A 56,351-nucleotide genomic window follows, 5' to 3' on the forward strand; every position below is an offset into this window, starting at 1 on the left:
GCATTCTGCCGCGCGGGGGGCGCTGGGCGGGGGAAGGTCCGTACCAAATCGGGTGCGCGCGGGCGGCCCCGCACGCCCGCCGCCGAGGGCGGGTCGCGAGGGCCGGGGCGCCGGAGCGGTCTTGTGGGCGGGCATCCTGCCAAAGCCCGTATCGATCTTTCAACCACCTGTCCACCGGGGCGCTCCGGCACGGGGTGCCCGAGTTGGTCGGCAACTCATCCTTGATGTTCACTCGTTCGGGTGGCCGGTTGGGTGATGTGCGGCTCTCTCCCCAGCACGCTGCAAAGGTCTGAGGCGGTACGAGGGGGCAGGGGGCGTTTACTTGTTGACCGGCCGTTACCTCGGCCACACGAGTAGACGAGCAAGAGCACACGTACAGGATTGCGAGCACCGGTGCAGAAGAAGCGGTCTCGGAAGAACGGCACCGCCGCCGACGGCCCGGCCCCCGCAGGACGCCGCGTCCGCGTGCGCCGCAGGCTGGTCATCGGCGTGGCCGTCGCCGGCCTCACCGTCCTCGCGGCAGGCGCGCCCGCCGTCGTCTCCGCGTCGAGGGAACTGAACGACTCCCAGCACCTGGTCACCCTCGCGGACCGGACCCGGCAGACCCTCACCCTCACGCACCTCCTCGGTGACGAGCGTGACGCGGTCGTCGAGTACGCCGCCAAGGGCCGGCCCGGCACGGCCAAGGGTCCCGTCCAGGAACGCATCGCCGGGACCGACCGGCAGCTCGCCGAGGTCCAGGCCGAGGCCGACGAGGCGACCGCCCAGGCCCTCGCCCGCGTACGGACCGTCCGCGCCGAGGCCGTCGACGGCAAGGGCAGCGCCCTCGCCGTCCACCAGGCCTACGGCGGGGTCATCGCCGAACTCCTCGCCCCGAACGACCGGCTCGCCGAGCTGACCCCGCCGCGCGCCGAGGCGGCCCTCACCACCACCCGCCCGCTGGCCCCGCTGGGCCAGGCCGTGGAACAGGCCTCGGCCACCCGCGGACTGCTGCTCGCCGCGCTGGCCGTCCCCCGCGGCGAGCAGCCCCCGAACTCGGCCGTGGTCGACGAACTCACCACCGCCGCCCAGCGGGCGCGCGTACGGGAACAGGCCGCCCTCGACGACTTCGCGCGGGCCGCGCGGCCCGACGTGCGCCAGACCCTGGCCGCCACCGTCACCGGACCCGAGGTCAAGGCGGCCGACGACTTCCTCAAGCGGCTCACCGACCGGCCCACCCTGACGCCCGCCGACCGCAAGACCGACGGCGCCACCGTCGGCACCGCGCTGACCGCCCGCATCGACCGCATGCGCACGGTGGAGGCCACCCTCGCGAGCGAACGGGCCACCGCCCTGGCCACGCTGCGCGACGACGACGTGACCCGGCTCGAACTCGTGATCGCGTTCATGGGCGTGCTGTTCCTGCTCGTCGTCGGCGTCTCGACCGCCGTGGCGCGGTCGCTGACCCGGCCGCTGTCGGTCCTGCGCCGCGGCGCGGAGCGGCTGGCCACGCCGGAGGGCTCGGTGGAACCGGTGCGGTTCACGGGCCGCAACGACGAGTTCGCCGAGGTCGTGCGCCACCTGAACGCGGTGCGCGACCAGACCGTCTCCCTGCACACCCGGATCGCCGGGCTCGACGCCGACCGGCGCCGGATCATCGGCCGCAGCGAGGCGCTGGCCGCCGGCCGGGACGTGCTGGAGGAGGAACTGACGAACCTGCGGGCGGGGCTGGAGGAGCACCGGCGCGTCATGTCGACGACCTCCGTGTCGCTGTCGCTGCGGACCCTGGGCCTGGTGGAGCGCCAGCTCGCGGTCATCGAGGAGCTGGAGTCCAAGGAACAGGACCCCGACCGCCTGGCGACCCTCTTCAAGCTGGACCACCTGGCGACCGTGATGCGCCGCCACAACGAGAACCTGCTGGTCCTCGCCGGACAGGAACACGGACACGGGCAGGGCCTGCCGGTGCCGCTGGTCGACGTGATGCGGGCCGCCGTCAGCGAGATCGAGCGCTACGAGCGCGTCGACCTCGCCGCGCTGCCCTCCTACACCCAGATCGCGGGACACGCCGCCGACGACATCTCGCACGTACTGGCCGAGCTGCTGGAGAACGCGACCACGTTCTCCCCGCCGGACGTCAAGGTGAAGGTGTCCGGCTGGCTGCAGGGCGCCGGCGACGTGGTGCTGTCCGTCGTGGACGAGGGCATCGGCGTCACCGAGGACCGCCTGGAAGCACTGAACGCCCGGCTGTCCACCCCCGATGCCTACGACGAGGAACCCGAGGCGGAACACGGCCTCGGCCTGGGCCTGTACGTGGCCGGACGGCTCGCGGCCCGCCACGGGGTCACCGCCGAGCTGCGCACCCCCAAGCACGGCGGGACCGAGGCCCTGGTGGTCATCCCGGTGGCGCTGCTGCCCACCACCCCGGCGGTCTCCCCGGTGCACACCCTGGCCATGCCGGGCGCGCCCGCGCTGCGCCTGCCGGGAGTGGTGGCGGAGGCGAACGAGAACACACTGCCGAAGCGGCCGCGCGGGGTGCATGCCGCTCCGGACGCGGACGCGGACATCGCCGCGGATGCGGATGCGGATGCGGTCACGGAAGCGGCTGCTGAAGCCGAGGTCGAGGCCGAAACCGAGGCCGTGGCCGCTGCCGAGCCCGTCGCCGAGGAGCCGGTCGCCCCGGTCGCCCCGGTCGCCGTCGAGCCGGAGCCGGCCCCCGAGCCCGCCGTCGCGGCGGTTCCGATCACCCTGGCCGAGGCGCTCGCCGGCCCCGCCGCCGTCGCCGAGACCCCGGCGCGGCCGGAGCCGGTCCCCGCCGACCAGGTGTTCGTGGCCGAGGCACCGGCAGGGGACGAGACCCGGGCAGGGGACGGGCCCGCCCCCGAGGAACAGCTGCTCGCGCGGGTCGTCCCCGACGCCGAGCCGGCCGCCTCCGGCGCGGCGGACCCCGCCGAGGAGATCCCGGCCGCGGCGCACACCGCCGCGCCCGTGGCCGACGTACCGGGAACCGAACCGCAGCCGGAGACGGAGCCGCAGCCGGAGCCCGAGCCGCACACCCACGCCCCGGCCGAGGGCAACTGGCTCCCCCGCCAGGGCAGCCACCCGGCCGACCGGGCCGAAGGCGAAGCCGCCGTCACCGACAAGGGCCTGCCCAAGCGGACCCCGCGTACCGTCCCCGCCAAGCGCACGGCCCGGCCCGACGGACCGGCCGAGCCGCCACGCCGCGTCGACGCCGAGGAGTTGCGGCGCCGGCTCGGAGGCTTCTACCAGGGAGCCCAGGACGGACGGCGCGTCGTCGCCGCCGAACTGGCCCAGGACCAGGGGCCCGACCACGCCCCCGACCAGACGCTCGACCAGCCCCTCGACCAGGGACCGGCGCAGCGCCAGGGCCAGAGCAAGACCGACCGGGGGGACACCGCACAGGAGGCACGCACATGACCGCGCCCAGTACGTACGGACTGAGCACCCAGGCCCGCAACCTGCAGTGGCTGCTGACCGACCTGGTCGAGGAGGTGCCCGGCGTCAACTCCGTCGCCGTCGTCTCCTCGGACGGGCTGCTGCTCCTGTCCTCCGACCCGGGAGCGGGCGCGGCCGAAGCGGCCGATCTGCCCAGGCCCAAGGGCCCGCGCGGTGCGTCCGCCGACCTCGCCACCATCGTCTCCGGCCTCGGCAGCCTCACCACCGGCGCCGCGGCCCTCATGGAGACCGGCTCGGTCAAGCAGACCATGGTGGCGATGGAGCACGGCTCCGTCTTCGTCATGGCCATCAGCGACGGCTCACTGCTGGGCGTGCACGCCACCCCGGACTGCGACATGAGCGTCGTCGCCTACCACATGGCCCTGTTCGTCGGCCGTGCCGGCCACGTCCTGACCCCCGAAGTCCGCAGTGAGCTGCGCCAGTCGATGGAGAACACCCCGTGAGGAGTACGGCCTCCGACCGGCTGCCGATACGCGGCGCCGACCGCCGCCCCGCCCGCGTCCGCCCGTACTCCCTCACGGGCGGCCGCACCCGCTTCACGCAGGTCCTGCACGTCGAGACGTTCGTCGCCACCCTCGACACCAAGGTCTCAGATCCGCAGAAGCCCGACCGCATGCCCGAGATGCCCGCCATCGTCGAGGTCTGCCGCCGCATGCGGACGATCGCCGAGATAGCCGCGCTGCTCAAGCTCCCGCTCGGCGTGGTCCGGGTCCTCGTCAGCGACCTCGCCGACCAGGGACGGATCCGCGTCTACGGAACGGGCCACGGCAGCGGCCGTCCCGACCGCGCGCTGCTGGAAAGGGTGCTCAGTGGTCTTCGCCGTCTCTGACGATCCGGTGTCCCTGCCGCAGTCGGACGACGAGCCGGCCCAGCCCTGGCAGTACGACCGCTCCCGCGCGCCCGTCGCCGTCAAGGTGCTGGTCGCGGGCGGTTTCGGCGTCGGCAAGACCACCTTCGTCTCCTCCGTCTCCGAGATCACCCCGCTGCGTACCGAGGCGGTGATGACCCAGGCGAGCGCCCCGACCGACGACCTGTCCGGCACTCCCGACAAGAACACCACCACAGTCGCCATGGACTTCGGCCGCGTCACGCTCGACGACGACCTCGTCCTCTACGTGTACGGGACCCCCGGACAGGAGCGGTTCTGGTTCATGTGGGACGACCTGGTGCGCGGCGCCATCGGCGGTCTCGTCCTCGCCGACACCCGCCGGCTGCGCGACTGCTTCCCGGCCCTCGACTACTTCGAGACCTGCGGCCTCCCGTACGCCGTCGCCGTCAACCACTTCGACGGCTCGCAGTCGTACGAGCCCGACGACGTGCGCGAGGCGCTCAGCGTCCCGCCCCACGTACCCGTCGTGATCATGGACGCGCGGCGCCGCGACACCGTGGTCGAATCACTGCTCGCCCTGGTGGGCCACGCCCTCGACACCACCCCCGAATAGAGCACCCCCGAACGGAGAGCGTGAGAGATGCGCAGGATACTTGTCGTCGGAGCCGGCCAGTCCGGTCTCCAGCTCGCCCTCGGACTCCAGTCGAAGGGGTACGAGGTCACCCTCATGTCCAACCGGACGGCGGACGAGATCCGCACCGGGCGGGTGATGTCCACGCAGTGCATGTTCGACACGGCCCTGCAGCACGAGCGCGATCTCCGGATCAACTTCTGGGAGCAGCAGGCCCCGAAGATCGAGGGCCTCGGCGTCTCCGTCGCCACCCCCGACGCCGGCCGCGCCATCGACTGGCTCGGCAGGCTCAAGGGCTACGCGCAGTCCGTCGACCAGCGGGTGAAGATGGCCGGCTGGCTCGACACCTTCGTCCAGCGCGGCGGGCAGCTCGTCATCCACGGCGCCTCGGTGGCCGACCTCGACTTCTTCTCCCGTACGTACGACCTGGTGCTGGTGGCCGCCGGCAAGGGCGAACTCGTCTCGATGTTCGGGCGGGACGCGGCGCGTTCCCCGTACGACGCCCCGCAGCGCTCGCTCGCCGTCGCCTACGTGCACGGCCTGGGCCCGCGCCCGGAGCACCCGGAGACGGAAGCGGTCCGCTGCAACCTGGTCCCGGGCGTCGGCGAGCTGTTCGTCATGCCCACCCTGACCACCTCGGGCCGGGCGGACATCCTGTTCTGGGAGGGCCTCCCCGGCGGTCCGCTGGACGTCTTCAACGGCGTCAAGGACCCGGCGGAGCACCTGGCGCTCACACTGGAGCTGATGCAGAAGTTCGTGCCGTGGGAGTACTCCCGGGCGACGAAGACGGAGCTGACGGACGCGGGCGCCACGCTCGCCGGGCGTTACGCGCCGGTCGTCCGCAACCCGATCGGACGCCTCCCCGGCGGCGGCCTGGTGCTGGGCGTCGCGGACGTGGTCGTCGCGAACGACCCGATCACCGGGCAGGGCTCGAACTCCGCCGCGAAGTGCGCGGCCTCGTACCTGTCGTCGATCCTGATGCACGGGGACAAGCCGTTCGACGAGGCCTGGATGAAGGCCACCTTCGACAAGTACTGGTTCACCACGGGCAAGCCGGTGACCCAGTGGACGAACGCGATGCTGGGCGTCCCGCCGGAGCACGTACTGAACCTGATCGGCGCGGCCGGGCAGCTCCAGCCGGTGGCGAATCGATTCGCCAACGGCTTCGACAACCCGGCCGACTTCGACTCGTACTTCTACGACCCCGAGGACACCGCCGACTACCTGGCGGAAGTCGCTTCCGCGTCGGCGTCCGCGTCGGCCTCCGGGGCCTCCTCCGCGGAGTAGCCGGCGTCGTCCCCCACCCCGCCCGTCGCCGCCTCCGGCAGCTCGGGCGGGGTGAACTCCGCGAGCGGGGCACCGTCCGGGTCCGGCCGGACCGCCCCCAGCAGAGGATTCGCCGCGATCGGCGAGACCTTCACCCGCGCCCCCGGCCGCGGCGCCTGGATCACCTTGCCGTCGCCGACGTACAGGCCCACATGCGTCGCCTTGGGGAAGTAGACCACCAGGTCCCCGGGGCGCAGCCGGTCCAGCGGCACCTTCGGCAGCTGCGCCCACTGCTCCTGACTCGTCCGCGGGATGACACGCCCGGCGTGCGCCCAGGCCTGCGAGGTCAGCCCGGAACAGTCGAAGGACCCCGGCCCCTCGGCGCCCCAGACGTACGGCTTGCCGATCTGCGCCGCCGCGTACCTGAGGGCGGCCCCACCGGCCGCCGTGGGGGTGCCCGTACGGGTGGGCAGGCGGCCCGAACCGACCAGGTCCCGCTGCGCGGCAGCGGTGTTCTCGGCCTCCTGCGCGCCGAGCCGGGTCAGCTGATCCGGAGTCAGGGAGGCCAGCAGCCGCTCGACCTCCTTGAGCTGCGCCGCGACCTCGTCCTTGTGCAGCTTCTGCTGCGCGGCCAGGGACTGCCGGTTGTCCAGGGCCTCGCGGGCCCGTACGGCGAGCGCGTCGGCCTTCTTCTCGCCCCGGGCGAGCCGGGCCAGCAGGCCCGCCCGCCGGGCACCCTCGCGGGCGGCGAGCCGATGCTGGTCCAGGGCCGCCTGCGGGTTCCCGGCGAGCAGCATCCGCGCGTACGGGGACAGCCCCAGGCCGCCCTGGTACTGCTCCCGGGCGAGCCGCCCGGCGAGGGCCCGCTCGGAGTCGAGCGCGGTACGGGCCCTGCCGAGCTCGGAGGCGCGCAGCCGCTCCTCTGCCTGGCCGGCGCGGAGGGCCACGTCGGTAGCGTTGTAGGCCTCGGCGGCCTCCTCGGCCTTCTGGTACAGGCCCTGCAGGCGGGTGAGCAGCACCCCGACGGACTCCCCTTCGGGAAGCCCGGGCTCGGCCCCGGCCCCCGGGACCGGCCCGGCGAGGACGAGCGCTGCGGCGATGCAGACGGCACGAAGCGGCCGGTACGACAGCCGACGTGACAGCCGATGTGACATGGGATCACCTCCGAGGCGGCCGATGCTGCCACGCCCGGTATGACAAATCCCCCAGCGAATCCGGCCGGTCGCCGGCCCTCACCCGGTTGGGGGCGGTGGCGGGGGCGGTGGCGGGGGCTTCGGGGAGCGGGAGCGGCCGGGGCGGTATCGGGCAGGTGCGACGGGGGCTTCGAGGGCGGGATCCTCTCGGGCGGCATCAGGGATGTGCTGGGGGTTTCCCGGCAGTCTTTCGTTTCTCCGGGGCGGGACGGTCGGTCAAGGGTGGCCGTAGGCCATCGCGAAGCGACGCGACGGAGGAGCGCCCTTGAGGGACCGGCCCGACACGGAGGGACGATGGGACTGACGGGAAACCCCCATACCCTTCCCTGATTCGGATCGAGTGGCTCCCGCTCTCCGGAGCCCCCGCCCCACCGTCCGACCCCGGTCGATCGGCTCCCGCCCCCCCCGCCCCCCGCCCGCCCCGCGCCCGTCACCTCGCCGCGCGGCGGGCCTCGCGGATTGCGCGGGTGATCGCCCAGGCGTCCGCCACCGGGCCCAGGTGGGAGAGCTTGTCGGGGTTGACCAGCGAGCGGATGGTGCTGATCCTGCCGTCGAGCATCTCGAAGGCCAGGACGTGGAGCACCCGGCCCTCCGGGTCGCGGACGATCGCGCCCGGCTCGCCGTTCACGTCGTGGGGCTCGGCGGTCACGCCGATGCGGGACAGCCAGGGGAAGAACGCGGCGAGCAGGCGGGCCACGTTCTCCGCGCCGTTGATGGTCTTCGCCAGCTGCGGGGCCTTGCCGCCGCTGTCCCCGACCAGTTGGGCGTCCGCGGCCAGCAGTCGCTGCAGTCCGGTGATGTCGCCGTCCTTCATCGCGTCCAGGAACCGCGTCGCCAGTTCCTGCCGCTCCTGACGCTCAGCCCGGAACCTCGGCCGGCTGGCCTCCATGTGCCGCCGCGCCCGGACCAGCAGTTGGCGGCAGGCCGCCTCCGAGCGGCCCACCGCCGCGGCGACCTCGTCGAAGCCGAAGGCGAAGACCTCTCGTAGGACGAACACCGAGCGTTCCAGCGGGCTGAGCCGCTCCAGGAGCAGCAGCGCGGCCATGGACACCGAGTCCGCCAGCTCCACCGACCGCGCCGGGTCCTGGTAGGGATCGCTCAGCAGGGGCTCCGGGAACCACGGTCCGACGTACTCCTCGCGACGCACCCGCGCGGAGCGCAGTACGTCGATCGAGAGCCGGGTGACCGTCGTCGACAGGAAGGCCTTGGTGGATGCGGGCCGGGTCGCCGAGGCGTCGAAGCGCAGCCAGGTCTCCTGCACCGCGTCCTCGGCCTCGCTCACGCTGCCCAGAATCCGGTACGCGATCGAGAACAGCAGTGGTCGCAGGTCCTCGAACTCCTCGACCTTGCTCATGTCGGCCTCCCTCCCCCAGCGGTCCTGAATGATCATCAGGGTGGCGGTGGGGGAGGGCAAGTCTTCGCCGGTGGCGTTCAGTGGAACTGCCCGGCCACGTAGTCGCCGCCCGGCTGCTGGGTGATGAGGTTGATCCGGTTCGCCATGTTCATGAAGGCGATCAGCAGCACGAGGGCGTTGAGCTCCTCCTCGTCGTAGTGCTTGGCGGCCCGTGCCCACACCTCGTCGGCCACCCCGCCCGCCCCGTCCGCGGTCCGGGTGCCTTCCTCCGCCAGTTCCAGCGCGGCACGCTCGGCCTCGGTGAAGACCGTGGCCTCACGCCACGCCGCCACCAGGTGCAGCCGTACCGGGGTCTCGCCGGCGGCCGCGGCTTCCTTGGTGTGCATGTCGATGCAGACGGCGCAGCCGTTGATCTGGCTCACGCGCAGCGACACCAGCTCCTGCGTCGCGGCCGGCAGCGGCGACTCCTTGATCACCTTGCCGGCCGACATGAGGTGCTTCAGGGCCTTGCCGGTGGTCGGGCCGGCGAAGAGGTTCAGTCGCGCGTCCATGGTGTGCTCCTCGGTGGTCGTCGTTGGCTACACCCCCGAGACGAGATGGCCCGGCCTCCTGTGACATGGGCGCGTGTGACCTGCGTCTCGCGGGGCCTACGTCTCCCGGTTCTCGGACTGCGTGAGTACGCGTCGGAGCCAGCGCGTACGGGCGTCGCGGGCGTCCCGGCTGAGGGCCGCCTCGGGGGCGAGGCTGTCGAAGCCGTGGAAGGCGCCGGGCCATACGTGGAGTTCGGCCTGGCCGCCGGCTCGCCAGAGGGCGTCGGCGTAGGCCACGTCCTCGTCCCGGAAGGTCTCGACCGACCCGACGTCGATGTAGGCCGGGGGGAGCCCGGACAGGTCCGTGGCGCGGGCGGGGGCCGCGTAGGGCGGGAGGTCCGGGGCGCCGAAGCGGTCGCCGAGGAGTGCCTGCCACCCGGTGGCGTTGGAGGTGCGGTCCCAGATGTCGACACCGGCCATCTGGTGGCTGGAGAAGGTGGTGCCGCGGTCGTCGAGCATCGGGCACAGGAGCAGCTGGCCGATCGGCGCCGGGCCACCCCGGTCGCGGGTGAGCAGGGCGAGCGCCGCGGCGAGGCCGCCGCCCGCGCTCTTGCCGCCGATGACGATGCGGTCCGCGTCGATGCCGAGCTCGTGGGCGTGCTCGGCCGCCCAGACAAGGCCGGCGTAGCAGTCCTCCACCGGTTCGGGGTACCGGACCCGGGGCGCCAGGCCGTATTCGACGGAGATGACGGCCATGCGGAGGGGGAGGGCCCATTCGTGCAGCAGCTGCGGGACGACGGACGGGGCGTTGCCCACGACCATGCCGCCGCCGTGCATGTAGTACAGCAGGGGGAGCGGGCCGGTGGTCCCTGCGGGTCGGGCGCTCACGAGCGTGACGCCGCGTCCCGGTACGCGCAGCTCCTCCACCTCGAAGAGGCCGTCGGCCCGGAGTTCCCGGACCGTCGGCCGGGCCCGGGTCGCGAGGTCCTGTTCCTGCTGGGCCGCGAGGTTCTCGGGGGTGAGCGGCTCGCGTACCGCCTCGCCCAGAGCGGCCAGTGCGCGGCCCAGTTCGGGGTCGACGGGGGGCGCCGCGCCGTCCGTACGGGGGGTTTCCATGCGCCGTAGTCAAGCAGCCGCCGCGAGGCCGCGAGGGGCGACGGCCGAACCCGACGGCCCGTGGTGCGCGGTTACTCGAAGACCACGCGGTCGGGCCGCCCCGTCGCGCGGACGTCGACGACGGCGAACCCGTCCTCGTGGCGCAGGAGGTGCTGGACCCCGTCCGAGGCCGAATGCCGCAGGAAGCCGACCCACCCCCGGGTGGTCGCGAGCTCGAGCACCCATTCGACGACCTCCATCACGATCCCGAACTCGTCCTCGTGGACGCAGGTCCGGACGGTCAGGGCCCAGGGCGTGCCGCCGTCCGCGTACGTCCTGTCCGTCCGCAGCAGGGACGAGCTGTCCACACCGTCGAAGGCGTGGCTCGGGGTGCCGCCGTCGAAGACCTGCCACGGGTACCCCCAGGCCTCCCAGTCGGCCGATACGAGCTGGGTCGGCGCCTCCGCCTCGCCCAGGAGCCACCTCAGCTCCCGCATTGCCGGCTCGGGCAGGTCCTCCGGCAGTTCCACCGTCAGGAACAGGTCGTAGTAGTCACTCATGCGGTCGATTGTGGATCCGGCCACCGACAATGCGCCGGGACGGTGTTGTCGCCCGGGCCGGGGTCTGCGTCGCGGCTGTCGCGGCCGTCGCGGTCAGCCCCGCAGCAGGCGGGCCTTGGCCGTCGTGAACTCCTGGGGGGTCAGCAGGCCTTCGCGGGCCAGGCCGGCGAGCTGGGTGAGCTCCGCGACCAGGCCGGCCGGGGCGGGTCCGGGCGGGATCACCGGCCCCGGCCCCGGCTCCGGCCCCGGCTCCGGCTCGTCCGGCTGCGGGGGCTCGGGCGGAGCTTCGACCGGCGCCCCGGTCGCGGGCCGCTCGACCTGTGCCCCGGCCCGGTCCGGCGTGCCCGCCGGGCTCGTGGCACTCTCCGGGCCCTGTGTTCCCACCGAGCCCGCCGTCGGCTCCGCCGCTCCCGACGCCCGTGCCAGCAGGCCCCGCAGCAGCGGGTGCCCCGGCGGGCGGTTCGCGGCGCGGACCGTTACTCCCATCGGGCGGATGAACATCAGGCCACCCCCGCCCGTGGATCCGCCGGTACCCGGTCCGGCGGGATGCGGACCGAGCCGACGATCCGGCCGCCCGCGGCCCGTACGGCGATCGCCGCGTCCTCGGCCCACAGGTGCTCGACGACGAGCAGCAGCGCGCAGCTCCCGCGTGCCAGCAGCCCCGCCGCCTCCTGGATGTCCTCCGGCCCGATCAGCCGCGCCACGTCCCGGCCCGTCAGCAGGCCGTTCAGTTCGACGAACTCGTCGAACTCGGCCGCCAGCACTTCCCCCGACGCCGTCCTCGTCGCCACGATCCCGTCGATCAGCCGGACCACCCCGGTCTTGCGCAGTCCCATCACGGCCTCGACCGCAGGGGCCCGCAGCTGTTCCTCCGGGAAGGCGAGGACGATGAATTCCACAGGTCCCATGCGTCTCGGCTCCTCACGTGCGGGGTTACTTCCGATACTTCCGACCGTTTATGACGACTCTTCGGCACACTATGGCATAAGCGGACATATCATCCGCCCGCTTGCTACGTTTCGGTGCATGACCGCTCTGACGGCAAAGGTGGCGGAGCCCGCCCCGCCCCCGCCCCCGGGCGCCGGCGCCCCCAAACGGCGCGGCGTCGAGCTGACCCTCCTCGCCGGAGCCGTTCTGATCTCCGTCCTCGGTCACCTCTGCGTGGGCCTCGCGACCACCGGCCGCATCCCCGGCCCCGCCGCCCGCTACGCCACCGGTCTGTGCGTCGCCGCCCTGCTCGCGCACCTCGCCGTCCGCCTGCGGGCCCCGTACGCCGACCCCCTCCTGCTCCCCATCGCCGCCCTCCTCAACGGCCTCGGCCTCGTCCTCATCCAGCGCCTCGACGCGACCACTCCCGGGCACCTCACCGCCGGGGACCAGCTCCTGTGGTCCGCGCTGGGCGTGGCGCTCTTCGTACTGGTCGTCGCGCTGCTCGGCGACCACCGGGTGCTCCAGCGCTACGCGTACCTCTCCGTCGCGGTGGCCCTCGTCCTGATGCTGATCCCCGTCTTCTTCCCGGCGGTCAACGGCGCGCACATCTGGATCCGGTTCGCCGGGCTCTCCTTCCAGCCGGGGGAGTTCGCCAAGATCCTGCTCGCCGTCTTCTTCGCCGCCTACCTCGCCGCGAACCGCACCGCGCTCGCCCTCACCGGTCGTCGGCTCTTCTGGAAGCTCCGGCTCCTCCCGGGCCGCGTCCTCGGCCCGATCCTCGCGATCTGGCTGCTCAGCGTCGGTGTGCTGGTCCTGGAGCGGGACCTGGGGACCTCACTGCTGTTCTTCGGACTGTTCGTGATCATGCTGTTCACCGCCACCGGGCGGATCGGCTGGATCGCGATCGGACTGCTTCTCGCCGCCCTCGGCGCGTACGCCGTCGGGACCTTCGAACCGCACGTGCACGGCCGGGTGGACGACTGGCTGCACCCCTTCGCCTCCATCGAGCGCGGAGAGGGCCCCGGCCAGCTCGCCCAGTCCCTCTTCGCCTTCGGCGCCGGCGGCCTCCTCGGCGCCGGCCTCGGGCACGGCCAGTCCTTCCTCATCGGCTTCGCCGCCAAGTCGGACTTCGTCCTCGCCACCGCCGGCGAGGAGCTCGGCCTCGTCGGCCTCACCGCGATCCTGCTCCTCTACGGGCTCCTCGTCGCCCGCGGCTTCCGCGCCGGGCTCGCCCTGCGCGACCCCTTCGGACGGCTGCTCGCCACCGGGCTCGCCTCGATCGTCGCGCTCCAGGTCTTCGTCATCGCCGGCGGCGTCACCGGCCTGATCCCGCTCACCGGCATGGCCATGCCCTTCCTCGCGCAGGGCGGCTCCTCCGTCGTCACCAACTGGATCATCGTCGCCCTGCTGGTCCGGCTCAGCGACAGCGCCCGCAGACCCCGCCCCGCGAAGGAGCCGGCCGAGTGATCCGCTACATCCGCTGGTGCGCGTACTTCTGCGCCCTCCTGCTGGTCGCCCTGCTGGTCAACATCGCCCGCGTGCAGGTCTGGGAGTCCGCCGCCTACGGCGCGAACCCGGCCAACAAGCGCTCCGCCATCGAGCGCTACGCCGAACCGCGGGGGGACATCCTGGTCGACGGGCGCCCCGTCACCGGCTCCCGCGACAGCGGCCAACTGCTGCGCTACGAACGGACGTACGCGAACGGCCCGCTCTACGCGCCCGTCACCGGCTTCTCCTCCCAGATCTACGGGACCAGCTTCGTCGAGCGCGCCGAGGACGCGGTCCTGTCGGGCACCGACCCCGGGCTCTCCGCCTTCCCGCTCTGGTACGAACTGGCCCGCGGCCGCCCCGCCGGCGGGAACGCCGCCACCACCGTCCGCGCCGGCATGCAGCGCGCCGCGTACGCCGGGCTCGCGGGCAAGCGGGGCGCGGTGGCCGCCGTCGAGCCGGCCACAGGGAAGATCCTCGCCCTGGTCAGCAGCCCGTCGTACGATCCCGCCGTGCTCTCCGGCACGGGTACGAAGGTCAAGGAGGCCTGGTCGGCCCTGAACGCGGACCCCGCCCGGCCGATGCTCAACCGGGCGCTGCGCGAGACGTACCCGCCCGGCTCCACCTTCAAGATCGTGACGGCTGCGGCCGCACTCGACGCGGGCGTGGTCACCGATGTGGACGCGCCGACCCGGACCCCCGACCCCTACCCGCTGCCCGGGACCAGGACCCTGCTGCCGAACGCGGGCACCGGCTGCGAGGACGCCTCGATGGCGGAGGCGGTGCAGTGGTCCTGCAACACGGTGATGGCCAAGATCGGCGTACAGGTGGGACTGCGCGGGATGGTGGAGGCGGCGCGGCGCTTCGGCTTCAACACCGAGGGGCTGCGGGTGCCCTCGTGGGTGTCCCGGTCGAACTTCGACACCGACATGAGCCAGGACCAGCTGGCCCTGTCCTCGATCGGCCAGTTCAACACCACGGCGACACCGCTGCAGATGGCGATGGTGGCGGCGGCCGTCGCGAACGGCGGCGAGCTCACCTACCCCTACCTGGTGGAACGGACCACCCAGGACGACGGTTCCCAGGTCCGGCGCGGCGACCAGCGCAGCCTGGGCCGGGCCATGAACCCGGCCACCGCCGTCCGGCTGCAGGAACTGATGGTCAAGGTGGTGGAGAACGGGACGGGCCGCAACGCGGCGATCCCGGGCGCGGTGGTCGGCGGCAAGACGGGCACCGCGCAGCACGGGGTCGGCAACGCGGGGACCCCGTACGCCTGGTTCATCTCCTGGGCCCGGGCCGAGGGCACGGTGTCGGCGCAGGTGGCGGTCGCGGTGGTGGTCGAGGACGCGTCGGCGGACCGGGGCGACATCAGCGGCAACGGCGCGGCGGCGCCGATCGCGCGGGCGGTGATGCAGGCCGCGCTGGCGACCGGCTGACACCCGGCCCGGCCGCCGGGGAGGGAGCCCGGGCACCCCGCTACGGGGCGCCCGACCCGTCGGCTATGGCGGCCTCGACCTCGGCCACCCGCGCCGCCTCCTCGGCCGCGAACCGCTCGCGGTCGAGGGCCTCGGCGATCTCCTCGTCCTGGCTCATCAGCAGGTCCAGGTTCGAGTCGCCCATGTCGAAGACACCGAGGTCCAGATAGGCCCGCTGCAGCCGCTCGCCCCACAGCCCGATGTCCTTCACGCACGGCACGATCCTGCTGAACAGCAGCTTGCGGAACAGCTGCAGGAACTCCGACTGCTCACTGAGCAGCGTCGCCTCCTTGGCCGCGATCCCGAAGTTCTCCAGCACCTCCACCCCGAGCAGCCGGTCCCGCATCAGGTAGCAGCCCTCGATCACGAACTCCTCGCGCTCGCGCAGTTCGGCGTCCGTGAGCTGCTTGTAGTAGTCGCGCAGTGCCATCCGCCCGAAGGCCACGTGCCGGGCCTCGTCCTGCATCACGTACGCCAGGAGCTGCTTGGGCAGCGGCTTGGTGGTCGTGTCGCGGATCAGGCCGAAGGCGGCCAGCGCCAGCCCCTCGATGAGCACCTGCATGCCCAGGTACGGCATGTCCCAGCGGGAGTCGCGCAGGGTGTCGCCCAGCAGCCCCTGGAGACTGTCGTTGATCGGGTACAGCATCCCGACCTTTTCGTGCAGGAAGCGCCCGAAGATCTCGGCGTGCCGGGCCTCGTCCATGGTCTGCGTGGCGGAGTAGAACTTCGCGTCCAGGTCCGGCACCGACTCCACGATCCGTGCCGCGCACACCATCGCGCCCTGTTCGCCGTGCAGGAACTGGCTGAAGTTCCAGGAGGCGTAGTGCCGGCGCAGCTCGCCCTTGTCCTTCGCGGTGAGCTTGGCCCAGTGCCGCGTCCCGTACAGCGGCAGCGCCTCCTCGGGCGTGCCCAGCGCGTCGTACGGGTCCACCTCGATGTCCCAGTCGATGCGCTTGCCGCCGTCCCACTGCTTGTCCTTGCCCTTCTGGTAGAGCGCCAGGAGCCGCTCGCGGCCGTCGGCGTACTCCCAGCTGAAGCGGGCGGAGCCGGCGGCGGGTACCTGCCAGACCGGCTCGCCCGGGTTCTCGGTGTAGAGCTCGTGCGTCGACACTGACGCCCCCTCGTCTCACGTACTGCCGTGTGGGACCGGACAGTTGGCAGCGTCACACGTTGGTAGACACGGGGTCAACAAGTCGTGCGCGAGGGATTGACGACCTTGCTGACAGGCAGTCTCATAAGAGGAGACCGCCGGTAACTCGACGACGAGGTGTCCGAACCCATGACGACCGTGACCGAACGCGCTGCGCTGGGGGACGCCCTCGGCCTGCTCAAGGACCGCGAGCAGATAGCCGAGCGACTCCTCGAATCCTCGGCCAAGCACTCCTTCGACCCCGACAAGGAACTCGACTGGGACGCCCCGCCGATCGAGGGCAAGTACTACTGGCCGCCGGAACTCCTCTCCCTCTACGACACCCCGCTGTGGAAGAAGATGGGGGAGGAGCAGCGCATCGACCTCTCCCGCCACGAGGCGGCGGCGCTCGGCTCGCTCGGCATCTGGTTCGAGATCATCCTCATGCAGCTCCTGGTCCGACACATCTACGACAAGTCCCTGACCAGCAATCACGTCCGCTACGCGCTCACCGAGATCGCCGACGAGTGCCGCCACTCGATGATGTTCGCCCGCATGATCCAGAAGGCCGGCGCCCCCGAGTACCCGGTCTCCCGCGTCAACCACAACCTCGCCCGGATCCTGAAGACCGTCTCCACCACCCCCGGCTCCTTCGCCTGCACCCTCCTCGGCGAGGAGATCCTCGACTGGATGCAGCGCCTGACCTTCCCCGACGAGCGCATCCAGCCACTGGTCCGCGGCGTCACCCGGATCCACGTCATCGAGGAGGCCCGGCACGTCCGCTACGCCCGCGAGGAACTGCGCCGCCAGATGCTCACGGCCCCGCGCTGGGAGCAGGAACTCACCCGGATCAGCTGCGGCGAGGCCGCCCGCGTCTTCTCGCTGGCCTTCGTGAACCCGGCCGTCTACGACAACATCGGCCTGGACCGCCGCGAAGCCGTCGCCCAGGTGAAGGCGAGCGGCCACCGCCGCGAGGTCATGCAGAGCGGAGCGAAGCGGCTCACCGACTTCCTCGACGACATCGGTGTGCTGCGCGGGGTCGGCCGCCGGCTCTGGCAGAGCTCGGGGCTGCTGGCGTAGGCCGTCCCATCCGGATCCTGCCGGGCCGCGGTCCGGGCCCGATCCGCAGGACCTCCACTCGTCCGGCGCCCGCGGGGCTACGCTGCGGACATGACCGTACGCGCGTACCGCAGGCTGAGCGTCGAGGAGCGGCGAGCCCAGCTCCTCGACGCCGCCCTCTCGCTGTTCGCGCACCGAGCGCCGGAAGAGGTCTCGCTCGACGACGTCGCCGAGGCCGCCGGGGTGTCCCGCCCGCTGGTCTACCGCTACTTCCCGGGCGGCAAGCAGCAGCTCTACGAGGCCGCCCTCCGCTCCGCCGCCGAACTCCTCGAACTGTGCTTCGCCGAACCCCAGCAGGGGCCCCTGACCCGGCGGCTGTCCCGGGCCCTGGACCGCTACCTCGCCTTCGTCGACGAGCACGACGCCGGCTTCGCCGCCCTCCTCCAGGGCGGCAGCGTCGTGGAGACCTCCCGCACCACGGCGACGGTCGACGGCATCCGGCGGGCCGCGGCCGAGCAGATCCTCTTCCACCTGGGCGTACCGGCTCCCGGACCCCGGCTGCGCATGATGGTCCGTACGTGGATCACGGCCGTCGAGGCGGCGTCCCTCATCTGGATCGACGAGGGCAAGCAGCCCGAGGTGGAGCACCTCCGGGACTGGCTGCTGGACCAGTTCGTCGCGCTGCTGACGGCCACGGCGGCCACGGACCCGGAGACGGCCGCGGCCGCCCGGGCCGCCCTCGCCCTGGAATCGGCCGACGGCCCGGTCGGGGTCCTGGCCCGCCGTGTGATCCCGGTGGTGTCCGAGGCCGCCCACCTGCTGTGACACTGGTGGGGTGAGAAGCCAACCGACCCCGTTCGAGGGCGGCCCGATGGACGGCCGGGTCCTCCCCGTCCTCCTCGGCCCGACCGGACACCCCCCGAAGTGGTACGAGATCCCCGTCCCGGCGCCGGAGGGCGGCCCGCCGACGGTACTGCTGTACGAACGCGTCCCGGCGGGGTACTCCAAGCGGCTCGGCCTGCAGAAGGGCTGGAAGTACGACTACCGCCCCTCGGGCACCAAGCCCAAGATCCGCTGGCCCTGGACGAAGCCCCCGCACGCCTGAACCGCCGGTCCGGGGCCGCGAGCATCGAGCCGGGCTCGGGATCGGGGCCGGCTCCGCCGGGGCGGGGCTCCGGCCGGCCGGGGGCGTGAGCGTCGGGCAGGGATCCGGTCGGGGCGGTGGCAGGGTGTGCCGGGGCGGGGCTCCGGCCGGGGCCGGGCGCGCGCCGGGGTATCTCCTCGGGCGCCGAACGTGACGGGGCGTCGGAACGCGCAGCGGCAAGGCGTTCGGCGCCCTGCGGGGACACCCCGGCACACACCCGTCCCCGCCCTCCGCCCGGTCCCGCGACGGGGGAGCCGCCGACCCTGTGAACCCAGGACCGGACACCCCGCCGAGCCCGTGCCCGGGCAGCGCGCGGAGGCCGGGGCCGGGTGTGTGCCGGGGCGATCCCCGCAGGGCGCCGAACGCACTGCCGCCCGACTTTCCGACCCCTCGTCACGTTCGGCGCCCGAGGAGACGCCCCGGCGAGCGCCCGGCTCCGGCCGTAGGGGCCGCGCAGCCCACCACCGCCCCGGCGCGTCCGGCCGCTACCGCCGAGCCCGCACGCGTCGAGTCGGCCCCGGCCGGGAGGCTAGTGGCCCGGGAGGCGGAGGACCGCCAGGCCGCCGCCGCCACCGTCCTCCGCCGTGCGGAACTCCAGCCGGGCCCCGATCACCGCTGCCTGGCCCACCGCGATGGTGAGCCCGAGCCCGTGGCCCTTGCCCCCGCTGCGGAAGCGCTGCGGGCCGTGCGCCGCCAGGTACTCGGGGAACCCGTCCCCGTGGTCCCGTACGGTCACCACCGGCCCGTTCACCGTCAGCACGACCGGCTGCCGCCCGTGCTTGTGGGCGTTGGCCACCAGGTTCCCGAGCACCCGTTCCAGCCGCCGCCGGTCCGTCTCCACGTGCGCGTCCCGGACGATCACCACCTCCGAGTCCGTCCCCGACGCCCGCACCACCCGGCGTACCAGCCGCCCCAGCTGGTGCAGATCGCTCTCCACCACCTCGCTGCCCGAGTCCAGCCGGGAGATCTCCAGCAGGTCCTCCGTCAGCTGCCGCATCGTCCGTACCCGCTCGCGCACCAGCTCCGTCGGCCGCCCCTCCGGCAGCAGCTCCGACGCCGCCTGCAGACCCGTCAGCGGTGTGCGCAGCTCGTGCGCCACGTCCGCCGTGAACCGCCGCTCGCTCTCCAGCTTCGACTGCAGGCTCCCGGCCATGGTGTCCAGCGCCGCGGCCACCGTCGCCACCTCGTCCTGGTGCCGCGAGGGCGTCCTCGTGCGCGGGTCGTCCACCCGCGCGTCGAGGTCGCCCTGGGTGATCCGCCGGGCCACGGCCGCCGTCAGGTGCAGTCGCCGGGTCACGCGGGTCACCGCGAAGGCGCCCACCAGCAGCGTGCCGCCGATCGCCAGCAGCGAGGATCCGATGATCGCGTTGTCCAGCCCGCTGATCGTGCGGGCGCTCTGCCCGTAGTCGACGGTGGTCGCGAGGGCGCGGCCGTCCGCCGGGCCCGCCGCCCACATGGTCGGGCGGCCCCGGTGGTCCGCCACCACAGTGCCCCGGCGCCCGCTGACCGCGAGCTTGCGCAGCTCGGGCGGCAGCCCGGCGGGATCCAGCCAGGAACCGCGCGGCAGCGGCTCGCCCGCCTCGTAGGCGCGCGAGACCTCCAGCAGCCTGCCGAGCGCCTTCTCCCGCGCCGTGGCCACCGTCTGCCGGGTCACCTCCACGTGCACGAGGGCGCCCAGCACGGCCGCCAGCGAGCAGCACATCACCACGATGAAGCACGCCGACTTCCAGGTCAGCGTGGCCGTCCAGGCGGGCAGCCGCAGGGGCTTCGCGGGCCTCACGGCCGGTCCGGCGCGGGAGCGGGTTCCCGGCTCCCCGGGGCCTGCGGATTGCCGGGCACCCGCACGATCTGCTCGCGCGTCGGCAGCATGGTGAGCTGCTTCTCGTCCCAGGACCAGGCGGTGATCAGCTCGTAGCCGCGGTTGCCGCTGGGCACGCGCAGGATCACGTCACCCCCGGCCAGTTCCACCGCGATGACGGTCTCCGTGGTCGCCATGATCCGGTTGAGCCGGCCGTCCGCGTCCGCCGTGTACACCCGTACGGACATCATCTTGTCCGGGAACTCGATGCCGACGATCAGCTCGTCCTTGCCGTTGCCCGTGAGGTCCCGGTAGTAGGGCTTCAGCACCGGGCACGCCTCCGGCTCCTTCTCGTCCTCGTCCTTCGGGCACTCCTGGATCGCGGCCGCCGTCCGCGGCGGCATGCCGTCCGCGCCGGTCACGGTGCCCGGATGGGCACGCAGCTCGGCCTGGACGAGGGCCACCGGGTCGACGGCGTGCACGTCCTGGTCGCGGACGGGCGGGATCCCCTTGACGTACTCGGGTGGCGCCCCACCCGGATCGGCGGGCGGTACGGACGCCCCGCGGCGGTCGGGCCACAGATGTACGGGTCCGCTCGCGGTCGGCGTGGAGCCGGCGCTCACCAGCCCGCCGGTGTCCCCGCAGCCCGCCAGCAGCGGGACCAGTGCGAGGAGGGGGAGCAGCGGGCGCGCGAAGACATGCGAGCGCAACCTGTTCACAGCCCCTGTGCCCTTCTGTCCGCGATGGTCCGACGGCCGGTCGCGTCAACCATATGCGGAGGTACAACCGTTTTTCCCAGCGGTCTCAGCTGTCGGTGCGCCCTCGGCGCAGCATCGCGAAGCCCAGCCCGGCTGCGCCGACGGCCGCGATCCCGCCGGCGGCGCCGAGCAGCAGCACACCGTCGCCCGGCCCGTCCGCCAGGGTACCCAGCCGCCGCCCGCTGCCGGAGCCGTCGGCGACGACGCGGGTGTCCCCGGCGGCCGCCTTCCGCGGCACGGAGGCCGGGACGACCTGCCCGCCGTGGGCCTCGTTGCGGGTCCCGGTCTTGTGCCCGTCACCCGCCACGGTGTGGTCGCCGCCCTGGGCCCGGACGTCCCCCACCCACGAGGTCAGCCGCCCGGAGGAGTCCAGTGCCGCGTGCAGGTCGCCGGAGCCGCCGAAGGCGGTGACCCCGTCACGGCTGGTCAGGGTGGCCGTCCTGGTGCCGTCGGCCGCCAGGATCTCGGCCTGGTAGGCGCCGTTGGCCGCGCGGTAGACCTTCGCCGTGGAGACCCCGTCCGCGAGTGAGAGGCTCTTGACGAGGATCGCCCGGGGGGCCGCGGAGTGCGCGGACGAGGCCGCGGGCACCCCCTCGGCCAGGGCGGCGGCGGTGGGCAGCGCCAGCAGACTTCCGGCGCATGCGGCAACGGCGGCGGCGCGAACGAGAGTGCGGCGGCTGACGGTGCTCACGGAGAGGTCCTTCGGTGCCGGTCGGGGCCTGGGCCATCCAGGTGGGTCAAACCTAGGGCCCGGCCGTTGCGGCAGCGCCCCGTTCGTGTAACAGCGGAGTCGCAACGTTCCGTCGGAGTCGTTACACATCCGAGGGATTGCCCTGCGGCTCCCCGGCTGCTCCCATGGACGGCGGGGGTGAGGGCGATGCGCGGACTCAAGGTGCTGCCGAGCGGCCGGCCCGGCCGCGGGCGGCTGTACGTCAATCTGCCCGACGGGCAGGCGGTGGGCTGGTACGACCGGCAGGCCAACCGGATCAGCGTCCTCGCGGACGACCACCGCGAGGCGATCCTGGCCGCGCTCCGCCCCTATCTGAGCGGGACGGTCTCGATCGGCCCGCCCCCGGTTCCCACCGCCTCCGACCTGCGGCGTCTCGCGCTGCCGCCGGATGCGGACCTGGCCCCGAACCGCCCGGGGGAGACCCTGCTGGGCGAACTGGAACACGGCTCGGCGGGCGCCAGGGCCCGGCACCGGCTGCGCCAGGACCTGACCGCGCAGCAGCGGATGGGCGACGCCTTCGACGCCCTGGAACCCGAGGGCTGGCGGACCGTGCACTGCGTTCCGCTGCCGGGCCTGGGCCTCGTCGACCACCTGCTCATCGGCCCGGCGGGGATCTTCTGCGTGCGTACGGTCCCGGGCCGTCGGCAGCGCGCGGTGATCGGTGACCTCCTGCTCACGGTGGGCCGCACGGAACCCCGTCCGGACCCCCGCTGGATCCGCCGCGCGGCGGCCTTCGCCACGGCGGCGCTGGCCGCCGAGGTCACCCCGGCGCTGGCGCTGGTCGACGCCTCGCGGGTCGAGACGGCTCCCACGGTCCGCGACATCCGCGTCCTCCAGCCCCCGACGGCGACCCCGAACCTCGCGGCGTCCCCCACGGCGCTCAAACCCCCTGAGATCGAAGCCCTCTTCGCCCGGGCCCGTGACACCACGACCTGGCTCACCGGCACCGGCGCCGGCGCCGGCACCGGTCACCCCGCCGCCTGAGACCTCAGGCACGCTCGGGCCTCGCCAACGCCGGCGTTCGAGGCGCGGGGTCCGGGGCGGAGCCCCGGTTTCGGGAAGGGGCGGGCAGGGGAGAGCGCCGCAGGCTCAGGCGGAGGTCCGCTTCCGCGGCGTCGCGGTCTTCTTCGCCGCCGCACCGGTCTTCTTCGCCGCTGCGGTCTTGGCCGTGCTCTTGGCGGTGCTCCTGGCCGCCGAAGTCGACTTGCCGGCAGTCGATTTGCCGGTGGTCGTCGTCTTCTTCTTCGTCGCGGCCGAGGCCGTCGTCTTCTTGGCCGTGGCCGCCGTCGACTTCTTCCCGCCGACCGCCTTCGGCGCAGCCGCGCCCGTACCCGTACCCGCGCCCGCGCCGGCCTTCCGTCGGATCGGCGTCACCTCGGCTTCGGCCTCGGCCTCGGCCCCCGCCTCCCCCCGGGAGGCCTTCGCGGCACGCACGCTCTTCTCCAGCGCCGCCATCAGGTCGATCACCTGCCCCCCGGACGGCTCCACCACGGCCTCCGCCGGTTCGAACGCCCCGGCCGACTTCGCGACGATCAGCGCCTCCACGGCCTCGCGGTAGTCGTCGCGCAGCGAAGCCATCTCCACCTCCCCCAGCGTCGCCATCAGCGCGTCCGCCAGGTCGAGTTCGGCTTCCCGCACGGACACCGTGACCTCCGGTGCCACCCCCTCCGGCGCCCGGATCTCGTCCGGCCAGAGCAGCCCGTGCATCGCGATCACGTCGTCCACGACCCGCAGCATGCCCAGCCGCTCCCGCCCCCGCAGCGCGTACTTGGCGATCGCGACCTTCCGGCTCCGCTTGAGCGCCTCCCGCAGCAACGTGTACGGCTTCGCCGCCGTCGCGCCGTTCGCCGCGAGGTAGTACGCCGCGTCCATCTGCAGCGGATCGATCTCCTCCGCCGGTACGAACGACATGATCTCGATCGTCTTCGCCGTCGCCAGCGGCAGCTGCGCCAGGTCCTCGTCGGTGATGGGGACGATCGACCCGTCGGCCTCCTCGTACCCCTTGCCGATCTCGGCGCTCGGCACCTCCTCCCCGTCCAGCTCGCACACCTTGCGGTACCGGACGCGCCCGCCGTCACTCACGTGGATCTGGCGGAAGGAGATCGAGTGGCTCTCGGTGGCGTTCACGAGCTTGATCGGGATGCTGACCAGGCCGAAGGAGATCGCCCCGTTCCATATGGATCGCACGGTTCCTCCTGTTTCGTGGCAGTCTCATCGTATGACGCCGATCACAATGGTGGAGGGCCGTCGCATCGCGCTCAGCAATCTCGACAAGGTCCTGTACCCGGAGACCGGCTTCACCAAGGGCGAGGTGCTGCACTACTACGCCACGGTCGCGGGCCCGCTGCTCGCCCACATCCACGACCGGCCGGTGTCCTTCCTGCGCTATCCCGACGGACCGGACGGGCAGCTCTTCTTCACCAAGAACCCGCCGCCCGGCACACCCGAGTGGGTGAGGACCACCTCCGTGCCGCGCTCCGAGGACCTCTCCGCCGCCCAGGTGGTCGTCGCCGACCTGGCCACCCTCATGTGGTCCGCCAACCTCGTCGTGGAGTTCCACACCCCCCAGTGGACCGCCGGCCACCCCGCCCTCGCCGACCGGATGGTCCTCGACCTCGACCCCGGCCCGCCCGCCACCGTCGTCGAGTGCTGCGCCGCCGCGCTCTGGCTGCGCGAGCGGCTCGCCGCCGACGGCCTGCACGCCTACGCCAAGACCTCCGGCTCCAAGGGCATGCACCTGGCCGTTCCGCTGGATCCGACCCCGTCCGAGCGGGTGTCCGCGTACGCGAAGCAGCTCGCCCAGGAGGCCGAGCGCGAGCTCCCCGACCTGGTCGTCCACCGCATGGCCAAGGCGCTGCGCCCCGGCAAGGTGTTCGTCGACCACAGCCAGAACGCCGCCGCCAAGACCACCGCGGCCCCCTACACCCTGCGCGCGCGGGCCCGGCCGACCGTGTCCGCGCCCGTGTCCTGGGCGGAGGTCGAAGCCTGCCGGACCGCCGCCGGGCTCGTCTTCCTCGCCGACGACATCACCCCGAGGCTCGCCCGCGACGGAGACCTCTTCGCCCCGCTGACCGACCCCGCACGGGCCCGCCCCCTCCCCGGGACCCGGCCGTGATCCGCGTGGCGCTGGCCGCCGCCGTGCGCACCCTGCCGCGCGGGGCGGGACTGGCGTACGAGCCGAAGTTCGACGGACACCGGCTCGTCGTGCTGCGCTCGGCGACCGACGTGACGCTCCAGGCGCGTTCCGGCCGCATCGTGACCAGCGCCTTTCCCGATCTGGCCGCGGCCGCGCTGCAGTTGCCCGCCGATACGGTGCTCGACGGCGAGGTGGTGGTCTGGCACGCGGGCCGTACCGACTTCGCGCTGGTGCAGCGCAGGGCGGCGGCCACCGCGGCGCGGGCCGCCGTGCTCGCGCAGCGCCTGCCCGCCTCGTACGCCGCCTTCGACGTGCTGGAACTGGCCGGGCTGGACCTGCGCGCACGCCCGTACGAGCGCCGCCGGTCCCTCCTCGTCGACCTGCTGCTGCCGCTCGGGCCGCCGCTGCAGCCGGTGCCGATGACGACCGATCCGGAACTGGCCGCCACCTGGTACGACACCCTGCCGGCCAGCGGGATCGAGGGCCTGGTCGTGAAGCGCCTGGACCAGGCCTACCCGGCCGGGCGGCGCGGCTGGCAGAAGCTGCGGCACACCGACGTCCGGGACGCGGCGGTGGTCGGCTACACCGGCACCCCCCGCCGCCCGCTCGCCCTGGTGCTCGTCCTGCCGGTCGGGGACGAGACGCCGCTGGTGTCGAGCCCGCTGAGCGCGGCGCTGCGTTCGGAGGTGGCGGCCGAGGTGGCCGCCCGCGGGGAGGCCCCGCCGACCCCTCCCACGGCGACGGTCACGGCGATCGGGCTGGGGGAGGTCCCGTACCGGGCGCTCGACCCACCGCTCACGGCGGAGGTCCGGTACACCTCGACCCGGCACCCGCCGCCGGAGGTGCTGCGGCTGCGGACGGACCTCTGACCCGCGCGGGAGGCGCGGGTCGGAGGGCGAGGGGTGGTCGTGTCAGGCGTCAGGCGTCAGGCGTCAGGCGTCAGGCGTCAGGCGTCAGGCGTGTGCGCCGCGCCCCGCGTCCGGCGGTGCCCCTGGCTGTGGATGCGGTCCCGGCCCCTCCGGGATCTTGTAGCCGGACTCCCGTTCCGCACGGACCTCGTCCGGATGGCTGGAGGTGGTGGAGCCGAAGTTCCCGTAGCCCTGCATCTCGTGCGGTCGCAGGCCGCCCTCCGGGATCTCCACCTGGTCGCGCTCCTCGCGGACCTCGTAGACGGCGCCACCCTCGGGCAGATGCGGCTGGGTCTCGGGGGCGGGCGGGGGTGGCTCCTTCGCCCGCACCCTCTTGCCCAGCAGGAAGCCGCCCAGCAGGAAGCCGGCGACGAGGATGCCGACGACCAGGAACCATGCGATGTCGGCGAGGGTCGCGTCCACGCTCAGGGTCGTGTCCATACCGACCATGTTCGCTCACTGGTGTCTGAAATGCTTCGCCATGTCCTGGATGCCCTGGGCCATCCGGGGTACGCGCCTGGTGTGCGTACCCGGCGAACGGCAAGGAGGCCGACCATGCCCCGCGGATCTTCCCCGAAGCGCGAACGACAGTACGAGCACATCAAGGAGGGCCTGGAGCGGCGCGGCGAACCCGAGGAGAAGGCGAAGGAGATCGCCGCCCGGACGGTGAACAAGGAACGCGCCCGGGCCGGCGAATCCCGGACCGCGAGCAGGGAATCCGTCGAGGACATCTCCTCGTCGCGGCGCGGGGGCCTGCACTCCCACTCGGGCGCGCAGGGACCCACGTACGAACAGCTCTACGCCGAGGCCCGGCGCCGCAACATCCACGGCCGCTCGGACATGAACAAGACGCAGCTCAAACGGGCCCTGGGGCAGTGAAGGCCGGTCGGTCCGCCCGGCCGCCCGGTAGGCCGGGCGGTCAGGCGGCCAGGCGGCCAGGCGGCCAGGCGGACGGGCGTCCCGGGGCCGGCAAGAACCGGAAGGGACGACTCAGGAGTTGATCGGCCCATCGGCATCCCGCAGGGCGCCGCCGGCCTCGCGCCGGCCGAGCACCCCCAGGATCTCGGCGCAGATCGCCAGCGCGGTCTCCGCCGGGGTGCGGGCGCCGAGGTCCAGGCCGATCGGGCCGTGCACCCGCGCCAGTTGGGCCTCGGTGACCCCGGCCGCGAGCAGCCCCTCCCGCCGCCGGGCCGTGGTCTTGCGGGAGCCCAGCGCACCGACGTACGGCACCTCCCGGTTCAGGGCCACCCGCAGCGTCGGCACGTCGAACGACTCCTCATGGCTGAGCATGACCAGGCACGCGGCGTCCCGGCGTTCCTCCAGCACCTTGCCGGCCTCCTCCGGGCCGGTGACCAGGACGGCCTCCCAGCCCAGCAGTGACGCCTGCCGCTCGATGATCTCGGCGAGCTCACCGCCGCCCCCGATGACCACGTACGGGGCCGACGGGAACGCCTCGACCAGCACCAGCCCCGACTCCGCGTACAGCGCGTCCCGCCCGGCCCGCCGGGTCGCCAGCAGCTCGCCCGCCCGCCGCCCGGCATCGTCACCGGGCGCGTCCGTGGCCCGTACGACCTCACTGGTGGCCTGGTCGGCGGCCTCGTTCAGCCGGGTCACCAACGCCACCCCGACCCCGTCGCCGAGCAGCTCCCACCACCGGGCCGGGATCGCCGAGAGCGGCTGCAGCAGCACCTCGGCCTGCCCGCCGCAGGTCAGCTTCGCGGCCACGGCCTCGGCCGCCCGCACGGACACCTCGCACACCCGCGCCGTGACCCCGGCCGGCAGGGCCGCGACCTCGGCGGCGAGCTCGGCGTCGAAGACCCCGCGGTAGAGCGTGCCGACACACTCCCCCCGCGCATCGATGAGCACGGCCCCGGCCGGATCCCGCGGCCCGAACCCCTGCTCGGTCACGGGCCGGGCCAGATACCCGGCCCGCCCCTCGGCCACCCACCGCCGCGCCGTCTCCACCAGCTCACGCATCCGTGCCGCCCCTTCCCGATCGTCAGAGCCCGCCACCGGGCACCTGAACCGGCGGCGCCATGCGGCCTCACCCCCAACGTACGCACGCACCCCACCCCTACCCACCCCCCGGATCCCACAGACCCCGCCCCACCTCCCTCGTACGGACCACCGGAAACGTCCGGGTCGACGCGGACCCGACGGCCCCTTGCGTTGACACCTGTGTCACCCGTTCGGGGGCGATCGCGGCTTTGGCGCCTCATCCGGACTAAACGTCTACCTATCGCATGGAATGCTCTGGCATCCCTGAACCCCTTCCCCCTGATCAGAAAGGTGCGTTCATGCTCCGCACCACTCCCCGAACGGCCGCCCTGGCCACCGGTGGGGTCGTCCTCGTCACGGTCGTGGCGGGCTCCGCGTCAGCCGTCGGCTGGGGCGGTGTCACCGTGTCCTACGACGGAAAGGCCCGGGCGACGGCGTACGGCGACTTCCGCAATGACCGCAACATGAGAGCGAAGAACAAGGTCATGTCGAAGGACCTCGCCGCGGACGGCAACACGGTCTACACCACGGGGAACTGGTACTTCGAGAACGGTGCCGAGGTGCACGCGCTGAACACGCCCGAGCACAACCACACGTACTACGTGACCCACTACCTCTCCTACCCCCTCGAACCCACGGCGAAGTCCGTTCGCGGAGGCACGAGGGCATGCGTCCAGCTCGGCTGGCCGGTCCCCGACACCTGCTCGGAGCAGGCGCTTCCCTCCTTCGAATACTGAGAACCGAGGACTGCACGATGATCAACCCTCCTCGGCGCGGGGACGGGGCGCCGGACGAAGCGGATCCCTTGGCAGACCCCGGCGGCGGCACCCTCCGGCTCGACGTCCGCGATCTCGAGGTCCGCTATCGCGGCAGGGTCGCCCTGGACATCCCGGCTCTCTCCTTCCGGCCCGGTGTCACCGCCCTCACCGGCTCCAACGGGTCGGGCAAGACGACCCTGCTCAAGACGTGCGCGCTCCTCCTCCGGCCCGCGGCCGGGTCGGTCTCGCTCGGCGACAGCGGAGCGGACCGCCGAACGAGCCTCCGCCGCTACCGCGAGGCCATCGGATACCTTCCCCAAACGCCGGACTTTCCCGGCCACTTCACCGTCCGCGAAGCGGTGACCTACGCGGCGTGGCTCCGTGGTGTGCCGCGCAGTCGGCGCGCGGAGGCCATCCGGCGCGTCGTCGAGGAGCTTCACCTCACCGCCGTCGCCGACACCCGGCTGCGGAGCCTCTCCGGAGGCAACCGCCAGCGCGCCCACATCGCCCAAGCGGTCGTCCACGAGCCCGGCATCCTGCTCCTGGACGAGCCCACGACCGGCATCGACGTGGAGCACCGCATCGAGCTGCGTACCTTCCTGGCTCGCTTGGGCAGCACTCACTGCGTCGTTCTGAGCACCCACCACACGGAGGACATCGAACTGCTGGCCGACCGGGTCGTCTCCCTGCGGGAGGGCCGGGTCGTCTTCGACGGCACGCCCGTGGAACTCATGGCCCGGGCCGGCTCCGGCGCCGACCACACCCCGGCCCGCTCGGTGGAACAGGCACTCCACGAGCTGAGCGGCGGAGGCTCTGCCCAGTGTCCTGAGGGCGGTGGCCGTTGAGCAGCCGTCGCACGGCGGGCCGCCCCGCGGAACACACCGACCCGACCCGTGGAGGCGCCCGGTGACCAGCAGCACGCTTTCCCTGCACATGCGCCGGTCCCTCGGTCGGACCGCCTTCCCCTTCCTCGTCCTGCTCGTCGTCCTCAACACCGTGCTGCGCCCGATGGGCTGGCGGCACGAGCCGATGTGGGCGGTGTACCAGTACAACTTCTCCGTGATGCTGCTCGGCCCGATCCTGGCGGGTGTGGCCGCCTGGGAGGGCCACCGCCTGTCCCGCGCCCGCGCCTTCCTCTCCGCCCACCACCGCCCCTTCGCGATGCTGTCGGCAGCCTGGGCCGCCCTTCTCGCCTGGACCTCCGCAGCATTCCTCCTCGGGCTGTCGCTGGTGCTCGGCCTCGTGGCCGGGGCCGGCACCCCGCCCGTCCTCGGGCGGCCCGAACTCCTGACCCCGCTGCCCGCGCTCACCCTCCTCGGCCTCGCGTGCGCCGTCGGCCTGACAGCAGGCTGGCTCGGAGGCGACAACGGCAAGGTCGCGGCTCCGCTGGTGGCGATCGCCGTGTTCCTCGCCTTCCTCGCCCTCTACGCGGGTGACCTCTCCGAGTTCGTGATGGTCGGCGGAGCCACCGGCTCGCTCGTGGGGCTGCGCCCCAAAGCCGGCACCCAGACGTCCCAGGCCGTGTTCTACGCGGCCGCCACTCTCCTCGCACTGCTCGCCGGAGCCTGGAGCGCAGCCCCCCACCGACTGCGCCCGCGACACCTCCTCACAGCCACCGCCACCGCCGTACTGTGCGCGCTCTCGGCCGGCCACCTCGCCTCGGCGGACCCCCTGTACCTGGAAGCCCGCCCCGGTGACGTCCGCTGTCACGGCTCCAGCCCCGAGATCTGCCTCGGCCGCGGCTACACCTCGTACGAGCCCCGTCTGCGCGCGAGCCTCACCCCCCTGGTGCGGGCCATGGCTCAGCTGGACCTCCCCGCCCCGGCCGCCTTCCGTCAGGACGCCCTGCGCAGCACCACCCGAACCGGCGAACTCTCCCCGGACACCGTCACGGGGGACCGGGAACTGCTGCTCGACATGTTCCTGGGCACCTACTACGGCTCCGACTGCGTGATCGAGCCCGGTACTGCCATGGAACGCGCGCACGTCGACGCCCGCTACTGGCTCGCCGAAGCCGTGGGCCTTCCGCCGTACGAGGACCCGGTCCTGGACCCCCGGCTCACCGGCGGCACCGCCCCCGAGAGGATCTCCGCAGCCCGTGCCGCGTTCCAGCGCTTGGCAGCCTGCGATGCCTAGCCTTCTCTACGTCCGGCGCTGGCGGCTGGGCCGGCAGGGGATCGCGGGCCTGCTCTGCGCGCTGCTGTGGGTCGCGACCCCGCTCCGCCTGTACGACGTACCGGCCCGGGACGGCGTACAGGGCGCGCTCTGGCCGATGGTCCCGGCACTCTTCGCGGCATTCCTGCCGTCCGCCCTCGCCACGGCGGCAGAGGTACAGGAACGCATCACGCCGACGGCCACGCGCCTGCGGGCCACGACCACAGCGGTGGTCCTCGCCCTCGCGGCTGCCCTCGCCCTGACGGGCGCCACCAACGACCCGGCCGTCGCCTTTCGCAACACCTTCCTGCTGACGGGCCTGGCCTTCTCCGGCGCCTGCCTCCTGCCTCCGGCCGCAGCCTGGGTTCCTCCGGTCGCCACCCCGATGATCATGTGGCTGATCGGCACCAAACCCCAGGCGCAGGTGGAACCCTGGTCCCTCCTCCTGCTCCCGGGCACCGTCCCCTACACCTGGACCATCACGATCCTCATCACGGCAACGGCCCTCACGACGTACCTCCTCCGCGGGCCTTGCCGTCGCGGCTGAACCCATGCGCCACCCCGGCGAAGCGCCCATCCGACGAACCGCCGACAGGGGATCCAAGAGGTGCACCGGCCCAAGGCCTGTCGGTCGGGAAGGAGTACGAGGATGCGCTGATCCTCGGTGGCGAGCATGCCGCCCCAAGGACGCTGCAGTGCCGACCACTTCACTCAAGAAGGACCTCATCGGGGCACGGGCCTGAAGCACTCGACACTCTCCACCCGGCTCAATGCGGGTGTCGCCCCGACCGAGGTCGCTGCACGGGCAGGCAGCAGCGTGGACAGTTCCAGGCCGCTGACAGGCCGCAGGGGCAGTGATGGGGCTGCACGGACTGCTGCATGTCTGCACATACGCGAAGACCCCGGCTTCAGCGTTGCCGCTGATGGCGGGGTCTTTGGGCACTTCCTGCGAAGTGCCCCCGGCAGGATTCGAACCTGCGCACACGGCTCCGGAGGCCGAGTGATGAAGAGGGGAACCCACAGGTCAACGGCGCCGAGTGGCTGTGCCGGACGTGTCCCGTCCACAAATAGTCCACGGCCGTGAATTCGTCAGCTGCCGCACACTGCAGCCCCTCTCTCTTCCGGCGATTCCGCTTTCACTCGACGGACTCCGGCTCGGCGTCTTCCAAGGCGGAGGCGACGGCAGCAAACTCTTCCAGGGCCGCGGTGAGGTCCTCGACGATCTCACGGGCGATGATCTCTGGTGTCGGCAGGTTGTCGAAGTCTTCGAGCGACTCGTCGCGCAGCCACGTGATATCGAGGTTGACCTTGTCGCGGGTAATCAGCTCGTCATACGTGAACGACTTGAAGAGCTCGGTCTCTTCGCGTTCTTCGTGCGCGCATCCCGGCTTTGCGTAAGCCACGAAGTCGTCCAGGTGCTTGCGCGTCAGAGGGTTCTTCTTGGGTGTGAAGCGCTGGTTGGTCCGAAGGTCGTAGACCCACAGTTTGTTGGTCCACGGCGTCTCGCTGGCCGGCTTCTTGTCGAAGAACAGCACGTTCGCCTTGACGCCCTGGGCGTAGAACACGCCAGTTGGTAGGCGCAGCAGCGTGTGCAGGTCGAAGTCGCGCAGTAGACGGCGGCGCAGGGTCTCGCCAGCACCGGCCTCGAAGAGCACGTTGTCGGGGAGCACCACGGCTGCCCGGCCATTGATGTCCAGAATCGTCATGATGTGCTGCAGGAAGTTGAGCTGCTTGTTGCTCGTGGTGACGACGAAGTCTTGGCGCTCGATCGCCCGGTCGTCGCGGTTGGCCTTGCCGTTCTCACCGACCATCGTGATCGACGACTTCGTGCCGAACGGCGGGTTCGCGAGGACCACGGACCACCGGTTGCCCGGGTCTGCGATCAGGGCATCTTTGACCTCGATCAGGGAGTTCCCTGTGGGGGTGCCAATGCCGTGCAGCATCAGGTTCATCGCGGCGAGACGGGCGGTGCCGTCCACGAGCTCTACGCCGTGGACGAAGGAGTCGCGCAGATGCTCGCGCTCCGGGGGCGTCATCTGGGAGGCGTTCTTGGAGGCGTATTCGTGCGCGGTCAGCAGGAAGCCGCCGGTGCCGCAGGCCGGGTCAACGACCGTGTCGGCCACGGTGGGCCGCACGATGTCGACCACCGCGGAGATGATCGAGCGCGGAGTGAAGTACTGACCGGCCCCAGAACCCTTGTCACTGGCCCCCTTTGCCAGAAGGGATTCGTAGGCGTCACCGTTGATGTCAGTGCCGGTGGACGACCAGTTCTCCTTGTCGATCAGGTCGTGGATCAGGCGCTCCAGCTTGGCCGGGTCCTGGATCCGATTCTGAGCCTTGCGGAAGATCGTGCCCAGCGTCCCGCGCTGCCGGCCCAGACCCTGCAGGATCCGCGTGTACTCGGCCTCCAGATCGATGCCCTTGGCGTCCAGTAGGCACTGCCAGGAGAACTGATCGGGGACGATCTTCTCCGGCCTGAGCTTCCGGTGCGCCCGCTCGTGCGCCATCTTCAGGAACAGCAGGTACGTCAGCTGTTCGGTGTACTCGATCACCCCGACGCCGTCGTCACGCAGGACGCCTGCGTAGGACCAAAGCTTGTCGACCAGTCGGCGACCATCCGCCACGATTCTCTTCCTTCGAACACCGGGGCGTTTGCCCCACAAGAACAGTTGACGCTGGCGGTGCTACTGCACGCTGCGGCTCTTCCACACGGCGAAGCCGACGCCGTCCTCGGTCACCCACGCCCGACGGCACCGGCAGCGGACGGAGACGTCGGCTGTCATGAGATCGCCCGGCGTTCCATCCACGAGAAACAGGTGGACCTGCATGCCGGCCATCAGAGCAGCGCCCCTTCGGGAACGGCTGAGTTGACCTCATCAACCAGCGCCTCGACGGCCTCGGGCTCAGGGCTGCCTGAAGAACCAGTGAGCCGTCCGGAAAAAGCGGAAGCCAGAAGGGATCGGCGGAGAGACTGGGCTTTATATTCGGATCGCGAAATATCCGCTTCGAGTCGTTTTGTGGCATCGAGTTTGAGAGTGGCCGTCTCCACGATGTATTCCTGCTCCTCAATAGGAGGAACAGGGAACTCAATCCTCTTGAGGCGGGTGGCTGATAGGTGGGCGATGTTCGTTGTGATGCGCGACTCCCGCCTGAATCGTCCAGTGTGCATGTGACGCCGGAAAACGAGGAGAGCAAACTCTGGGAGGACGTCTTCGCGTGCCTTGAAACGCAGGAGGCTGTTAGTGAAAGCGACTTTTTTGGGGACTCCTCGGTAGATAGCAGGCCGTCCCAGCCACTCCGGGCTCTGTCCTTCGTTCAGCAGGATGTCATCAGGTTCGAGGCGGAATCGGTCGAATGTGTCATCTGGCCAATGCATCTCCATGACATCGGCTGTGTCGATGCGGTCTTCAAATACATTCGCCACGCGGAGGTAGGGGTGCATGTTCGGGCCCGAGTGCCAGTCCGGATGCCGCTGACGACCCAGCTCAACGGTTCCCGCACGGGAAACCGTTGTCGATTCCCAGGAAGCGGGATAGTCAGCAACATCCGGGATGAGGGCAGCCAGTACCGCTTTGGTCAGTACCCGGGCGCGCCGCTTGGCGGCGTTGAGGTAGGCGACGCCGGCGTCGAGACGGGACAGGTGGTCCTCCAGCACCTCAACGATTTGCTCCTGCCTTAGGAGAGCTGGCAGTTCCCCAAGGGGGATCTGCTTTACGTCCGAGACGTTCAAGTGAAGGACTGTCGAACCAGCAGAATGTTGTTTGATCCACTGCTGAGTATCGGGAGCCATCAAGCGGTATTTCAAATACCGATGGCTAACTTCGCTGCTTTTAATCTGCACGAGTACAGTCCTCTGCCCCAGAGAGACGCGTGCCTCTTGAGGAACTTCCCCCACTTCGCCCATTGGAGCTTCGCGGGAGAAGATCAGGTCGCCGGGTGCAGGAACTGCTCGGCGGGTCCACTCTTCGAAGGTCTGACGGTCTATCGGCTTTGCGTTAGCCAGATTGATGCGCCCGTTGCGAACCTCTCGAGTGCCGATTGAGTATCCGTATGTCTCGCCTTCGGTTCGCGGCGCGGTCTTATGCTCGCAGTCGATCACAAGGGCGATGTCACGGAGCAGGGTCACGCGGTGAGCTCCTTATTCATGGCGGCAAGGAGCTCAGTGACGCCGTCGCCGAGGTCGCGGAGGGCGCCGTCGATGCCGCCGCGTTCAGTGAACGGGGCCTCGTCCAGGTCGTCGGCGTCGATCAGTGCCGACACCGCGATCACCTCGGCCATGTTGTCTAGCCACCACCTCTGTGCGTCCGTGAAGACGACTCCGGCCTGCTCTTGCTGCAGCAACCAGCTCTGGTACCGCTCGCGCACCTTGTCGGCGTATGGGACCAGCTCGTCGTCAACTTGCAGGGTAAACCGAAGCAGAGACACCAGATCCGTCACCCTGGCCTTGGTGTTCGGCCGTACCCGGGTCTTCTCGATCTGCTCGTACGCTTTCCACAGCACCTCAGGGGTCCAGCGGTGCGGCGGTCGGGCGATGCGGTCGGCCAGTTCCTGGATCTGCGCGAAGACCTCGCCTGCCGGGCGATTGCCGGAGCGGCCGGCCTCCTGTAGGACCTGGAGCGCGGTGATCTCAGTGCGGTGCTCGCGCAGGTAGACACGCCAGTCCAAGACGATCTCCAAGGCCTTGTTGTCGTCGACGACTCCATAGGCCTCTAGGAGGGTGTCGGGGTTGGTGTCGTCGATTATCAGGTCGTGCTGGCGGCGCAGTTCCATGATCCGGTTACGCAGCTCAGGGTTGGCCGCGATCGGTTCGACGGCGGCCTCTATCATTTCTTCCACAACCTGTTCGCGGCTTGCCCCTGGGCTGGCGGCTGCGAGGGCCTGGGCCTGGTTCTCAGGGTCGCAGGCCTCGACGAGCCCCTTCACGATCGCCTTGAGTGGCCGGTCGGCCACGCTTTCGAGCTCGGTGCGTTCGGCGGGCTTGAGCTGCAGTTCCAGCGCGGCGAGGCGGGAGGCCAGCGTGGCGGTCTCGTCCTCAGTGATCGTCAGGTTCGCGGCCTTCTGGAGTAGTTTCTGCAGCGAGATGTTTTTGGTGCGGTTTAGCGGAGGATCGACGAAGCCGTGCTCGGTAACACCGATGGCGTCTACGATGACAAACCTGGTCTTCTCCTTGGCCTTTAGGTCGGGCGTCACCGCTTGGAAGTCGGCGGGGGTGATCGTTCGTGCGCCGCGCCCTTTCATCTGCTCGAAGTACTGGGCTGACCGAACGTCCCGCATGAAGAAGACACACTCCAGCGGCTTCACGTCGGTGCCGGTGGCGATCATGTCCACGGTCACGGCGAAGCGTAGGCTCGCGGAGGTGCGGAAAGTCTGCAGGTGTCCCTTCGGGTCCTTGGCCTGATAGGTGATCTTTGCGGCGAAGTCGTTCCCCTTACCGAAGACCTGCCGCACTTGTGTGACGACCTCCTCGGCATGGGCGTCATCTTTGCAGAAGATCAGTGTTTTTGGGACGGCCGTGCGACCGGGGAAGATTTCGGTGAACAGCCGGTCGCGGAAGGTCTCTAGGACGGTCCGGATTTGGTTGGGGTTGGTGACAGCGCGATCGAGCTGCGATTTTCGGTACTCCAGCGTCTCGTCGATGACCTCGATCCGCTGAATGCGGGTGCGCCGATCCACCTTCGGCACGTGCGTGCCGGCCTCGATCGTCGCTCCGTTCTCGCCGATGGCAGTCTTGATTCTGTAGATGTCGAAGTCGACGTTCACGCCGTCTGCCACGGACTCCGTGTAGGTGTACTGCGACACCAGGTTCTGGCGGAAGAACGCGAACGTCTGCTTCCCGGGCGTGGCCGTCAGTCCGATGATGTGGGCGTCGAAGTACTCCAGGACGCCCTTCCACACCCCGTAGATCGAGCGGTGCGCCTCGTCCACGATCACCAGGTCGAACGATTCGGGCGGCATGGCCGAGCTGTACTGGACGGTGACCGGCTCGTTCGGGGTCCAGTCGTCCAGCTGCGGGTCGTCGCCGCCCGGGACCTCCTTGCCGCGCAGCACCGAGTAGACCCGCTGAATCGTGGATATCACGACGCCGGAGCTGGCGAGCATGCCTGCCGCCGCTAGCTTCTGCACCGAGTAGATCTCGGTGAAGCGGCGCCCGTCGTCGGGCGTGGCATAGTTGGCGAATTCGCCGGCCGTCTGGTCGGCCAGGTTGTTGCGGTCTACCAGAAACAGGATCCGCTTGAAGCCCGCGTACTTCAGCAGCCGGTACGACAGCGTGACCGCGGTGTAGGTCTTGCCCGCGCCGGTGGCCATCTGGATCAGGGAGCGATCGGCGCGCTGCGCCGCGAGAGACTTCTCCGTGCCCTGGACCGCATCGATCTGCGCGGGACGCAGCATCTCGGTGACCAGCGGCGGCATCGCCTGAATCTTTGCCCTCCACGTGGGGGCCTCCGGGGCGGCCTCGGCATCCCGAATGATCCTGGCCAGTGTTTCCGGCCGCGGGAACGCAAAGATCCTCCGGGCGCGCGGCTCAGGGTCGTAACCGTTGGTGAAGTGGGTCTCGGTACCGGATGCCTCGAAGACGAAGGGGAGGCGGTCGCCCCACAGGTTGGCGCGCTTTCGGTGCCGCTCCGGCAGGCCCGTGGCATACATGGACGACTGCCACTCCACGCCCGACAGTGTGGTGCCCATAGGCTTGGCCTCGATGACGCCGACTACTCGCCTGCCGACGTAAAGCAGGTAGTCCGCCCGCCCGTGTCCGGCGGACATGATGACCTCACGCACGGCGATGCCCTCGCCGGCGAACAGGTTTAGGTCCTTGCCGTCCTGCACCTGCCAGCCTGCAGCCGCGAGTTGCTCGTCGATGCGCTTTCGAGCGCGCGCCTCGGCAGGGAGTCTGTCGTCATCGGTCGCCGTCATCATCGCCTCAGTGCAGAGCATGGAGATTCGGTGTAGAGAGCAGCGGAATGGTGGAGACTGAGCATGCCTTGCCGTCGCTTCCTGGCACAAGTCGCCTGTTAGTTCCGTTGTCGATGCCATTCAAACTGCGGCAACTCCCGTGCCTGCTTGCGTGCTTGGACCTCGAGTCTGCCCGTCCGTCGATCGCCTGAGGGCTGGTAGCGGGCGGAGTTGGATCACCGCCGGACTCTGCCGTGATGATGCCTGACCACCTCGGCACCGTCATCGAGGTCGGTGGAGCGGCTTTGGGGTGGCGCTGCTTTGGCGCGAGTGATCATGGCCCCGTAAGCTTCCGGCGTGTCGGGCACCTGTGGGTCTGCCCGGTAAAGCACGACGTTGGGGCCATGATCTTCGAGGCTCGCGCCAAAGTGGCTCCGTAAAGCCGTGGAGCCGACCGCCCCAGCCACGACGTATCCCTTCTCTAACGTCAGGCGGCTGATTGCTGTGTGCGCGGCCCGGGCGCTGGCCGGGCTGGAGCGGGGTGGAGACAGGAGCGCAGGCCCGGCCGGGGGCCGGGCCGCGTGCGGTGAGCGGAGCGAGCCGCCTGATGAAGTAGGGAAACTCTTACCGCGCCGTCTGGCTCAGAGTGCTGGAGTGTCCGGAAGCGGGACACCAAGTGTCCGTCCTACGACGTTCGCTGGTCCGTGGCCGGGCAGGTCTTCTCCGATGTGGGCTGCCCGTGACGGGGAGGAGTCCGACACGGCGTCCGGGCTCCCCGGCTCGATGGCCGAGCCGAAGGCGACGCTGACCTGGTACGCCTTCGCGCTGAAGTACCTCGCGATGAAGTGGCCCCACGCGGCGCCGAACACCCGGGACGGGATCAACGAGTCGCTGACTTCGGTGACGATGGCGCTCCTGGACGAGCGCCCGGGCCGCCCCGCGGACACCGAGCTGCGGAAGACCCTGAGGAACTGGGCGTTCGTCCTGCCCGGCCCGGATGACCGGGATCTACCGGCGGACGTCGGCAACATCCTGCACTGGGTCGCCAAGGCCTCTCGGCCGCTGTCCGACCTGTCCGACCCGGCCTTGGGGCGGGCGGTCCTCGACTCGCTGAAGATCAAGCTGGACGGGACCGCGGCGGCTGCCGAGACCGTACGGCGGAAGCGGCGCACGCTGGTGAACGCCCTGCTCTACGCCGTGGACCTCGGCGAGTTCCGGGAAAGCCCGCTGGCGGCCGTCTGCTGGCAGAAGCCCAAGGTCTCCAGCGAGGTGGACCCCCGGGTCGTGGCCAACCCCGAGCAGGCCCGATTGCTGCTCCACGCGGTCTCGTACGTCGGCGGCTATCGCCGGGCCCGCGGTCGGCGTCTGGTTGGCCTCTATGCCGGGATGTACTTCGGGGGCTTTCGGCCGGCCGAAGCCGTGGGGCTGGCCGAGCCGGACCTGACGCTTCCGGACTCCGGCTGGGGCACCGCGTTGCTGCACCGGACCAGGCCGAGCGTCGGGAAGCAGTGGACCGACTCCGGGCAGAGTCACGACGATCGCGGTCTGAAGAACCGGCCTACGGAAGACGTCCGCCGGGTGCCGATCCCGCCCCAGTTCGTGTCCATCCTCCGCGAGCACCTGGACACCTTCGGCACGGCTGTGGACGGCAGACTGTTCGCCAGGGAGGGCGGGCGCCGGCCGTCGCGGCCACTCCGCTCGCCAGTCGGCCGTATGACCTTCGGCACTCGGCGCTCTCCACGTGGCTCAACGCCGGCGTCGACCCGACCGAGGTTGCCGAGCGTGCTGGCAATAGCGTGGAGGTGCTGCTCAGTCGGTACGCGAAGTGCCTCGACGGGCGTCAGGAGGTGGCCAACCGTCGGATCGAAGATCTGCTGCGTGAGTACGAGTGATCGCTAGTCGGTGATGCGGTGCGAGGCCCCTGGACCTGTCCGGGGGCCTTCCGTGTTTCTACGGCTGACCTGCGGCGATGGACCAAGATCCTGTCCACGAATAGTCCACAGGGTCTGACATACGGGTGCGCAGGGCGGCAGTTGGCTGCACATACGCGAAGACCCCGGCTTCAGCGTTACCGCTGATGGCGGGGTCTTTGGGCACTTCCTGCGAAGTGCCCCCGGCAGGATTCGAACCTGCGCACACGGCTCCGGAGGCCGTTGCTCTATCCCCTGAGCTACGGGGGCGTGTCGTCGGTGTTGCTGCGACGGGTTGAACACTACCAGCTTCCGCGGGGTGATCAGGAACCGGTTTGCGGGGGAGGAGGGAGTGGTTCGCCCGCAGGGGGTGGAAGTGGCGAAAACCCGGACGCGGGGGCCCGGGCGGACCTACTCTCGAGTTGTGCCAGGCGTCGCGGGCCGGGTGCTTGTTGTCGACGACAACAAGGTCATCCGGCAACTGATCAAGGTCAATCTCGAGCTGGAGGGCTTCGAGGTCGTGACCGCGAACGATGGTGCCGAGTGTCTGGACGTCGTGCACCGGGTGTGTCCCGACGTGATCACCCTTGATGTGGTCATGCCGCGACTGGACGGGTTCGGGGCGGCCGCGCAGTTGCGGGCCGACCCGCGGACAAGGGACGTGCCCGTCGCCATCGTCAGCGCCTGCACGCAGCAGGAGGTGGAGGCCGGGATCTCGGCCGGCGTGGACGCCTTCCTCGCGAAGCCGTTCGAGCCCACCGAGCTGGTACGGGTCGTGCGCCGGCTGATCGAGAGCAAGGACCGGCACGACGGGAGGAAAGGGGCGCCCGCCGGGAGGGGGAGGGGTGGTCCCCACCAGTAGCGCGCCCTCCCCGTCCGTTCCGGTTGTCCAGTGCTCTGTTCACATGGCGAAACCCTTCGGCTGATGACGGGGCGTCTCCCCTAGGCTGGGTCCCGTGACCCCCGCAGACCTCTCCCGTTGCGTCGTGAGCGCCGTGCGCCGCGCCGTCGAGGACGGTGAGCTGGCCGGGGCGGTGCCCGTGCGCGTGGTGGTCGAGCGGACCCGGCCCGGTGGGGTCGGGGAGTACGCCACTCCCGTCGCCTTCCAGATCGCGAAGGGTGCCGGGGTGCGGCCGGCCGAGGTCGCCGCGGTGCTGGCCCGCCGGCTCGGCGCAGTGGCCGGGATCGAGCGGGTCGAGGTCACCGGGGCCGGATTCCTGAATTTCTCGCTGGGTTCCGTTTCCGCTGCCCGGCTGGTGCGTGACGTGCGCCCGGTGGCGGTGATCGAGGTCCCGGACCCGCCGTCCGGCGAGCTGCGCGAGCGCCTCGTACGGGCCGCCGTCGCGCGGATCGAGGCCGCGCAGGGGGTCCGGCCCGGTCCGGCCGTGAGCGTGGCGCCCGTCGCCCGCCGCGACGGGGACGTGCTCGCGCGGTACGGGGCCGACGCCGTCGCCTGGGCCGTGCTGACCGTCCCCGCGCGCGAGACCCCCGAGTTCTGCGACGTGCTGCTCGTGCAGGGGGAGGGCAACGAGCTCCACCGGGTGCGGTACGCCCACGCCCGCGCCCGCGCGCTCGTACGCAATGCCGAGCAGCTCGGCTTCCGCCCCGAGCCCGGTGAGGTCGACGCGCCCGCCCTGCTGCGCGTCCTCGCCGACCACCCCCTCGTCCTGGAGGCCGCCGCGCACCACCGTGCGCCCGAGCGGCTCGCCCGGCACCTCGTCGAGCTGGCCGACGCGCTGCTCGACTTCCAGTACCGGGTCCTGCCCAAGGGCGACGAGAAACCCTCGGCCGCCCACCGTGCCCGGCTGGCTCTTGCCGAAGCCGCCGGGACGGTGCTGGCCGGCGGCCTGGCCCTGCTCGGCATAGACGCACCGACACGCCTGTGACCCGCGAAGAGAGATACCGATGAGCCGTTCCGCGCACCCCGCCGGGCCCCGCCACGCCGACGTCCTGCCCGAGGGGCACTACTCCCCGCCGCCCGCCGACCTGAACGCCCTCGACGAGAAGGTCTGGGCCCGGACCGTCGAGCGCACGGCCGACGGGGTCGTCGCCGTGGGCGGCATCGAAGTGACCAGGCTCGCGGAGGAGTTCGGGACCCCCGCCTACTTCCTCGACGAGGAGGACTTCCGGGCCCGGTGCCGGGCCTGGGCGCACGCCTTCGGTCCCGACGCAGACGTGTTCTACGCCGGCAAGGCGTTCCTCTCCAAGGCCGTCGTGAAGTGGCTGAAGGAGGAGGGGCTCAACGTCGACGTGTGCTCCGGCGGGGAGCTGACCACCGCGCTCGCCGCCGGGATGCCCGCCGCGCGGATCGCCTTCCACGGGAACAACAAGTCCGAGGGCGAGATCCGCCGGGCCGTCGAGGCAGGGGTCGGGCGCATCGTGCTCGACTCCTTCCAGGAGATCGCCCGCGTCGCGCACATCGCCCGTGAGCTGGGCGTACGCCAGCCCGTTCAGATCCGCGTGACGGTCGGCGTCGAGGCGCACACCCACGAGTTCATCGCCACCGCGCACGAGGACCAGAAGTTCGGCATCGCGGTGGCGGACGGGTCCGCCGCCGAGGCCGTGCGCCGGGCGCTCGGACACGACTCGCTGGAGCTGCTCGGCGTCCACTCCCACATCGGTTCGCAGATCTTCGACATGGCCGGCTTCGAGGTCTCCGCCAAGCGCGTCGTGCGGCTGCTGGCCGACGTCCGGGACGAGCACGGGGTGGAGCTGCCCGAGATCGACCTGGGCGGTGGCCTCGGCATCGCGTACACCTCGGGCGACGACCCGCGCGAGCCCCACGAGATCGCCAAGGCCCTGCACGAGATCGTGGCCCGGGAGTGCGAGAGCGCCGGACTGCGCGCCCCGCGGATCTCCGTGGAGCCCGGCCGCGCCATCGTCGGCCCGACCGCGTTCACGCTGTACGAGGTGGGGACGATCAAGCCGCTGGAAGGCCTGCGTACCTACGTGAGCGTCGACGGCGGGATGTCCGACAACATCCGTACCGCCCTGTACGACGCCGAGTACTCCATCTCCCTGGTCTCGCGCACCTCCACCGCCGAGCCCATGCTCGTACGCGTCGTCGGCAAGCACTGCGAGAGCGGCGACATCGTCGTGAAGGACGCGTTCCTGCCGGCCGACCTCGCGCCCGGCGACCTGCTGGCCGTTCCGGCCACCGGCGCGTACTGCCGCTCCATGGCCAGCAACTACAACCACGCTCTGCGCCCGCCCGTCGTCGCCGTGCGCGACGGACAGGCCCGAGTGATCGTCCGCCGCGAGACGGAGGAAGATCTCCTGCGTCTCGACCTCGGATGATGAAATAGGTGTCTCACTCAATGGACCGAGGATGGAAACTGCTGTCCATTGAGTGAGACTGGTTCCACCCGGCGGGCAAACCGCCCGCAGGGTACCGATGGAAGATCGAAAGGCGTAGGTCGAATGATGCGTACGCGTCCGCTGAAGGTGGCGCTGCTGGGCTGTGGAGTGGTCGGCTCAGAAGTGGCTCGCATCATGACGACGCACGCCGACGACCTCACGCAGAGGATCGGGGCGCCCGTCGAGCTCGCCGGCGTGGCCGTGCGCCGCCCCTCCAAGGTCCGCGAGGGCATCGACCCCGAGCTGGTCACCACCGATGCGACCGCCCTCCTCAAACGCGGTGACATCGACATCGCCATCGAGGTCATCGGCGGCATCGAGCCCGCCCGCACCCTCATCACCACCGCCTTCGAGCACGGCATCTCCGTGGTCTCCGCGAACAAGGCGCTGCTCGCCCAGGACGGCGCCGCGCTGCACGCCGCGGCGGAGCAGCACGGCCTGGACCTCTACTACGAGGCCGCCGTCGCCGGCGCCATCCCGCTGGTCCGCCCGATGCGCGAGTCGCTCGCGGGCGACAAGATCAACCGCGTGATGGGCATCGTCAACGGCACGACGAACTTCATCCTCGACAAGATGGACTCCACCGGCGCCGGTTACCAGGAGGCGCTCGACGAGGCCACGGCCCTCGGGTACGCCGAGGCAGACCCGACCGCCGACGTCGAGGGCTACGACGCCGCCGCCAAGGCCGCGATCCTGGCCGGCATCGCCTTCCACACCCGCGTCCGGCTGGACGACGTGTACCGCGAGGGCATGACCGAGGTCAGCGCGGCGGACTTCGCCTCCGCCAAGCGGATGGGCTGCACCATCAAGCTCCTCGCCATCCTGGAGCGCGCCGCCGACGGCGAGTCGGTCACCGCCCGCGTCCACCCGGCGATGATCCCGATCAGCCACCCGCTCGCCTCCGTCCGCGAGGCGTACAACGCCGTCTTCGTCGAGGCGGAGGCCGCCGGGCGGCTCATGTTCTACGGGCCCGGCGCGGGCGGTGCGCCCACCGCGTCCGCGGTCCTCGGCGACCTCGTCGCCGTCGCCCGCAACAAGCTCGCCGAGGCAACGGGGCCCGGCGAGTCGGCGTACACCCAGCTGCCGGTCAGCCCCATGGGCGACGTCGTCACCCGCTACCACATCAGCCTCGATGTGGCGGACAAGCCGGGCGTCCTCGCCCAGGTGGCGACGACGTTCGCGGAGCACGGTGTCTCGATCGACACCGTCCGCCAGCAGGGCAAGGACGGCGAGGCCTCCCTCGTCGTCGTCACTCACCGCGCGCCCGACGCCGCCCTCTCCGGGACCGTCGAGGCTCTGCGGCAGCTGGACACCGTCCGCGGTGTCGCCAGCATCATGCGTGTTGAAGGGGAGTAAGGACCCATGAGCAGCAATCGCACCCACCAGTGGCGCGGCATCATCGAGGAGTACCGGGACCGCCTGCCGGTGACGGAAACGACTCCCGTGGTGACGCTCCGCGAGGGCGGCACTCCCCTCGTCCCCGCCCAGGTGCTCTCCGAGCGCACCGGTTGCGAGGTGCATCTGAAGGTCGAGGGGGCGAACCCCACCGGGTCCTTCAAGGACCGCGGCATGACCATGGCGATCACCAAGGCCAAGGAGGACGGCGCCAAGGCCGTCATCTGCGCGTCCACCGGCAACACCTCCGCCTCCGCCGCCGCGTACGCGGTGCGCGCCGGGATGGTCTCGGCCGTCCTCGTGCCCCGCGGCAAGATCGCGCTCGGTAAGATGGGCCAGGCGCTGGTGCACGGCGCCAAGATCCTTCAGGTGGACGGCAACTTCGACGACTGCCTGAACCTGGCCCGCGCGCTCTCCGACAACTACCCGGTCGCGCTGGTCAATTCGGTCAACCCGGTGCGCATCGAGGGCCAGAAGACGGCCGCGTTCGAGATCGTCGACGCGCTCGGCGACGCGCCCGACATCCACGTGCTGCCCGTCGGCAACGCGGGCAACATCACCGCGTACTGGAAGGGCTTCAAGGAGTACAAGGCCGACGGCCTGTCCACCCGTACGCCCCGCGTGTGGGGTTTCCAGGCCTCCGGTTCCGCGCCCATCGTGCGCGGCGAGGTCGTCAAGGAGCCGCACACCATCGCCACCGCGATCCGGATCGGCAACCCGGCCTCCTGGGACTACGCGCTGGCCGCGCGTGACGAGTCGGGCGGCTTCATCGACGAGGTGACGGACCGCCAGATCCTCGCCGCGTACCGGCTGTTGGCCTCGCAGGAGGGCGTGTTCGTCGAGCCGGCCTCGGCCGCCTCGGTGGCCGGTCTGCTCAAGGCCGCCGAGCTGGGCCTGGTCGACCCCGGTCAGAAGATCGTGTGCACCGTCACCGGCAACGGCCTGAAGGACCCCGACTGGGCGATCGCCGGCGCTCCGCAGCCGGTCACCGTTCCGGTGGACGCCGAAGCCGCAGCCGTGCGCCTCGGCCTGGTCTGACGGCGGTACCTCCGCGGCGCAACAGCAGTACCCGCAGTGCCCGCAGTACCCGTAGTACCCGCAGTACCCGGCACCACCGTGTGAGCCGGGTTCCGGAGGGCTCGTGAGGTCCCCCAGGGGCCTTCCCGAGATCCTCCGGAACCCGGCAACTCACCCGTACGACAACAAAAATACGGCTGAAGTCGGTCGAAGTCGGTCGAAGTCCGCGACACGCATCGTGCGCCTCCTGTGCGCCCTATGTCGCGAGAGAACCTTCCTTCGATACGCTGTACCTACATCCGCCACCGCGCATATGACTGCGGTGCTGCCCCGAGGGCCTTCGGGTGTCGTACGTTCTCAAGTACATTCGCAGCGAGCCAGCGAAGAGCGAAGATCTCGCACAGTCACAAGGAGTGTCATCGGACGATGGCCGGTCCAGCGTTCCGCGCCGCCGCCGTACGGGTGCGCGTCCCCGCCAGCAGTGCCAACCTCGGTCCGGGCTTCGACGCCCTGGGCCTGGCCCTGGGGCTCTACGACGACGTAGTCGTCCGGGTGGCCGACTCCGGCCTGAACATCGACATCGCGGGTGAGGGCGCCGACACCCTCCCGCGGGACGAGAGCCACCTGCTCGTACGTTCCATGCGCACCGCCTTCGACCTGCTGGGCGGCCAGCCGCGCGGTCTGGAGGTCGTCTGCGCGAACCGCATCCCGCACGGTCGCGGCCTCGGCTCCTCCTCCGCGGCCATCTGCGCCGGCATCGTCGCCGCCCGCGCCGTGACCATAGGCGGAGAGGCCAGGCTCGACGACGCGGCGCTGCTGGAGCTCGCGACCGAGATCGAGGGCCACCCCGACAACGTCGCCGCCTGTCTGCTCGGCGGATTCACCCTCGCCTGGATGGACGGCGGCAGCGCGAAGGCGATCCGGATGGAGCCCGCCGAATCCATCGTTCCGGTGGTCTTCGTGCCCTCCAGGCCGGTCCTCACGGAGACGGCGCGCGGCCTGCTGCCGCGCAGCGTCCCGCACGTGGACGCGGCCGCCAACGCGGGTCGCGCGGGCCTGCTCGTGGAAGCCCTGACCAGGCGTCCCGAGCTGCTCCTGCCGGCCACCGAAGACCGGCTCCACCAGGAGTACCGGTCCCCGGCGATGCCCGAGAGCGTGGCACTCGTCAACAGGCTGCGGGCGGACGGGATCCCCGCGGTCATCTCCGGCGCGGGCCCCACGGTCCTCGCGCTGGTCGACAACGGTGCGGCCGACAAGGTCGCGCAGCTCGCGGGCGAGGGATGGGCGGCCAACCGGCTCGCCCTCGACGCCGCGGGCGCGAGCGTACTTCCGCTGGGCACCCAGGGCGGCTAGACCCGCCGTCCCGGAGTGCACAGCCGGTCAGGGGCGGGCGGCCAGGGCAGGCCGCCCGCACGGAAGGGCGCGATTGCCGGTGATTGAGAGGGGGAATATCTATTGGATCCGGTAGTGTTAGTCTCAAGTGCGCATCGGAAGCCGCCATGGCTCGGTGCTCAGTGTCCCCATTCGGGACCACATTTCTTCCGGGAGCCTCCCCGACTGCTTTGATCACCTCCAGCAGTTTCGAGCACGCTCCGGAATCGGCGTGACATTCCCACGCTTTCAGCTCGGGGGCTTCTCGCCGGAACCAGCCATGCACGTTTCTTCCGCCGTACTTCTACCGGCGGACCACCGCCCCGGCTGCGGTCCACGACCCATCAGGTCAAGGCCCGCCGTCGGACAGCACAACCGGTCGCCGAGCCAGACAGGCCGACGTCCGCTCCAGGGAAGGACCCTTCGTGAGCGACACCACCGATCTGATGGGCGCTGCCGACACCTCTGTCGACACCAGTGCCCCCGCCGCGGGCGCCGCACCCAAGCGCCGACGCACCGGCACCGGCCTTGACGGCATGGTCCTCGCCGAGCTGCAGCAGGTCGCGTCGGGCCTCGGGATCAGGGGCACCGCGCGCATGCGCAAGAGCCAGCTGATCGAGGTCATCAAGGAGGCGCAGGCGGGCAGCGGTGCCCCCAAGGCCGCCGCCTCCACCGCCGCAGCCACCGCCGAGGCCAAGCCGAAGCGCCGCGCCACCAGCAAGGCCCGTACGGGTGAGGCCGCCGCCGAGGCGCCCGCCGAGAAGCCCGCCGCGCAGGCGCAGATCGAGATCCCCGGCCAGCCGGCCAGCGAGGACGCTCCGGTCGGCGAGCGCCGCCGCCGTCGGGCCACGGCCCCCTCCGGCAGCCCGGAGGCCTCGGCCCCCGTCGCCGTACAGGTCGAGCAGAAGACCGAGACCGCGCCCGCCGCCACCGCCCCGTCCGAGGCCAAGGCCGAGGCCGCCACCGCGGTCTCCGCCGGCCAGGCGCAGGGCCAGGACGGCGAAGGCCGTGGCCGCCGCGACCGCCGTGACCGCGGTGACCGCACCGACCGTCAGCGCGACCGCCGTGACCGCGGTGCCAAGGCCGACGACCAGGGCCAGGGCGGCCAGGGTCAGGGCCAGGGCGCGCAGGGCGGCCAGGGCGGACAGGGCGGCGGCCGTCAGGAGCGCGCCGACCGTCAGCAGCAGGGCGGCCGGGGCCAGGGCCAGGGTCAGCAGGGCCGTCAGGACCGCCAGGACAACGGTCCCCAGGACGACTTCGACGGCGAGGACGGCCGTCGCGGCCGTCGCGGCCGCTACCGCGACCGCCGTGGCCGCCGTGGCCGCGACGAGTTCGCGCCGAGCGAGCCGCAGGTCGCCGACGACGACGTGCTGATCCCCGTCGCGGGCATCCTCGACATCCTCGACAACTACGCGTTCATCCGGACCTCGGGCTACCTGCCCGGCCCCAACGACGTGTACGTCTCCCTCGCCCAGGTCCGCAAGGCCGGTCTGCGCAAGGGTGACCACACCACCGGTGCCGTGCGTCAGCCCAAGGACGGCGAGCGCCGCGAGAAGTTCAACGCCCTCGTGCGTCTGGACTCGGTGAACGGCATGGCGCCCGAATCCGGCCGCGGCCGCCCGGAGTTCCAGAAGCTCACCCCGCTGTACCCCCAGGACCGGCTCCGTCTGGAGACCGACCCGGGCGTGCTGACCACCCGCATCATCGACCTCGTGTCGCCGATCGGTAAGGGTCAGCGAGGCCTGATCGTGGCCCCGCCGAAGACCGGTAAGACCATGATCATGCAGGCGATCGCCAACGCGATCACCACCAACAACCCCGAGTGCCACCTGATGGTCGTCCTGGTCGACGAGCGTCCGGAAGAGGTCACCGACATGCAGCGGTCGGTCAAGGGCGAGGTCATCTCCTCGACCTTCGACCGCCCGGCCGAGGACCACACCACCGTCGCCGAGCTGGCCATCGAGCGCGCCAAGCGTCTCGTCGAACTGGGTCACGACGTGGTCGTCCTGCTGGACTCCATCACCCGTCTGGGCCGCGCGTACAACCTCGCGGCGCCCGCCTCCGGCCGCATCCTGTCCGGTGGTGTCGACTCGACCGCGCTGTACCCGCCGAAGCGCTTCTTCGGTGCCGCGCGCAACATCGAGGACGGCGGCTCGCTGACCATCCTGGCCACCGCGCTCGTCGACACCGGCTCGCGCATGGACGAGGTGATCTTCGAGGAGTTCAAGGGCACCGGCAACATGGAGCTCAAGCTCGACCGGAAGCTCGCCGACAAGCGCATCTTCCCGGCCGTCGACGTCGACCCGTCGGGCACCCGCAAGGAGGAGATCCTCCTCAACGCGGAGGAGCTCGCCATCGTCTGGAAGCTGCGCCGGGTGCTGCACGCGCTCGACTCGCAGCAGGCGATCGAGCTGCTGCTCGACAAGATGAAGCAGACGAAGTCGAACGCCGAGTTCCTGATGCAGATCGCGAAGACGACCCCGTCGGGCAAGAACGACGACTGACGTCCGGCACGCGCATCACCGCGACAGCCCCCGCCGCACCCGCGGCGGGGGCTGTCGCGCGTACGGCCGCGTTTTCGGGGTACGGGCGCACCGGCGCCCCGGCTGCGCCCCGGCTGGGCGGTTCGGCCCGGAATGGAACCCTGCGCGGCGTACGCCCGTCTGTGTCAGAGGGACCGCGGGGTGGACGGCGGGCCGCAGCGACCAGGGGACCGGACACAGGACCGAGGAGAGCATGACCGAGGAGAGCAAGGGCCATGGCGGCCGCGCCGCGGCCCGGCGCCGCCGCAAACCGGCGAGGCGCCGCAGGGCCGTCGCCATCGCCGCCTGGAGCGCCGCGGGGGTGGTCCTGCTGGGGGGAGCGGGTCTCGGCTACTTCTACTTCAAGTTCAACGGCAACCTGAAGACCGTCGACATCGACCAGGCCCTCGGCACCGACCGCCCGCAGAACGTCGACAACGGCTCGATGGACATCCTGGTCCTCGGCTCCGACTCCCGCGGCGGCGCCAACGGCGAGTACGGCCGGGACGACGGCGGCTCCGCCCGCTCCGACACGGCAATGATCATCCACCTGTACGAGGGCCACCAGAAGGCCGGCGTCGTGTCCATACCGCGAGACACCATGATCTCCCGGCCCTCCTGCGCGACGGCGGGCGGGAAGACCGACCCCGGCGGCACGCGCACCCAGTTCAACGAGGCGTTCACCGTCGGCGGGGCCGCCTGCGCGGTCAAGACCGTCGAGAAGATGTCGGGGATCCGTATGGATCACTACATAGAGGTCGACTTCACCGGCTTCAAGAAGATCATCGACAACCTCGGCGGCGTCGAGGTGACCACCACCAAGCCGATCAAGGACGGTGCCAGCCACCTCGACCTCGCCGCCGGCACCAACAAGCTCGACGGGGAGCAGGCCCTCGGCCTCGTACGCACCCGCAAGAGCGTCGGCGACGGCAGCGACCTGGGCCGAATACAGCTCCAGCAGGCCTTCATCAAGGCGCTCATCAAGCAGGTCAAGGGCATCGGGGTCTTCGACAACCCCAAGAAGCTCCTCGGCATCGCCGACTCCGCGACCAAGGCGATCACCACCGACAAGGCGCTCGGCGACGTGAAGTCCCTCATGGGCTTCGCGCAGGGGCTCCAGGGCATCGACGCCCAGGACATGCAGATGATCACGCTGCCGGTGACCACGGACCCCCGCGACCCCAACCGCGTGGCCCCGCTCGCCAAGGAGACGAAGATGGTCTGGGACGCCCTGCTGGCGGACCGGCCGATCCCCGCCGAGGCCACCGTGAACTCCTCCGGGGACAAGAGCGCCGCCGGGTCGATCGTCCAGTAGGGCGCCTTGCGCAGGGCCTCCGGACCGGTGCGGAATAGATGGCGACCCCTTGCCGTTGAGGGAGGCGTCCTCAGAATTTTGACAGGCGGCCCGGTCCTGGCAGACTGGTCTGTCGGCCCCGGTTCACGCAGTACGCAATTCGGCTTCCTGCGACCCGGCGCCCTCCCGAATCTAGGAGACACCTTGAAGCGCGATGTTCACCCCGAGTACGTCGAGACCGCGGTCAGCTGCACCTGCGGCGCGTCGTTCACCACCCGTAGCACCCTGACCGAGGGCACCATCCGTGCCGAGGTCTGCTCCGAGTGCCACCCGTTCTACACGGGCAAGCAGAAGATCCTCGACACCGGTGGCCGCGTGGCCCGCTTCGAGGCGCGCTTCGGCAAGGGTGCGGCCAAGAAGTAGCGCGACCCAGGCGCCGGTCTCCGGCCGCCCCCTGTCCACTCGGGGGCGGCCGGACCGGCGCCTTTGTCGTCGTTCCGGCACGTCCCCCTGCAGTCCTTCGCACTTTTCACCCCAGGAGTCCCCCGATGTTCGAAGCGGTCGAGGAATTGGTCGGCGAACACGCCGATCTTGAGAAGAAGCTCGCCGACCCTTCGGTCCACTCGGATCAGGCCAACGCGCGCAAGCTGAACAAGCGCTACGCGGAACTGACCCCGATCGTCGCGACCTTCCGTGCCTGGAAGCAGTCGGCCGAGGACATCGAGACGGCCAAGGAGCTCGCGGCCGACGACCCCGACTTCGCGGCCGAGGCCAAGGAACTGACCGCACAGCGCGAGGAGCTCACCGAGAAGCTCCGCCTGCTGCTCGTTCCGCGCGACCCCAGCGACGACAAGGACGTGCTCCTCGAGGTCAAGGCGGGCGCGGGCGGCGACGAGTCGGCGCTGTTCGCCGGCGACCTGCTGCGCATGTACCTGCGCTACGCCGAGCGCGTGGGCTGGAAGACCGAGATCATCGACGCCACCGAGTCCGAGCTCGGCGGCTACAAGGACGTCCAGGTCTCCGTCCGCACCAAGGGCGGCAACGGCGCCACCGAGCCCGGCCAGGGCGTGTGGGCCCGCCTGAAGTACGAGGGCGGCGTGCACCGCGTCCAGCGGGTTCCGGCCACCGAGTCCCAGGGCCGCATCCACACCTCCGCCGCGGGCGTGCTCGTCACCCCGGAGGCCGAGGAGGTCGAGGTCGAGATCAACATGAACGACCTCCGCATCGACGTGTACCGCTCGTCCGGCCCCGGCGGCCAGTCCGTCAACACCACCGACTCGGCCGTGCGCATCACGCACATCCCCACCGGTGTGGTCGCCTCCTGCCAGAACGAGAAGAGCCAGCTCCAGAACAAGGAGCAGGCCATGCGCATCCTGCGCTCGCGGCTCCTGGCCGCGGCCCAGGAGGCCGCCGAGCAGGAGGCCTCGGACGTGCGCCGCAGCCAGGTGCGCTCCGTGGACCGCTCCGAGAAGATCCGTACGTACAACTACCCGGAAAACCGGATCTCGGACCACCGGACCGGTTTCAAGGCGTACAACTTGGACCAGGTGCTCGACGGTGACCTCGACGCGGTCATCCAGGCCTGTGTCGACACGGACTCCGCGGCCAAGCTCGCGGCCGCGCACTGACCCCACCCCCGCATCACCCCCGTACGACAGCAGCCCGGAGGACCAGCGTGAACTTGCTGCTTGCCGAGGTGGCCCAGGCCACCCAGCGGCTGGCCGCCGCCGGCGTGCCCTCACCGCGCTTCGATGCGGAGGAGCTCGCCGCCTTCGTGCACGGCGTCAAACGGGGGGAACTGCACCACGTCAAGGACGCGGACTTCGACGCCCGCTACTGGGAGGCCGTCGCCCGCCGCGAGGCGCGCGAGCCGCTCCAGCACATCACCGGCCGCGCCTTCTTCCGCTACCTGGAGCTCCAGGTCGGGCCCGGGGTCTTCGTGCCCCGGCCCGAGACCGAGTCGGTCGTGGACTGGGCCATACAGGCCGTCCGGGCGATGGACGTCGTCGAGCCGCTGATCGTGGACCTGTGCACCGGCTCCGGCGCCATCGCGCTGGCCATGGCCCAGGAGGTGCCGCGCTCGCGCGTGCACGCGGTCGAGCTGTCCGAGGACGCCCTGCGGTGGACCCGCAAGAACGCCGAGGGATCCCGGGTCACCGTCCACCAGGGCGACGCCCTGAGCGCGCTGCCCGAGCTCGACGGCCAGGTCGACCTGGTCATCTCCAACCCGCCGTACATCCCGCTCACCGAGTGGGAGTACGTGGCGCCGGAGGCCCGCGACCACGACCCGGAGATGGCGCTCTTCTCCGGCGAGGACGGCCTCGACACCATCCGCGGCATCGAGCGGACCGCCCACCGGCTGCTGCGGCCCGGCGGCATCGTCGTCATCGAGCACGCCGACACCCAGGGCGGCCAGGTGCCGTGGATCTTCGCCGAGGAGCGGGGCTGGGCCGACGCGGCCGATCACCCGGACCTCAACAACCGCCCGCGCTTCGCGACGGCCCGCAAGGCCCTGCCGTGACCGGCCCGACGATTCCCGCCACCCCCCTGCTGCACGAGGAGGCCCGCTGATGGCCCGGCGATACGACTGCAACGACGCGACGGACCGTAAGACGGGTCTGCGTGAAGCCGCGTCCGCCGTGCGCCGCGGCGAGCTCGTCGTGCTGCCCACCGACACCCTCTACGGGATCGGCGCGGACGCCTTCAGCCCGGAGGCCGTCCACGACCTGCTCGCCGCCAAGGGCCGCGGCCGCGGGATGCCCACCCCGGTGCTCATCGGCTCCCCGAACACGCTCCACGGCCTCGTCACGGACTTCTCCGAGCAGGCCTGGGAACTCGTCGACGCCTTCTGGCCGGGCGCGCTGACGCTGGTCGCCAAGCACCAGCCCTCGCTGGCCTGGGACCTGGGGGACACCCAGGGCACCGTGGCCGTGCGCATGCCCCTGCACCCCGTCGCGATCGAGCTGCTGACCGAGGTCGGCCCGATGGCGGTGTCCTCGGCCAACCTGTCCGGTCACCCGGCGCCCGAGGACTGCGACGCCGCGCGCGAGATGCTCGGGGACTCCGTGTCCGTGTACCTGGACGGCGGCCCGACGCCCGGCATCCAGCCGTCGTCGATCGTCGACGTCACGGGGAAGGTTCCCGTCCTGCTGCGCGAGGGGGCACTCACCGCGGACCAGCTGCGGGAGGTCGTACCCGACCTCGAGGTCGCCCCGTGAGCCCTGAGGGGCGTGGCATAGCAGGGGGGCACCGGCCGGCGGCAGCCGGAGGAACCACTTTCCGCATACTCCACGTCAGCACCGGGAACGTCTGCCGCTCGCCCATCACCGAGCGGCTGACGCGCCATGCCCTCTCCCACCGCCTCGGCGGCCTCGCCACCGGCGACCTCATCGTGGAGAGCGCCGGCACCTGGGGGCACGAGGGCGCCCCGATGGAGGCGAACGCGGCCGCCGTGCTGGCGGACTTCGGAGCCGACGCGTCCGGGTTCACCGGGCGGGAGCTGCTGGACGAGCACGTCATACGTGCCGACCTGGTGCTGACCGCCACCCGTGACCACCGCGCCCAGGTCATCTCGATGGGCCACTCGGCGGGGCTGCGCACCTTCACGCTGAAGGAGTTCACCCGGCTGGTACGGGCGATAGATCCGGCCACGCTGCCGCCGCTGGACGACGGCATGGCGGAGCGGGCGCGTGCGCTCGTACGGGCCGCCGCCGCCCTGCGCGGCTGGCTGCTGGCGCCGTCGCCCGACGCGGACGAGGTCTACGACCCGTACGGGGCCCCGATCACCTTCTTCCGCTCCATCGGCGACGAGATCAACCAGGCGCTGGACCCGGTCGTGACGGCCCTGACGGGTGTGACGGCCGCGCGCTGAGCGGTTCGTCGGCCGGAGGCCGGCACAGCGGTACGAAGCCCGGGAGGCCCCGGGGCCGAGCGGTGCGAGAGCCGCGTCGGGGAGGGGCTCGACCAGGCGCTGGACCCGGTCGTGACGGCCCTGACGGGTGTCACCGCCGCGCGCTGACAGGGCGGCGGAGGGGCCGCGGGCCTACAGTGGCTGGTACCCGGTACCCCTGGAGCGCCGCCATGAGCGTCATCACCCAGCCCACGGACCTGCTGCGCGCGCAGGACCCGCAGATGGCCGACGTGCTGGCCGGGGAGCGACAGCGTCAGGCCGACACGCTCCAGATGAGCGCCGCGGAGAACTTCACCTCGACCGCCGTGCTCGCCGCGCTCGGGTCCGCGCTCGCCAACAAGTACGCCGAGGGGTACCCCGGCGCCCGGCACCACGGCGGGTGCGAGTACGCCGATCTGGCCGAGCGGACCGCGGTGGAGCGGGCCAAGGCGCTCTTCGGCGCCGAGCACGCCAACGTGCAGCCGCACTCCGGCTCCTCCGCCGTCCTGGCCGCGTACGCCGCCCTGCTGCGGCCGGGGGACACCGTGCTGGCGATGGGACTCCCGTACGGCGGGCACCTCACCCACGGGTCGCCCGCCAACTTCTCCGGGCGGTGGTTCGACTTCGTCGGCTACGGCGTCGACGCCACCACCGGCCTCATCGACTACCGGCAGGTCCAGCGCCTGGCCCACGCGCACCGTCCCAAGGCGATCGTCTGCGGCTCCATCTGCTACCCCCGCCACCCCGAGTACTCGGCCTTCCGGGAGATCGCCGACGAGGTCGGGGCCTACCTCATCGTGGACGCCGCCCATCCCATCGGGCTGGTGGCCGGCGGGGCCGCGCCCAGCCCCGTCCCCTACGCCGACGTCGTCTGCGCGACCACGCACAAGGTGCTGCGCGGCCCGCGCGGCGGCATGGTGCTGTGCGGCGCCGAGTACGCGGAGCGCATCGACCGGGCGGTGTTCCCCTTCACCCAGGGCGGGGCCCAGATGCACACCATCGCCGCCAAGGCCGTGGCCTTCGGCGAGGCGGCACGGCCGGCCTTCACCACGTACGCGCACCGGGTCGTCGCGCATGCCCGGGTGCTGGCGGGCGCGCTCCAGGACCACGGGTTCACCCTCACCACCGGCGGCACCGACACCCATCTGATCACCGCCGACCCGGCGCCGCTGGGCGTGGACGGCCCGACCGCCCGGGGCCGGCTGGCCGCCGCCGGGATCGTGCTGGACACGTGCGCCCTCCCGTACGGGGACCAGCGCGGCATCCGGCTGGGCACGGCCGCCGTGACCACCCAGGGGATGGGGGAGGCGGAGATGGTCCGGATCGCGGCGCTGTTCGCCGCGGCCCTCGGCGGAGATGGCGTGAAAACACGTACGGAGGTCGGCGAGCTCACGGCAGGATTTCCCCCTTACGGGGAGTAAGCATGACAAGCAGGGCGTACTGGAACCGGGATACCGCCCCCTCGCGTCCTCGATGAAGGTGACATCGCAGCTAATGTGTGGGGCTGAGATGGCCGGCGATACATCTGGGGCAGCCCGTGCGTGAATATCTGCTGACGCTTTGCGTCACGGTCGCGGTGACCTACCTGCTGACCGGGCCCGTGCGGAAGTTCGCGATCGCGGCCGGGGCCATGCCGGAGATCCGCGCCCGCGACGTGCACCGAGAGCCCACACCGCGACTGGGCGGCATCGCCATGTTCGGCGGGCTCTGCGCCGGCCTGCTGGTCGCCGACCACCTGCGGAACCTCAACGGGGTCTTCGAGCTGTCGAACGAGCCGCGCGCGCTGCTCTCCGGAGCGGCGCTGATCTGGCTGGTCGGTGTCCTCGACGACAAGTTCGAGCTCGACGCCCTGATCAAGCTCGGCGCGCAGATGATCTCCGCCGGTGTGATGGTCATGCAGGGTCTGACCATCCTGTGGATCCCCGTCCCGGGTATCGGGACGGTCCCGCTCACCCAGTGGCAGGGCAACCTGCTCACCGTCGCCCTCGTCGTGATCACCATCAACGCCGTGAACTTCGTCGACGGCCTCGACGGCCTGGCCGCCGGCATGGTCTGCATCGCCGCCGCCGCGCTCTTCCTCTACGCGTACCGGATCTGGTTCGGCTACGGCATCGAGTCGGCCGCGCCGGCGACCCTCTTCGCCGCGATCCTGATGGGCATGTGCCTGGGCTTCCTGCCGCACAACATGCACCCCGCCCGGATCTTCATGGGCGACTCCGGCTCGATGCTCATCGGCCTGGTGCTGGCCGCCTCCGCGATCTCCCTCACCGGGCAGGTGGACCCGGACGCGCTGGCCCTCTTCGCGGGTGGTGAGCGCAACGCGACGCAC

General features: G+C 71.3%; 51 protein-coding genes, 2 tRNA genes and 1 pseudogene (1 of these 54 cut by a window edge). 34 read left to right on the forward strand and 20 right to left on the reverse strand.

From position 1 onward, the window contains the following. The first annotated feature begins 393 nt into the window (after positions 1 to 393). The 5 genes from ACXNSR_RS26160 to ACXNSR_RS26180 are packed head-to-tail and all read left to right on the forward strand — an operon-like array spanning position 394 to position 6,200. Complete coding sequence (locus ACXNSR_RS26160; protein WP_458637872.1) at positions 394 to 3,414, forward strand: sensor histidine kinase; 3,021 nt, start codon at positions 394 to 396, stop codon at positions 3,412 to 3,414. Beyond that, a complete protein-coding gene (locus ACXNSR_RS26165) occupies positions 3,411 to 3,896 on the forward strand; it encodes a roadblock/LC7 domain-containing protein (RefSeq protein WP_458637873.1) in 486 nt (161 codons plus the stop codon). The genes ACXNSR_RS26160 and ACXNSR_RS26165 overlap by 4 nt, the downstream gene beginning before the upstream one ends. Beyond that, positions 3,893 to 4,282, forward strand: a complete 390-nt coding sequence (locus ACXNSR_RS26170; protein ID WP_458637874.1) for a DUF742 domain-containing protein — start codon at positions 3,893 to 3,895, stop codon at positions 4,280 to 4,282. The genes ACXNSR_RS26165 and ACXNSR_RS26170 overlap by 4 nt, the downstream gene beginning before the upstream one ends. Further along, positions 4,263 to 4,895: a GTP-binding protein gene (locus tag ACXNSR_RS26175; protein ID WP_458637875.1), complete on the forward strand. Its 633-nt coding sequence runs from the start codon at positions 4,263 to 4,265 to the stop codon at positions 4,893 to 4,895. Before ACXNSR_RS26170 ends, ACXNSR_RS26175 begins: the two co-directional genes overlap by 20 nt. A gap of 27 nt (positions 4,896 to 4,922) precedes the next feature. After that, complete coding sequence (locus ACXNSR_RS26180) at positions 4,923 to 6,200, forward strand: styrene monooxygenase/indole monooxygenase family protein (protein ID WP_458637876.1); 1,278 nt, start codon at positions 4,923 to 4,925, stop codon at positions 6,198 to 6,200. Here the strand turns inward: ACXNSR_RS26180 and ACXNSR_RS26185 are convergent. The 7 genes from ACXNSR_RS26185 to ACXNSR_RS26215 all read right to left on the reverse strand — a co-directional run bounded on the left by ACXNSR_RS26185 (position 6,134) and on the right by ACXNSR_RS26215 (position 11,819). Next, positions 6,134 to 7,333, reverse strand: a complete 1,200-nt coding sequence (locus tag ACXNSR_RS26185) for a C40 family peptidase (RefSeq protein ID WP_458637877.1) — start codon at positions 7,331 to 7,333, stop codon at positions 6,134 to 6,136. The genes ACXNSR_RS26180 and ACXNSR_RS26185 overlap by 67 nt on opposite strands. Positions 7,334 to 7,802: 469 nt before the next feature. Further along, the gene (locus ACXNSR_RS26190) at positions 7,803 to 8,726 is read right to left on the reverse strand and encodes an RNA polymerase sigma-70 factor (RefSeq protein WP_458637878.1); all 924 of its coding nucleotides are present in this window, start codon (positions 8,724 to 8,726) and stop codon (positions 7,803 to 7,805) included. A 77-nt stretch (positions 8,727 to 8,803) separates the two neighbouring features. Beyond that, positions 8,804 to 9,277: a carboxymuconolactone decarboxylase family protein gene (locus ACXNSR_RS26195; RefSeq protein ID WP_458637879.1), complete on the reverse strand. Its 474-nt coding sequence runs from the start codon at positions 9,275 to 9,277 to the stop codon at positions 8,804 to 8,806. 96 nt (positions 9,278 to 9,373) lie between these two features. Further along, positions 9,374 to 10,372 carry an alpha/beta hydrolase gene (locus ACXNSR_RS26200; protein ID WP_458637880.1) on the reverse strand — a complete coding sequence of 333 codons (999 nt, stop codon included), beginning with the start codon at positions 10,370 to 10,372 and terminating at the stop codon, positions 9,374 to 9,376. A 71-nt stretch (positions 10,373 to 10,443) separates the two neighbouring features. After that, positions 10,444 to 10,911: a hypothetical protein gene (locus tag ACXNSR_RS26205; RefSeq protein ID WP_458637881.1), complete on the reverse strand. Its 468-nt coding sequence runs from the start codon at positions 10,909 to 10,911 to the stop codon at positions 10,444 to 10,446. 93 nt (positions 10,912 to 11,004) lie between these two features. Then, positions 11,005 to 11,412 (reverse strand): SHOCT domain-containing protein, encoded by a 408-nt coding sequence (locus ACXNSR_RS26210; protein ID WP_458637882.1) that lies wholly within the window; start codon positions 11,410 to 11,412, stop codon positions 11,005 to 11,007. Next, positions 11,412 to 11,819, reverse strand: a complete 408-nt coding sequence (locus tag ACXNSR_RS26215) for a DUF6325 family protein (protein WP_458637883.1) — start codon at positions 11,817 to 11,819, stop codon at positions 11,412 to 11,414. Before ACXNSR_RS26215 ends, ACXNSR_RS26210 begins: the two co-directional genes overlap by 1 nt. A gap of 118 nt (positions 11,820 to 11,937) precedes the next feature. On the opposite strand from ACXNSR_RS26215, the gene ACXNSR_RS26220 reads away from it, so the two are divergent. Together ACXNSR_RS26220 and ACXNSR_RS26225 are read left to right on the forward strand one after the other, a co-directional pair. Beyond that, positions 11,938 to 13,308, forward strand: a complete 1,371-nt coding sequence (locus ACXNSR_RS26220) for an FtsW/RodA/SpoVE family cell cycle protein (protein WP_458637884.1) — start codon at positions 11,938 to 11,940, stop codon at positions 13,306 to 13,308. After that, entirely contained in the window at positions 13,305 to 14,765 is a 1,461-nt protein-coding gene (locus ACXNSR_RS26225) for a penicillin-binding transpeptidase domain-containing protein (protein WP_458637885.1), read from the forward strand. The genes ACXNSR_RS26220 and ACXNSR_RS26225 overlap by 4 nt, the downstream gene beginning before the upstream one ends. A gap of 40 nt (positions 14,766 to 14,805) precedes the next feature. Here ACXNSR_RS26225 and ACXNSR_RS26230 read toward each other — a convergent pair whose 3' ends face one another. Then, on the reverse strand, positions 14,806 to 15,915 hold the full coding sequence (locus tag ACXNSR_RS26230) for a ferritin-like domain-containing protein (protein WP_458637886.1): 1,110 nt from the start codon (positions 15,913 to 15,915) through the stop codon (positions 14,806 to 14,808). Between the two features lie 168 nt (positions 15,916 to 16,083). On the opposite strand from ACXNSR_RS26230, the gene ACXNSR_RS26235 reads away from it, so the two are divergent. From ACXNSR_RS26235 to ACXNSR_RS26245, 3 genes are all read left to right on the forward strand, one after another. Then, on the forward strand, positions 16,084 to 17,013 hold the full coding sequence (locus ACXNSR_RS26235) for an AurF N-oxygenase family protein (protein ID WP_458637887.1): 930 nt from the start codon (positions 16,084 to 16,086) through the stop codon (positions 17,011 to 17,013). A 90-nt stretch (positions 17,014 to 17,103) separates the two neighbouring features. Next, positions 17,104 to 17,817 (forward strand): TetR/AcrR family transcriptional regulator, encoded by a 714-nt coding sequence (locus tag ACXNSR_RS26240; protein ID WP_458637888.1) that lies wholly within the window; start codon positions 17,104 to 17,106, stop codon positions 17,815 to 17,817. 10 nt (positions 17,818 to 17,827) lie between these two features. Continuing rightward, positions 17,828 to 18,097, forward strand: coding sequence for a hypothetical protein (locus ACXNSR_RS26245; protein ID WP_458637889.1), 270 nt, complete (start codon positions 17,828 to 17,830; stop codon positions 18,095 to 18,097). A 568-nt stretch (positions 18,098 to 18,665) separates the two neighbouring features. Here the strand turns inward: ACXNSR_RS26245 and ACXNSR_RS26250 are convergent. From ACXNSR_RS26250 to ACXNSR_RS26260, 3 genes are all read right to left on the reverse strand, one after another. Then, positions 18,666 to 19,916: a histidine kinase dimerization/phospho-acceptor domain-containing protein gene (locus ACXNSR_RS26250; protein WP_458637890.1), complete on the reverse strand. Its 1,251-nt coding sequence runs from the start codon at positions 19,914 to 19,916 to the stop codon at positions 18,666 to 18,668. Further along, the gene (locus ACXNSR_RS26255) at positions 19,913 to 20,653 is read right to left on the reverse strand and encodes a hypothetical protein (RefSeq protein WP_458637891.1); all 741 of its coding nucleotides are present in this window, start codon (positions 20,651 to 20,653) and stop codon (positions 19,913 to 19,915) included. Before ACXNSR_RS26255 ends, ACXNSR_RS26250 begins: the two co-directional genes overlap by 4 nt. Positions 20,654 to 20,738: 85 nt before the next feature. Continuing rightward, the gene (locus ACXNSR_RS26260; protein ID WP_458637892.1) at positions 20,739 to 21,383 is read right to left on the reverse strand and encodes a hypothetical protein; all 645 of its coding nucleotides are present in this window, start codon (positions 21,381 to 21,383) and stop codon (positions 20,739 to 20,741) included. A gap of 186 nt (positions 21,384 to 21,569) precedes the next feature. Here ACXNSR_RS26260 and ACXNSR_RS26265 point away from each other — a divergent pair, with 186 nt between their 5' ends. After that, a complete protein-coding gene (locus ACXNSR_RS26265) occupies positions 21,570 to 22,406 on the forward strand; it encodes a nuclease-related domain-containing protein (RefSeq protein WP_458637893.1) in 837 nt (278 codons plus the stop codon). A gap of 105 nt (positions 22,407 to 22,511) precedes the next feature. Here ACXNSR_RS26265 and ku read toward each other — a convergent pair whose 3' ends face one another. Then, positions 22,512 to 23,609: a non-homologous end joining protein Ku gene (gene ku / locus ACXNSR_RS26270; protein ID WP_458637894.1), complete on the reverse strand. Its 1,098-nt coding sequence runs from the start codon at positions 23,607 to 23,609 to the stop codon at positions 22,512 to 22,514. Positions 23,610 to 23,640: 31 nt separating this feature from the next. Here ku and ligD point away from each other — a divergent pair, with 31 nt between their 5' ends. After that, positions 23,641 to 24,537 carry a non-homologous end-joining DNA ligase gene (gene ligD, locus ACXNSR_RS26275; protein ID WP_458637895.1) on the forward strand — a complete coding sequence of 299 codons (897 nt, stop codon included), beginning with the start codon at positions 23,641 to 23,643 and terminating at the stop codon, positions 24,535 to 24,537. Beyond that, entirely contained in the window at positions 24,537 to 25,427 is an 891-nt protein-coding gene (locus tag ACXNSR_RS26280; protein WP_458643395.1) for an ATP-dependent DNA ligase, read from the forward strand. The genes ligD and ACXNSR_RS26280 overlap by 1 nt, the downstream gene beginning before the upstream one ends. An 84-nt stretch (positions 25,428 to 25,511) precedes the next feature. Here the strand turns inward: ACXNSR_RS26280 and ACXNSR_RS26285 are convergent, their stop codons facing one another. Beyond that, complete coding sequence (locus ACXNSR_RS26285) at positions 25,512 to 25,907, reverse strand: DUF6479 family protein (RefSeq protein WP_458637896.1); 396 nt, start codon at positions 25,905 to 25,907, stop codon at positions 25,512 to 25,514. Positions 25,908 to 26,021: 114 nt separating this feature from the next. Here ACXNSR_RS26285 and ACXNSR_RS26290 point away from each other — a divergent pair, with 114 nt between their 5' ends. Further along, on the forward strand, positions 26,022 to 26,345 hold the full coding sequence (locus tag ACXNSR_RS26290; RefSeq protein ID WP_458637897.1) for a plasmid stabilization protein: 324 nt from the start codon (positions 26,022 to 26,024) through the stop codon (positions 26,343 to 26,345). Positions 26,346 to 26,456: 111 nt separating this feature from the next. On the opposite strand, the gene ACXNSR_RS26295 is transcribed toward ACXNSR_RS26290, so the two are convergent. Then, on the reverse strand, positions 26,457 to 27,443 hold the full coding sequence (locus ACXNSR_RS26295) for an XdhC family protein (protein ID WP_458637898.1): 987 nt from the start codon (positions 27,441 to 27,443) through the stop codon (positions 26,457 to 26,459). A gap of 320 nt (positions 27,444 to 27,763) precedes the next feature. Here ACXNSR_RS26295 and ACXNSR_RS26300 point away from each other — a divergent pair, with 320 nt between their 5' ends. The 4 genes from ACXNSR_RS26300 (at position 27,764) to ACXNSR_RS26315 (ending at position 30,923) form a co-directional block, all read left to right on the forward strand. Continuing rightward, a complete protein-coding gene (locus ACXNSR_RS26300) occupies positions 27,764 to 28,201 on the forward strand; it encodes a hypothetical protein (RefSeq protein WP_458637899.1) in 438 nt (145 codons plus the stop codon). Positions 28,202 to 28,218: 17 nt separating this feature from the next. Then, positions 28,219 to 29,067 (forward strand): ABC transporter ATP-binding protein, encoded by an 849-nt coding sequence (locus ACXNSR_RS26305; protein ID WP_458637900.1) that lies wholly within the window; start codon positions 28,219 to 28,221, stop codon positions 29,065 to 29,067. A 61-nt stretch (positions 29,068 to 29,128) separates the two neighbouring features. Then, on the forward strand, positions 29,129 to 30,358 hold the full coding sequence (locus tag ACXNSR_RS26310; RefSeq protein ID WP_458637901.1) for a hypothetical protein: 1,230 nt from the start codon (positions 29,129 to 29,131) through the stop codon (positions 30,356 to 30,358). Next, complete coding sequence (locus tag ACXNSR_RS26315; protein ID WP_458637902.1) at positions 30,351 to 30,923, forward strand: hypothetical protein; 573 nt, start codon at positions 30,351 to 30,353, stop codon at positions 30,921 to 30,923. The genes ACXNSR_RS26310 and ACXNSR_RS26315 overlap by 8 nt, the downstream gene beginning before the upstream one ends. A 407-nt stretch (positions 30,924 to 31,330) precedes the next feature. Here ACXNSR_RS26315 and ACXNSR_RS26320 read toward each other — a convergent pair. The 5 genes from ACXNSR_RS26320 to ACXNSR_RS26340 form a co-directional block, all read right to left on the reverse strand. After that, positions 31,331 to 31,408, reverse strand: a tRNA-Arg gene (locus tag ACXNSR_RS26320). 104 nt (positions 31,409 to 31,512) lie between these two features. Next, the gene (locus ACXNSR_RS26325) at positions 31,513 to 33,000 is read right to left on the reverse strand and encodes a class I SAM-dependent DNA methyltransferase (protein WP_458637903.1); all 1,488 of its coding nucleotides are present in this window, start codon (positions 32,998 to 33,000) and stop codon (positions 31,513 to 31,515) included. Between the two features lie 60 nt (positions 33,001 to 33,060). After that, a complete protein-coding gene (locus ACXNSR_RS26330) occupies positions 33,061 to 33,213 on the reverse strand; it encodes a hypothetical protein (protein ID WP_458637904.1) in 153 nt (50 codons plus the stop codon). Further along, a complete protein-coding gene (locus ACXNSR_RS26335) occupies positions 33,213 to 34,502 on the reverse strand; it encodes a restriction endonuclease subunit S (RefSeq protein ID WP_458637905.1) in 1,290 nt (429 codons plus the stop codon). Before ACXNSR_RS26335 ends, ACXNSR_RS26330 begins: the two co-directional genes overlap by 1 nt. Then, the gene (locus tag ACXNSR_RS26340) at positions 34,499 to 37,291 is read right to left on the reverse strand and encodes a type I restriction endonuclease subunit R (protein ID WP_458637906.1); all 2,793 of its coding nucleotides are present in this window, start codon (positions 37,289 to 37,291) and stop codon (positions 34,499 to 34,501) included. Before ACXNSR_RS26340 ends, ACXNSR_RS26335 begins: the two co-directional genes overlap by 4 nt. Positions 37,292 to 37,917: 626 nt before the next feature. Here ACXNSR_RS26340 and ACXNSR_RS26345 point away from each other — a divergent pair. Next, positions 37,918 to 39,159: pseudogene (locus tag ACXNSR_RS26345) on the forward strand (tyrosine-type recombinase/integrase); the annotation flags it as partial. A gap of 216 nt (positions 39,160 to 39,375) precedes the next feature. Here the strand turns inward: ACXNSR_RS26345 and ACXNSR_RS26350 are convergent. Then, positions 39,376 to 39,447: transfer RNA gene (locus tag ACXNSR_RS26350), tRNA-Arg, on the reverse strand. Between the two features lie 106 nt (positions 39,448 to 39,553). On the opposite strand from ACXNSR_RS26350, the gene ACXNSR_RS26355 reads away from it, so the two are divergent. From ACXNSR_RS26355 to ACXNSR_RS26425, 15 genes are all read left to right on the forward strand, one after another. Then, entirely contained in the window at positions 39,554 to 40,039 is a 486-nt protein-coding gene (locus ACXNSR_RS26355) for a response regulator (RefSeq protein ID WP_458643396.1), read from the forward strand. 94 nt (positions 40,040 to 40,133) lie between these two features. After that, complete coding sequence (nrtL, locus tag ACXNSR_RS26360) at positions 40,134 to 41,063, forward strand: ArgS-related anticodon-binding protein NrtL (protein ID WP_458637907.1); 930 nt, start codon at positions 40,134 to 40,136, stop codon at positions 41,061 to 41,063. 19 nt (positions 41,064 to 41,082) lie between these two features. Beyond that, on the forward strand, positions 41,083 to 42,474 hold the full coding sequence (gene lysA, locus ACXNSR_RS26365) for a diaminopimelate decarboxylase (RefSeq protein WP_458637908.1): 1,392 nt from the start codon (positions 41,083 to 41,085) through the stop codon (positions 42,472 to 42,474). 123 nt (positions 42,475 to 42,597) lie between these two features. Further along, positions 42,598 to 43,890 carry a homoserine dehydrogenase gene (locus ACXNSR_RS26370; RefSeq protein WP_458637909.1) on the forward strand — a complete coding sequence of 431 codons (1,293 nt, stop codon included), beginning with the start codon at positions 42,598 to 42,600 and terminating at the stop codon, positions 43,888 to 43,890. 6 nt (positions 43,891 to 43,896) lie between these two features. Beyond that, complete coding sequence (gene thrC / locus ACXNSR_RS26375) at positions 43,897 to 44,967, forward strand: threonine synthase (protein WP_458637910.1); 1,071 nt, start codon at positions 43,897 to 43,899, stop codon at positions 44,965 to 44,967. A 405-nt stretch (positions 44,968 to 45,372) separates the two neighbouring features. Beyond that, the gene (gene thrB, locus ACXNSR_RS26380) at positions 45,373 to 46,299 is read left to right on the forward strand and encodes a homoserine kinase (RefSeq protein ID WP_458637911.1); all 927 of its coding nucleotides are present in this window, start codon (positions 45,373 to 45,375) and stop codon (positions 46,297 to 46,299) included. A gap of 443 nt (positions 46,300 to 46,742) precedes the next feature. After that, positions 46,743 to 48,821: a transcription termination factor Rho gene (gene rho, locus ACXNSR_RS26385; protein ID WP_458637912.1), complete on the forward strand. Its 2,079-nt coding sequence runs from the start codon at positions 46,743 to 46,745 to the stop codon at positions 48,819 to 48,821. Positions 48,822 to 49,053: 232 nt separating this feature from the next. Next, a complete protein-coding gene (locus ACXNSR_RS26390) occupies positions 49,054 to 50,154 on the forward strand; it encodes an LCP family protein (protein ID WP_458637913.1) in 1,101 nt (366 codons plus the stop codon). Between the two features lie 183 nt (positions 50,155 to 50,337). Further along, positions 50,338 to 50,556, forward strand: a complete 219-nt coding sequence (gene rpmE / locus ACXNSR_RS26395) for a 50S ribosomal protein L31 (protein ID WP_030008686.1) — start codon at positions 50,338 to 50,340, stop codon at positions 50,554 to 50,556. A 125-nt stretch (positions 50,557 to 50,681) separates the two neighbouring features. Next, positions 50,682 to 51,761: a peptide chain release factor 1 gene (prfA, locus tag ACXNSR_RS26400; RefSeq protein ID WP_150259359.1), complete on the forward strand. Its 1,080-nt coding sequence runs from the start codon at positions 50,682 to 50,684 to the stop codon at positions 51,759 to 51,761. A 47-nt stretch (positions 51,762 to 51,808) separates the two neighbouring features. Next, positions 51,809 to 52,654, forward strand: a complete 846-nt coding sequence (prmC, locus tag ACXNSR_RS26405) for a peptide chain release factor N(5)-glutamine methyltransferase (RefSeq protein ID WP_254384242.1) — start codon at positions 51,809 to 51,811, stop codon at positions 52,652 to 52,654. 49 nt (positions 52,655 to 52,703) lie between these two features. After that, positions 52,704 to 53,351: an L-threonylcarbamoyladenylate synthase gene (locus ACXNSR_RS26410; RefSeq protein ID WP_030720925.1), complete on the forward strand. Its 648-nt coding sequence runs from the start codon at positions 52,704 to 52,706 to the stop codon at positions 53,349 to 53,351. Next, positions 53,348 to 54,004 (forward strand): arsenate reductase/protein-tyrosine-phosphatase family protein, encoded by a 657-nt coding sequence (locus tag ACXNSR_RS26415; protein WP_458637914.1) that lies wholly within the window; start codon positions 53,348 to 53,350, stop codon positions 54,002 to 54,004. Before ACXNSR_RS26410 ends, ACXNSR_RS26415 begins: the two co-directional genes overlap by 4 nt. Before the next feature lie 209 nt (positions 54,005 to 54,213). Beyond that, positions 54,214 to 55,443: a serine hydroxymethyltransferase gene (locus tag ACXNSR_RS26420; protein ID WP_458637915.1), complete on the forward strand. Its 1,230-nt coding sequence runs from the start codon at positions 54,214 to 54,216 to the stop codon at positions 55,441 to 55,443. Between the two features lie 116 nt (positions 55,444 to 55,559). Beyond that, positions 55,560 to 56,351, forward strand: partial view of an MraY family glycosyltransferase gene (locus tag ACXNSR_RS26425; protein WP_458637916.1) — the 5' portion only. 543 nt of this gene lie beyond the right edge of the window; the window shows 792 of its 1,335 coding nt (coding positions 1-792); its start codon is at positions 55,560 to 55,562; the stop codon falls past the right edge of the window.

The sequence above is a fragment of the Streptomyces sp. NC-S4 genome (assembly GCF_054353315.1).

What these genes read in the sequence shown, in the direction of transcription:
- ACXNSR_RS26165 (WP_458637873.1), top strand. Translation starts at nt 3,411, where the DNA reads ATGACCGCGCCCAGTACGTACGGACTGAGCACCCAGGCCCGCAACCTG.
- ACXNSR_RS26180 (WP_458637876.1), top strand. Translation starts at nt 4,923, where the DNA reads ATGCGCAGGATACTTGTCGTCGGAGCCGGCCAGTCCGGTCTCCAGCTC.
- ACXNSR_RS26185 (WP_458637877.1), bottom strand. Translation starts at nt 7,333, where the DNA reads ATGTCACATCGGCTGTCACGTCGGCTGTCGTACCGGCCGCTTCGTGCC.
- ACXNSR_RS26190 (WP_458637878.1), bottom strand. Translation starts at nt 8,726, where the DNA reads ATGAGCAAGGTCGAGGAGTTCGAGGACCTGCGACCACTGCTGTTCTCG.
- ACXNSR_RS26195 (WP_458637879.1), bottom strand. Translation starts at nt 9,277, where the DNA reads ATGGACGCGCGACTGAACCTCTTCGCCGGCCCGACCACCGGCAAGGCC.
- ACXNSR_RS26200 (WP_458637880.1), bottom strand. Translation starts at nt 10,372, where the DNA reads ATGGAAACCCCCCGTACGGACGGCGCGGCGCCCCCCGTCGACCCCGAA.
- ACXNSR_RS26205 (WP_458637881.1), bottom strand. Translation starts at nt 10,911, where the DNA reads ATGAGTGACTACTACGACCTGTTCCTGACGGTGGAACTGCCGGAGGAC.
- ACXNSR_RS26210 (WP_458637882.1), bottom strand. Translation starts at nt 11,412, where the DNA reads ATGTTCATCCGCCCGATGGGAGTAACGGTCCGCGCCGCGAACCGCCCG.
- ACXNSR_RS26215 (WP_458637883.1), bottom strand. Translation starts at nt 11,819, where the DNA reads ATGGGACCTGTGGAATTCATCGTCCTCGCCTTCCCGGAGGAACAGCTG.
- ACXNSR_RS26220 (WP_458637884.1), top strand. Translation starts at nt 11,938, where the DNA reads ATGACCGCTCTGACGGCAAAGGTGGCGGAGCCCGCCCCGCCCCCGCCC.
- ACXNSR_RS26235 (WP_458637887.1), top strand. Translation starts at nt 16,084, where the DNA reads ATGACGACCGTGACCGAACGCGCTGCGCTGGGGGACGCCCTCGGCCTG.
- ACXNSR_RS26240 (WP_458637888.1), top strand. Translation starts at nt 17,104, where the DNA reads ATGACCGTACGCGCGTACCGCAGGCTGAGCGTCGAGGAGCGGCGAGCC.
- ACXNSR_RS26265 (WP_458637893.1), top strand. Translation starts at nt 21,570, where the DNA reads ATGCGCGGACTCAAGGTGCTGCCGAGCGGCCGGCCCGGCCGCGGGCGG.
- ligD (WP_458637895.1), top strand. Translation starts at nt 23,641, where the DNA reads ATGACGCCGATCACAATGGTGGAGGGCCGTCGCATCGCGCTCAGCAAT.
- ACXNSR_RS26285 (WP_458637896.1), bottom strand. Translation starts at nt 25,907, where the DNA reads ATGGACACGACCCTGAGCGTGGACGCGACCCTCGCCGACATCGCATGG.
- ACXNSR_RS26290 (WP_458637897.1), top strand. Translation starts at nt 26,022, where the DNA reads ATGCCCCGCGGATCTTCCCCGAAGCGCGAACGACAGTACGAGCACATC.
- ACXNSR_RS26295 (WP_458637898.1), bottom strand. Translation starts at nt 27,443, where the DNA reads ATGCGTGAGCTGGTGGAGACGGCGCGGCGGTGGGTGGCCGAGGGGCGG.
- ACXNSR_RS26300 (WP_458637899.1), top strand. Translation starts at nt 27,764, where the DNA reads ATGCTCCGCACCACTCCCCGAACGGCCGCCCTGGCCACCGGTGGGGTC.
- ACXNSR_RS26305 (WP_458637900.1), top strand. Translation starts at nt 28,219, where the DNA reads ATGATCAACCCTCCTCGGCGCGGGGACGGGGCGCCGGACGAAGCGGAT.
- ACXNSR_RS26315 (WP_458637902.1), top strand. Translation starts at nt 30,351, where the DNA reads ATGCCTAGCCTTCTCTACGTCCGGCGCTGGCGGCTGGGCCGGCAGGGG.
- ACXNSR_RS26330 (WP_458637904.1), bottom strand. Translation starts at nt 33,213, where the DNA reads ATGGCCGGCATGCAGGTCCACCTGTTTCTCGTGGATGGAACGCCGGGC.
- ACXNSR_RS26340 (WP_458637906.1), bottom strand. Translation starts at nt 37,291, where the DNA reads ATGATGACGGCGACCGATGACGACAGACTCCCTGCCGAGGCGCGCGCT.
- lysA (WP_458637908.1), top strand. Translation starts at nt 41,083, where the DNA reads ATGAGCCGTTCCGCGCACCCCGCCGGGCCCCGCCACGCCGACGTCCTG.
- ACXNSR_RS26370 (WP_458637909.1), top strand. Translation starts at nt 42,598, where the DNA reads ATGATGCGTACGCGTCCGCTGAAGGTGGCGCTGCTGGGCTGTGGAGTG.
- thrC (WP_458637910.1), top strand. Translation starts at nt 43,897, where the DNA reads ATGAGCAGCAATCGCACCCACCAGTGGCGCGGCATCATCGAGGAGTAC.
- thrB (WP_458637911.1), top strand. Translation starts at nt 45,373, where the DNA reads ATGGCCGGTCCAGCGTTCCGCGCCGCCGCCGTACGGGTGCGCGTCCCC.
- ACXNSR_RS26390 (WP_458637913.1), top strand. Translation starts at nt 49,054, where the DNA reads ATGACCGAGGAGAGCAAGGGCCATGGCGGCCGCGCCGCGGCCCGGCGC.
- prfA (WP_150259359.1), top strand. Translation starts at nt 50,682, where the DNA reads ATGTTCGAAGCGGTCGAGGAATTGGTCGGCGAACACGCCGATCTTGAG.
- ACXNSR_RS26410 (WP_030720925.1), top strand. Translation starts at nt 52,704, where the DNA reads ATGGCCCGGCGATACGACTGCAACGACGCGACGGACCGTAAGACGGGT.
- ACXNSR_RS26420 (WP_458637915.1), top strand. Translation starts at nt 54,214, where the DNA reads ATGAGCGTCATCACCCAGCCCACGGACCTGCTGCGCGCGCAGGACCCG.